General features: G+C 47.1%; 54 protein-coding genes, 1 tRNA gene and 2 pseudogenes (1 of these 57 running past the window's edge). 31 read left to right on the top strand and 26 right to left on the bottom strand.

Annotation, left to right across the window (positions count from 1 at the left end):
• Together AC5JR3_RS02680 and AC5JR3_RS02675 are read left to right on the top strand one after the other, a co-directional pair.
• Positions 1–63: the final stretch of a hypothetical protein gene (locus tag AC5JR3_RS02680; RefSeq protein ID WP_495842782.1), read on the top strand. The gene continues 327 nt to the left of window position 1, outside the view; the window shows 63 of its 390 coding nt (coding positions 328–390); its start codon lies beyond the left edge, outside the window; the stop codon is at positions 61–63.
• Between the two features lie 510 nt (positions 64–573).
• A complete protein-coding gene (locus AC5JR3_RS02675; protein WP_495842780.1) occupies positions 574–1347 on the top strand; it encodes an HAD family hydrolase in 774 nt (257 codons plus the stop codon).
• Positions 1348–1982: 635 nt separating this feature from the next.
• Here AC5JR3_RS02675 and AC5JR3_RS02670 read toward each other — a convergent pair.
• Together AC5JR3_RS02670 and AC5JR3_RS02665 are read right to left on the bottom strand one after the other, a co-directional pair.
• Entirely contained in the window at positions 1983–2690 is a 708-nt protein-coding gene (locus tag AC5JR3_RS02670) for an ROK family protein (RefSeq protein WP_495842778.1), read from the bottom strand.
• 79 nt (positions 2691–2769) lie between these two features.
• Positions 2770–5790, bottom strand: a complete 3021-nt coding sequence (locus AC5JR3_RS02665; protein WP_495842776.1) for an EAL domain-containing protein — start codon at positions 5788–5790, stop codon at positions 2770–2772.
• A gap of 714 nt (positions 5791–6504) precedes the next feature.
• Between AC5JR3_RS02665 and xrtO the strand changes: the two genes are divergently transcribed.
• The 3 genes from xrtO (at position 6505) to AC5JR3_RS02650 (ending at position 11873) form a co-directional block, all read left to right on the top strand.
• Positions 6505–8067: an exosortase O gene (xrtO, locus tag AC5JR3_RS02660; protein WP_495842775.1), complete on the top strand. Its 1563-nt coding sequence runs from the start codon at positions 6505–6507 to the stop codon at positions 8065–8067.
• Positions 8068–8069: 2 nt separating this feature from the next.
• On the top strand, positions 8070–10889 hold the full coding sequence (locus AC5JR3_RS02655) for a TIGR02921 family PEP-CTERM protein (RefSeq protein WP_495842774.1): 2820 nt from the start codon (positions 8070–8072) through the stop codon (positions 10887–10889).
• A gap of 219 nt (positions 10890–11108) precedes the next feature.
• On the top strand, positions 11109–11873 hold the full coding sequence (locus AC5JR3_RS02650) for a glucosamine-6-phosphate deaminase (RefSeq protein WP_495842772.1): 765 nt from the start codon (positions 11109–11111) through the stop codon (positions 11871–11873).
• A 159-nt stretch (positions 11874–12032) separates the two neighbouring features.
• Here the strand turns inward: AC5JR3_RS02650 and AC5JR3_RS02645 are convergent, their stop codons facing one another.
• Complete coding sequence (locus tag AC5JR3_RS02645; protein WP_495842770.1) at positions 12033–12230, bottom strand: hypothetical protein; 198 nt, start codon at positions 12228–12230, stop codon at positions 12033–12035.
• A 257-nt stretch (positions 12231–12487) separates the two neighbouring features.
• Here AC5JR3_RS02645 and AC5JR3_RS02640 point away from each other — a divergent pair, with 257 nt between their 5' ends.
• Positions 12488–13156 carry a Fe2+-dependent dioxygenase gene (locus tag AC5JR3_RS02640; protein WP_495842768.1) on the top strand — a complete coding sequence of 223 codons (669 nt, stop codon included), beginning with the start codon at positions 12488–12490 and terminating at the stop codon, positions 13154–13156.
• Positions 13157–13405: 249 nt separating this feature from the next.
• Here the strand turns inward: AC5JR3_RS02640 and AC5JR3_RS02635 are convergent, their stop codons facing one another.
• A complete protein-coding gene (locus AC5JR3_RS02635; RefSeq protein WP_495842766.1) occupies positions 13406–13552 on the bottom strand; it encodes a hypothetical protein in 147 nt (48 codons plus the stop codon).
• Between the two features lie 47 nt (positions 13553–13599).
• Between AC5JR3_RS02635 and AC5JR3_RS02630 the strand changes: the two genes are divergently transcribed.
• Positions 13600–14055: a hypothetical protein gene (locus tag AC5JR3_RS02630; protein WP_495842764.1), complete on the top strand. Its 456-nt coding sequence runs from the start codon at positions 13600–13602 to the stop codon at positions 14053–14055.
• 150 nt (positions 14056–14205) lie between these two features.
• Here AC5JR3_RS02630 and AC5JR3_RS02625 read toward each other — a convergent pair whose 3' ends face one another.
• Both AC5JR3_RS02625 and AC5JR3_RS02620 read right to left on the bottom strand, forming a co-directional pair.
• Positions 14206–14385 carry a replication restart DNA helicase PriA gene (locus AC5JR3_RS02625; protein WP_495842762.1) on the bottom strand — a complete coding sequence of 60 codons (180 nt, stop codon included), beginning with the start codon at positions 14383–14385 and terminating at the stop codon, positions 14206–14208.
• A 652-nt stretch (positions 14386–15037) separates the two neighbouring features.
• Complete coding sequence (locus AC5JR3_RS02620) at positions 15038–15208, bottom strand: hypothetical protein (protein ID WP_495842760.1); 171 nt, start codon at positions 15206–15208, stop codon at positions 15038–15040.
• Here AC5JR3_RS02620 and AC5JR3_RS02615 point away from each other — a divergent pair.
• From AC5JR3_RS02615 to AC5JR3_RS02605, 3 genes are all read left to right on the top strand, one after another.
• Entirely contained in the window at positions 15200–16171 is a 972-nt protein-coding gene (locus AC5JR3_RS02615; protein ID WP_495842758.1) for a glycosyltransferase family 10 domain-containing protein, read from the top strand. The genes AC5JR3_RS02620 and AC5JR3_RS02615 overlap by 9 nt on opposite strands.
• A gap of 164 nt (positions 16172–16335) precedes the next feature.
• Positions 16336–17334, top strand: a complete 999-nt coding sequence (locus AC5JR3_RS02610) for an Npun_R2821/Npun_R2822 family protein (protein WP_495842757.1) — start codon at positions 16336–16338, stop codon at positions 17332–17334.
• A gap of 10 nt (positions 17335–17344) precedes the next feature.
• Positions 17345–18256 (top strand): Npun_R2821/Npun_R2822 family protein, encoded by a 912-nt coding sequence (locus AC5JR3_RS02605; protein WP_495842755.1) that lies wholly within the window; start codon positions 17345–17347, stop codon positions 18254–18256.
• 25 nt (positions 18257–18281) lie between these two features.
• Here the strand turns inward: AC5JR3_RS02605 and AC5JR3_RS02600 are convergent, their stop codons facing one another.
• The 3 genes from AC5JR3_RS02600 to AC5JR3_RS02590 all read right to left on the bottom strand — a co-directional run bounded on the left by AC5JR3_RS02600 (position 18282) and on the right by AC5JR3_RS02590 (position 20218).
• Positions 18282–18908: a TenA family protein gene (locus AC5JR3_RS02600; RefSeq protein ID WP_495842754.1), complete on the bottom strand. Its 627-nt coding sequence runs from the start codon at positions 18906–18908 to the stop codon at positions 18282–18284.
• A gap of 10 nt (positions 18909–18918) precedes the next feature.
• Positions 18919–19065 (bottom strand): QAALIT motif small membrane protein, encoded by a 147-nt coding sequence (locus AC5JR3_RS02595; protein WP_495842751.1) that lies wholly within the window; start codon positions 19063–19065, stop codon positions 18919–18921.
• A gap of 379 nt (positions 19066–19444) precedes the next feature.
• Positions 19445–20218: a pentapeptide repeat-containing protein gene (locus AC5JR3_RS02590; RefSeq protein ID WP_495842749.1), complete on the bottom strand. Its 774-nt coding sequence runs from the start codon at positions 20216–20218 to the stop codon at positions 19445–19447.
• Positions 20219–20567: 349 nt separating this feature from the next.
• Between AC5JR3_RS02590 and AC5JR3_RS02585 the strand changes: the two genes are divergently transcribed.
• Complete coding sequence (locus AC5JR3_RS02585) at positions 20568–21335, top strand: ferritin-like domain-containing protein (RefSeq protein WP_495842747.1); 768 nt, start codon at positions 20568–20570, stop codon at positions 21333–21335.
• 80 nt (positions 21336–21415) lie between these two features.
• Here the strand turns inward: AC5JR3_RS02585 and AC5JR3_RS02580 are convergent, their stop codons facing one another.
• On the bottom strand, positions 21416–22222 hold the full coding sequence (locus tag AC5JR3_RS02580; protein WP_495842745.1) for an SDR family NAD(P)-dependent oxidoreductase: 807 nt from the start codon (positions 22220–22222) through the stop codon (positions 21416–21418).
• Positions 22223–22324: 102 nt separating this feature from the next.
• Positions 22325–23257 (bottom strand): retropepsin-like aspartic protease family protein, encoded by a 933-nt coding sequence (locus AC5JR3_RS02575; RefSeq protein ID WP_495842743.1) that lies wholly within the window; start codon positions 23255–23257, stop codon positions 22325–22327.
• 290 nt (positions 23258–23547) lie between these two features.
• Between AC5JR3_RS02575 and carA the strand changes: the two genes are divergently transcribed.
• The 5 genes from carA (at position 23548) to AC5JR3_RS02550 (ending at position 27841) form a co-directional block, all read left to right on the top strand.
• On the top strand, positions 23548–24723 hold the full coding sequence (carA, locus tag AC5JR3_RS02570; protein WP_495842741.1) for a glutamine-hydrolyzing carbamoyl-phosphate synthase small subunit: 1176 nt from the start codon (positions 23548–23550) through the stop codon (positions 24721–24723).
• Positions 24724–25019: 296 nt separating this feature from the next.
• Positions 25020–25388 (top strand): STAS domain-containing protein, encoded by a 369-nt coding sequence (locus AC5JR3_RS02565; protein WP_495842846.1) that lies wholly within the window; start codon positions 25020–25022, stop codon positions 25386–25388.
• A gap of 450 nt (positions 25389–25838) precedes the next feature.
• The gene (locus AC5JR3_RS02560; protein ID WP_495842844.1) at positions 25839–26243 is read left to right on the top strand and encodes a Mini-ribonuclease 3; all 405 of its coding nucleotides are present in this window, start codon (positions 25839–25841) and stop codon (positions 26241–26243) included.
• 21 nt (positions 26244–26264) lie between these two features.
• Positions 26265–27482 (top strand): 23S rRNA (guanosine(2251)-2'-O)-methyltransferase RlmB, encoded by a 1218-nt coding sequence (gene rlmB, locus AC5JR3_RS02555; protein ID WP_495842740.1) that lies wholly within the window; start codon positions 26265–26267, stop codon positions 27480–27482.
• A gap of 74 nt (positions 27483–27556) precedes the next feature.
• Positions 27557–27841: a DUF1816 domain-containing protein gene (locus AC5JR3_RS02550; RefSeq protein WP_495842738.1), complete on the top strand. Its 285-nt coding sequence runs from the start codon at positions 27557–27559 to the stop codon at positions 27839–27841.
• On the opposite strand, the gene AC5JR3_RS02545 is transcribed toward AC5JR3_RS02550, so the two are convergent.
• Positions 27829–28728 (bottom strand): alpha/beta fold hydrolase, encoded by a 900-nt coding sequence (locus AC5JR3_RS02545; RefSeq protein ID WP_495842737.1) that lies wholly within the window; start codon positions 28726–28728, stop codon positions 27829–27831. The two genes, AC5JR3_RS02550 and AC5JR3_RS02545, sit on opposite strands and share 13 nt — an antisense overlap.
• Before the next feature lie 272 nt (positions 28729–29000).
• Positions 29001–29195, bottom strand: a pseudogene (locus AC5JR3_RS02540) (ATP-binding protein); the annotation flags it as partial.
• 172 nt (positions 29196–29367) lie between these two features.
• Here AC5JR3_RS02540 and AC5JR3_RS02535 point away from each other — a divergent pair.
• Positions 29368–29698, top strand: a pseudogene (locus AC5JR3_RS02535) (phage integrase N-terminal SAM-like domain-containing protein); the annotation flags it as partial.
• A 3-nt stretch (positions 29699–29701) separates the two neighbouring features.
• Here the strand turns inward: AC5JR3_RS02535 and AC5JR3_RS02530 are convergent.
• Together AC5JR3_RS02530 and AC5JR3_RS02525 are read right to left on the bottom strand one after the other, a co-directional pair.
• Positions 29702–32686, bottom strand: coding sequence for a peptidase domain-containing ABC transporter (locus AC5JR3_RS02530; protein WP_495842735.1), 2985 nt, complete (start codon positions 32684–32686; stop codon positions 29702–29704).
• A 56-nt stretch (positions 32687–32742) separates the two neighbouring features.
• Positions 32743–33483 carry a peptidylprolyl isomerase gene (locus AC5JR3_RS02525; RefSeq protein WP_495842733.1) on the bottom strand — a complete coding sequence of 247 codons (741 nt, stop codon included), beginning with the start codon at positions 33481–33483 and terminating at the stop codon, positions 32743–32745.
• A gap of 323 nt (positions 33484–33806) precedes the next feature.
• Here AC5JR3_RS02525 and rpiA point away from each other — a divergent pair, with 323 nt between their 5' ends.
• From rpiA to AC5JR3_RS02510, 3 genes are all read left to right on the top strand, one after another.
• Positions 33807–34514, top strand: a complete 708-nt coding sequence (rpiA, locus tag AC5JR3_RS02520) for a ribose-5-phosphate isomerase RpiA (RefSeq protein WP_495842731.1) — start codon at positions 33807–33809, stop codon at positions 34512–34514.
• Between the two features lie 162 nt (positions 34515–34676).
• On the top strand, positions 34677–34877 hold the full coding sequence (locus AC5JR3_RS02515) for a hypothetical protein (protein ID WP_495842729.1): 201 nt from the start codon (positions 34677–34679) through the stop codon (positions 34875–34877).
• A gap of 353 nt (positions 34878–35230) precedes the next feature.
• Positions 35231–36412 (top strand): aldo/keto reductase, encoded by a 1182-nt coding sequence (locus tag AC5JR3_RS02510; protein WP_495842727.1) that lies wholly within the window; start codon positions 35231–35233, stop codon positions 36410–36412.
• 36 nt (positions 36413–36448) lie between these two features.
• Here the strand turns inward: AC5JR3_RS02510 and rsmG are convergent, their stop codons facing one another.
• Both rsmG and AC5JR3_RS02500 read right to left on the bottom strand, forming a co-directional pair.
• Positions 36449–37141: a 16S rRNA (guanine(527)-N(7))-methyltransferase RsmG gene (gene rsmG / locus AC5JR3_RS02505; RefSeq protein WP_495842725.1), complete on the bottom strand. Its 693-nt coding sequence runs from the start codon at positions 37139–37141 to the stop codon at positions 36449–36451.
• A 211-nt stretch (positions 37142–37352) separates the two neighbouring features.
• On the bottom strand, positions 37353–37847 hold the full coding sequence (locus AC5JR3_RS02500) for a hypothetical protein (protein ID WP_495842723.1): 495 nt from the start codon (positions 37845–37847) through the stop codon (positions 37353–37355).
• A gap of 190 nt (positions 37848–38037) precedes the next feature.
• Between AC5JR3_RS02500 and AC5JR3_RS02495 the strand changes: the two genes are divergently transcribed.
• Positions 38038–38109, top strand: a tRNA-Asn gene (locus AC5JR3_RS02495).
• A 206-nt stretch (positions 38110–38315) separates the two neighbouring features.
• On the opposite strand, the gene AC5JR3_RS02490 is transcribed toward AC5JR3_RS02495, so the two are convergent.
• On the bottom strand, positions 38316–39248 hold the full coding sequence (locus tag AC5JR3_RS02490) for a hypothetical protein (protein WP_495842721.1): 933 nt from the start codon (positions 39246–39248) through the stop codon (positions 38316–38318).
• 766 nt (positions 39249–40014) lie between these two features.
• On the bottom strand, positions 40015–40182 hold the full coding sequence (locus tag AC5JR3_RS02485) for a hypothetical protein (RefSeq protein WP_495842719.1): 168 nt from the start codon (positions 40180–40182) through the stop codon (positions 40015–40017).
• Positions 40183–40312: 130 nt separating this feature from the next.
• On the opposite strand from AC5JR3_RS02485, the gene AC5JR3_RS02480 reads away from it, so the two are divergent.
• Positions 40313–41005, top strand: coding sequence for a glutathione S-transferase family protein (locus tag AC5JR3_RS02480; RefSeq protein WP_495842717.1), 693 nt, complete (start codon positions 40313–40315; stop codon positions 41003–41005).
• 56 nt (positions 41006–41061) lie between these two features.
• Here AC5JR3_RS02480 and AC5JR3_RS02475 read toward each other — a convergent pair whose 3' ends face one another.
• Both AC5JR3_RS02475 and AC5JR3_RS02470 read right to left on the bottom strand, forming a co-directional pair.
• Positions 41062–42351, bottom strand: coding sequence for a serpin family protein (locus tag AC5JR3_RS02475; protein ID WP_495842715.1), 1290 nt, complete (start codon positions 42349–42351; stop codon positions 41062–41064).
• A gap of 368 nt (positions 42352–42719) precedes the next feature.
• Positions 42720–44333 carry a S8 family serine peptidase gene (locus AC5JR3_RS02470; protein WP_495842713.1) on the bottom strand — a complete coding sequence of 538 codons (1614 nt, stop codon included), beginning with the start codon at positions 44331–44333 and terminating at the stop codon, positions 42720–42722.
• A 119-nt stretch (positions 44334–44452) separates the two neighbouring features.
• On the opposite strand from AC5JR3_RS02470, the gene rpe reads away from it, so the two are divergent.
• Positions 44453–45160, top strand: coding sequence for a ribulose-phosphate 3-epimerase (gene rpe / locus AC5JR3_RS02465; protein ID WP_495842712.1), 708 nt, complete (start codon positions 44453–44455; stop codon positions 45158–45160).
• 130 nt (positions 45161–45290) lie between these two features.
• On the opposite strand, the gene AC5JR3_RS02460 is transcribed toward rpe, so the two are convergent.
• From AC5JR3_RS02460 to AC5JR3_RS02450, 3 genes are all read right to left on the bottom strand, one after another.
• Positions 45291–45815 (bottom strand): hypothetical protein, encoded by a 525-nt coding sequence (locus AC5JR3_RS02460; RefSeq protein ID WP_495842710.1) that lies wholly within the window; start codon positions 45813–45815, stop codon positions 45291–45293.
• Positions 45816–45898: 83 nt separating this feature from the next.
• A complete protein-coding gene (locus tag AC5JR3_RS02455) occupies positions 45899–46333 on the bottom strand; it encodes a hypothetical protein (RefSeq protein ID WP_495842708.1) in 435 nt (144 codons plus the stop codon).
• Positions 46334–46448: 115 nt separating this feature from the next.
• On the bottom strand, positions 46449–46631 hold the full coding sequence (locus AC5JR3_RS02450; protein ID WP_495842706.1) for a CsbD family protein: 183 nt from the start codon (positions 46629–46631) through the stop codon (positions 46449–46451).
• A gap of 546 nt (positions 46632–47177) precedes the next feature.
• On the opposite strand from AC5JR3_RS02450, the gene uvrB reads away from it, so the two are divergent.
• Positions 47178–49175, top strand: a complete 1998-nt coding sequence (gene uvrB / locus AC5JR3_RS02445; protein ID WP_495842704.1) for an excinuclease ABC subunit UvrB — start codon at positions 47178–47180, stop codon at positions 49173–49175.
• A gap of 259 nt (positions 49176–49434) precedes the next feature.
• On the opposite strand, the gene AC5JR3_RS02440 is transcribed toward uvrB, so the two are convergent.
• Positions 49435–49779, bottom strand: coding sequence for a XisI protein (locus tag AC5JR3_RS02440; RefSeq protein ID WP_495842702.1), 345 nt, complete (start codon positions 49777–49779; stop codon positions 49435–49437).
• Entirely contained in the window at positions 49767–49973 is a 207-nt protein-coding gene (locus AC5JR3_RS02435) for an element excision factor XisH family protein (protein WP_495842700.1), read from the bottom strand. The genes AC5JR3_RS02440 and AC5JR3_RS02435 overlap by 13 nt, the downstream gene beginning before the upstream one ends.
• A 167-nt stretch (positions 49974–50140) precedes the next feature.
• Between AC5JR3_RS02435 and hpsE (AC5JR3_RS02430) the strand changes: the two genes are divergently transcribed.
• The 7 genes from hpsE (AC5JR3_RS02430) to AC5JR3_RS02400 all read left to right on the top strand — a co-directional run.
• Positions 50141–51103 carry a hormogonium polysaccharide biosynthesis glycosyltransferase HpsE gene (hpsE, locus tag AC5JR3_RS02430; RefSeq protein WP_495842698.1) on the top strand — a complete coding sequence of 321 codons (963 nt, stop codon included), beginning with the start codon at positions 50141–50143 and terminating at the stop codon, positions 51101–51103.
• A gap of 53 nt (positions 51104–51156) precedes the next feature.
• Positions 51157–52113 (top strand): hormogonium polysaccharide biosynthesis glycosyltransferase HpsE, encoded by a 957-nt coding sequence (hpsE, locus tag AC5JR3_RS02425; RefSeq protein WP_495842696.1) that lies wholly within the window; start codon positions 51157–51159, stop codon positions 52111–52113.
• A gap of 124 nt (positions 52114–52237) precedes the next feature.
• Entirely contained in the window at positions 52238–53407 is a 1170-nt protein-coding gene (locus tag AC5JR3_RS02420; protein ID WP_495842694.1) for a DegT/DnrJ/EryC1/StrS family aminotransferase, read from the top strand.
• Between the two features lie 6 nt (positions 53408–53413).
• Positions 53414–54286: a cyanoexosortase B gene (gene crtB, locus AC5JR3_RS02415; protein ID WP_495842692.1), complete on the top strand. Its 873-nt coding sequence runs from the start codon at positions 53414–53416 to the stop codon at positions 54284–54286.
• An 11-nt stretch (positions 54287–54297) separates the two neighbouring features.
• A complete protein-coding gene (locus AC5JR3_RS02410) occupies positions 54298–55002 on the top strand; it encodes a cyanoexosortase B system-associated protein (RefSeq protein WP_495842690.1) in 705 nt (234 codons plus the stop codon).
• 360 nt (positions 55003–55362) lie between these two features.
• Positions 55363–56610, top strand: a complete 1248-nt coding sequence (locus tag AC5JR3_RS02405) for a polysaccharide biosynthesis/export family protein (protein WP_495842688.1) — start codon at positions 55363–55365, stop codon at positions 56608–56610.
• Positions 56611–56759: 149 nt separating this feature from the next.
• A partial coding sequence (locus AC5JR3_RS02400; RefSeq protein WP_495842686.1) for a GumC domain-containing protein occupies positions 56760–57671 on the top strand: 912 nt, incomplete at its 3' end.

Genomic DNA, 57671 nt, shown 5'->3' with positions numbered 1-57671 from the left:
GCCCCTTCCCTGATGGTACTCAAGCAGAAGATTGACCAAACTGAAATAGAGCGATCGCGCTAAGAAAGCAACTCCCCCCTTTCTGTCTACAGATAGACCGTCACAAGGCGATCGCTTCCCACAGAAGTTAGAGACAGATTCCGCCTCTTGAGGGACAAAAAACTAAGGCAGTTTACATTAAATTAATAAGTGTTAAGAAACAAATGGCACTGGCGGAAAGTTATACAGCAGTGGTTCCTAGTCGTACATCGAAGGAGAGCGATGTCAGATGTACGGACAGTGTCTATAAGAAAGATGGCTGAAGACGGTTGTGGAGTTTTTATCGCTTCCTCCACTTCGTCGCTACCAACGGAGGACTAAACTCCTCATCAGAGCAGTCAGAGGTAGCGGACGTTCAGAGTCATAACAATCAAATAATACCCAGCTCAAACCGCTAGAGGCGTTCGTTGCGTTCCTGGTGGTTTGACTTTTTCTGGAGTAGGGAGGCTGAATGAACCCGCGTTGTCAACTTGCATTCCTCTTTGCTTCACCCGCTAGTATTTAACTGGAAAGAAGCGCATTTAATAACGACTGATGAGCAAACTACAAGCCTTGATTTTTGACATGGATGGAACGATGGCAGATACGGAACGAGATGGGCATCGGGTTGCCTTTAATCGCGCCTTTGCCAAAGCTGGATTGGACTGGGATTGGTCAGGCGAACTCTACGGTGAGTTGCTGTCTGTTTCTGGTGGCAAAGAGCGCATGCGGTATTACATAACTGACTACCAACCCGACTTTACTCCCTCTACTGATTTAGATGAATTCATTGCCGACTTGCACCTGTCTAAGAGCAAGTATTACCAAGAACTATTAGCTGAAGGAAGTATCCCCTTGCGGCTTGGGGTGCAGCGATTGTTAACAGAGGCTCAACAGCAAGGACTACGTTTAGCGATCGCTACTACCAGTTCTCGCCCCAATTCCAAGGCTTTGCTAGAAAGCACGTTGCCTCCTGAAGCGGTAGCGTGGTTTGAGGTTGTAGCCGCTGGTGACATGGTTCCTGAAAAAAAGCCAGCGCCAGATGTCTATAATTACGTGCTACAAGCGATGGACTTAGACCCACAAGATTGTCTGGTTTTTGAAGACTCGGCTAACGGACTGAAAGCTTCCTCACAAGCCGGACTAAAAGCCGTGGTTACTGTCAACGGCGACACGCAGCACCAAGATTTTTCTGAGGCGGTGTTAGTTTTAGACCATTTGGGCGAACCCCAGCAGCCTTTCACTGTTCTGGCGGGTGAAGCCGGGAATCATAGCTATGTAGATGTAGCTCTAGCCCGTTACTTACATGAACAAAATTGTGCTGATTAGCCGACTAAAATTGCATCGATAGACAAACTTTTAAGGAGTAGAGATTTAGTAACTTCCAACTCTCTACTTCAGGGCATGGCATTATCATGCCCCTACATATTTTGAATTTTTTAAGTTATTGAATCGACGTTCCTTAAGACAAATTGGGAGATTCTGAAAGAACTACAGGTTTTACCCCTATTGCCTTCTGAGGTTTAGCTAGGGCGTTTTCTCGCACGCTACTCGTCGTCTTAATTTTAGGATTCAAAATTGTAGAGAGGACTTTAGGAAGTGCAATACATCCTACAATGTTGAATAAGGTGATGAGTAGGCAGGTCATTAAGCTCATATTTAGTATTTTTCTCCAAGGGAAATTGGTTTTTTAGTAAGAATTTAAAGTAGCTTTTTTAAGCGTCTATTCCTCATTATGAGGGTAAACACGAAAAGAAAATCAATAAATATGATTTAAATTACTTGTAAACTTTATAAGTTTTGCTAATATAAATTCTGATCTAGAGGCTATAGGGAGCGAATAAACAGCAAGCTTTGACAAGTTGTTAGGCATTGTCATATTCACCCCATAGCATAGACATTAAGACCAGCGACTCAAAGCGATCGCTAGTTTTCACCAATTCCTGCGCCACTCCTTAGACTTTCTACTCTCGCCATAAAGCAATGCCACCGAGTAACCCTGTGATATTGGGCACGATTTTGGCATTGGGAGGTAGGTCAAAGTTGATTTTTTTAGCTTCACCACCACCGATATAGAGGTAGTCGTAGTTAAACAAATGCTCTAAAGAGGCGATCGCCTTTTGCAAGCGAGTGTTCCATTTTTTATCGCCGACTTGCTCCAGTGCGGCGCGCCCTAATTGCTGCTCATAAGTTTCCCCTTTGCGAAACATATGATGTCCAGCCTCCAAATTAGGCACAAGCTTACCGTGCAAAAATAAGGCAGAACCGAAACCCGTACCGAGGGTAATCACCAGTTCTAAGCCCTTTCCAGCAACTGCTCCTAGTCCTTGCATATCCGCATCGTTGACAACCCGCACTGGCTTATTCCACTGACTGGTGAGTGCCGTTGCTAAATCGAACTGCAGCCAACTGGGGTGTAGGTTTGCTGCCGTTTCTATGACACCGTCTCGCACCACACCAGGAAATCCTACAGAGACGCGATCAAAGTCTCCTTGCCCTGATACTAACTGCGCGATCGCGTCAATAACCGCTTCTTGTGTCGGTGGGTTGGGCGTATCGACACGGCTGCGTTCAGTCAACGGCTGCCCCATTGCATCTAAAACCATGACTTTTACGCCACTACCACCAATATCGATAGTGAGAGTTTTTGCAGATGTACTTGCTTGAGTCATTGAGTAGTTGTACTCCTAAAATAAATCCTGAACTTGTACTTAGTAGTTCTAAGTACTGAATCCTGAGTCATGTTAGCAGTTAGCGAAAGCACCCTTCCCATGTTGGAGCTTGGGCGAGCAGAATCTCAGCAGCAAGGACATCCAAGGGTTTAGAGAAAAGGTAGCCTTGTCCTTGTTCGCACTCTAGGGACTGAAGTTGGTGAAGTTGCGATCGCGTTTCTACGCCTTCGGCAATGACATCCATCTTCAAGGTATGGGCAAGAGAGACAATTGCTCGGACAATCTTGGAGTTTTCATCATCTTGATTCATCCGACTGACGAACGAGCGGTCAATCTTCAAGGTATTAACGGGAAAACGATGCAAATAGGAGAGCGACGAATAACCCGTGCCAAAATCATCAATGGATAGCTGAATATTCCTCTTTCTTAGTTGTAGAAGCATCTCAGTTACCGTTTCAGCATTATCCATCAATATGCTTTCAGTAATTTCTAGCTTCAGGCTGTGTCCGTCCAAATGAGTTTCTGCCAGCACTTGGTCGATTTGCTCAATTAAATCTTGCTCCCTCAATTGTTTACCCGAAAGGTTCACACTGATGGTTAAGGGGGCGAGGTGGGGAAACTGCTTTTGCCAAACCTGCATAGTGGCACAGGCTTCTTGGAGTATCCACTGACCGATGGGGACGATTAACCCAGTTTCTTCGGCAATGGGGATAAATTCAACCGGAGAAACTAAACCCCGCTCAGGATGTTGCCAGCGAATCAACGCTTCAAAGCCTGTCAGCTTACCCGTGATTAAGGAGGTGATCGGTTGGTAGTAAACGTGAAACTCCTGATTTCGCAATGCCCGTCGCAGGTCAGTTTCGAGTTGCAATCGCCCTAAGACATGGGCGTGCATTTCCTTGTCAAAAATCTCATGACGAGCTTTACCCATTTCCTTGGCGCGGTACAGGGCGATATCAGCATCGCGCAACAAGTCTTCTGGTTGGTCGTAGGGTGCTAAGTACAGGGCAATGCCAATGCTGGCACTGGTAAAGATTTCATGCCCATCTAGGTTAAAGGGTTGCACGAGTTCGTGGTGAATGCGTTCAGCCACACTGATCGCATCTTGATGATCTTGGATATTGTCTAAAAGGATAGTGAACTCGTCTCCCCCTAGGCGAGCAACGGTATCTATCGGGCGCAGGCAGAGTTCTAGCTTACGAGCGATCGCGATTAGCAATTGGTCTCCCACCATATGCCCAACACTATCGTTGACAACCTTAAAGCGATCGAGGTCTAAAAATAGGACAGCAAATAAATAATCGTTGTAGCGCTTTGCCCGATTAAGAGCCTGTTTGAGGCGATCGATAAATAAGGCGCGGTTGGACAGTCCGGTCAATGGATCGTGAAACGCGTCGTGTCGCAGGCGTTCCTCCATTTGCTTGTGCTGAGTGACATCAACAATTTGAGCGATGAAATGAAGCGGTAAATGTTGAGAGTCCCGAACCAGAGCAACTTTCAAGAGGGCATTGACAATCCGACCATCCTTGGCAAGATAGCGCTTTTCCAGTTGAAATTCGGAAATCGTACCCTCAAGTAACTGTCGATCCAAAATCAAGTTAGTGGCTAAGTCATCAGGGTGGGTGATATCTGCAAGGGTGAGGTTGAGGAGTTCTTCGGTGGTGTAGCCTACCGCGTCGCACAATGCCTGATTGACCCGCAAAAACTTACCGCCCAAAGTGGCGATGACCATGCCAATCGGTGCCAGTTCAAAGGTGAGGCGGAACTGCTCCTCGCTTTTTTCCAGGGCTTCTATAAAGTCCTTGCGCTCGGTGACATCCGTTTGAACGCCAATAAAGTGAGTCAAGTAGCCTTCGGTATTGTAGACCGGAGCCGTATAAAGTTCATTCCAAAACAGCGTGCCATCTTTGCGATAGTTGCGGAGAACCGCGCGACATTCTCTACCTGTGGCGATCGCGTTTCGCAACCCTTCCAGGGCAGGTTGGTGAGTATCTGTCCCTTGTAAAAATCGACAATTTCGTCCAACGATTTCCTCAGACTTGTAGCCCGTTAAACGCTCAAAACTAGGATTAACGTAGATCACCGGATTATCTGTCTCAACTGCATCCGCAATCACAATTCCGTTACTGCTGGAATTAATTGCTCGTTTGAGTAAGTACAGTTCGGCTTCTGATTGGTAACGCTCAATTGCCGCTGCCAAGACGTTGGCGATCGCCTGCAAAAAGTGAACATCATCTTTGGTAAACTGACGCTCTTGCGTAGAGTGTACCCCTAAAATCCCATAGGGCTGTTTCTTCCCTGGAATCACTAAAGTTGCACCACTGATCACCTTGTGGTTGTGCAAAAGAGGCGAACCACTAAAGCGCGTCTCAACGCGCAGGTCTTCCACAATCACGGGTTCGTCCTTCATCAAGGTGTATCCCGCTTGGTAACTAGCCTGCGTTCCCACTTTTGCCAAACCCACTAACCCATCCTGCCAACCTACTCCCGCCCGCAGCAAGAACGCACTTTCACCGGGCAACAGTTCCAAAACCTCACAGTACTCCACCGAGAGCGTCTGGGCTACCAGGATAACAACTTCCTGCATCAAGATGGATAAATCCGTACTGGCAATCCCCTGTTGCCCAAGTTGCGCCACCGCTAAGTGCTGATGCAACCGCTCCTTCAACTCTGCGGTTCTCTTCCGTAGTGCCACCTCCGAGTAGGTACGCTGGACAACTTCTTGTTGTAGTTGCTGATTGGCTTGTTCTAATTGAGCTGTTCTTGCCTCTACTAAAGTTTCTAGCTCTTCATTCGAGCGTTGCAGGTCTTGCCGTACTTCCCTGAGGTTAGTCACCAGTGGGATGCAGTAGGAATAAAGCCCAGCAACTAACAAAGCCCAACTAATCAGGCAACCCAATTCTGCAAAGAGGAGGAAGTTAACTGGACTTTGACCACTAAGGCATTGATTAAAAGCATCGCTATCTAAAATCCAGTTAAACGGACTTGAAGCCAAGCTAGCAGTGAGAGTAAAAACGTTGCCTGTGGAGTGGCGAAACAGCTCTCTAGCTTCCACTAACCCCGAAACGCTTAAGAGCAATCCGATAATAAATGCCCTCATCCTTACTTGAGTGAGCTTCCCCATATTTGGCACTGAGACTTTATCTTGATTATTTTTAATAAAAAATATTTACCTAGTAATCTCTTATTTATAAATATCATCGAATCTATGCGAAATACAATTTTTTGTTAAAACTTTAAAAAATAATTCAAAAACTTCTCTAATTAAATATAAAACTTTTATAGTTATACTTCTAGATGATTGCCCTTGGGGTGTTGAGGTTCCCCAGTTGCTAAGATTCAATACTTTTTTAATTAAAAATCTACGTATTAATCCTTAGAAAGAAGGCACCTATGGAAACAGTGATTTTGTTAATCTTCAATTTTATATAAACAATATAGATAAATAGTAAAAATAGAGATAATGTTTTTTATAAATCTAAAAGTTAGGATTCAAGGGCGATATACTTTTTTATAAGCTATATAAAATGTGGTAATTCAACACACAAATATTTATTTGTAGCCACTGTTCCAATAAGCTGCTAGACGCTGAGCTTACTGATTTTGACACCAGAAAAGAAAAAGCGCTTAAAAGTCCAGAGAAGGATAAATTCTTTTTTACACAAAGTACTTTATCCTTGATTTTAATTAAAAATTACTGTAGAACGTGGCATCAACTGCGGAAATAATGCTTTTTACTGTTGCGTATCCGGAATAGTTTCGGCGGCTATTGTAGCTAGTCCGTATTGTAGGTAGAGGAGTTTTAGGAGAAACTATGCGTGCTGCCACTCATTCAGCTACCTTAAAAAACAGCATCCTTAGCTCATTTCTACTCCTTGCGGTTTGGGCGGGTGTCAACATTTCCTCCCTCCAATGGCTCTTTCAATCTTTGCAGTCAGCATCGCGCCTCAATTTGATGCTGATGGGGTTAGGGGGAATCGCTCTGATGGTTCAGGGAGTGCGTCTTTACCGTCGCGGTAAATGGCGACAGATTTTTTCTTTGGCTCCTATCTTTGCACCCTATCCCTTGCTGCTGATGTTGGGTTCCGCCGTGAGTGCGATCGCTATCCAGTGGCTGGTTGATATCCACCAACTAACGGTGCTGCTATTTTTACTAGGAACCTATGGGCTTTGCGGTGTATTTTTAACACCTGAGCCTTGGCGAAAAGGATTGCCCATTGCTACCCTGCTTGCTTGTGTCATTCCCTTCAGTACCCAAATTGGGACGGGACTGGGTTTGCCAGCACGGATACTGACGGCTCATGCGGTAGAGCAAATCCTCGCGAGTTGGAAAATTGCCGCGATTTCTTCCTACGACATCATCGTATTAGAAAACGGAGTTGCCCATGTCGATGCACCCTGTAGTGGGCTAAAAAGTTTGTGGATAGGGACGCTCTTTTTACTTGCCGTCACAGGGTTAGAAGGGCGGGTGTTGGGATGGCGATGGTTGTTGGTGTGCTTGTCCAACCTATTGTTGTTGATTTCCGCCAATACTGTGCGGGTATTACTGTTAGTATTGCTGATTCATGTTTGGGGACAAAGTGCGATCGCGGAAGTTCTCCACGTTCCCCTAGGAATCCTCGGATTAGGATTTGCCTGTGCCGTTACCTGGCTACTGTTGCAGCGTGTTCCCTTATGGGCTTCTAGGAAAACAGGAGAGAGTGTAGAGACAAAGGCATTCCCGTCTCAGGGCAAGGGAGCAATTGCCAATCGGTATCAACTCGCACTGCTACTCGTCGGCATGATCACCATCGGGCTAGTTCCCCAACTCTACCCAACACCATCGGAACAACCTCTGGTAGTTACTGCCTTGCAATGGCCCCAAGAAATTGTCTCAAAACCCATCCCCCTAACCACTGCCGAACAAAACTTCTTCGCTAGTTATCCGAGCTTAATCCCAGAAAAACGACGCTTTGCCCTTGGGGATTTGACAGGTTCAATGTTGGTTGTTGCTAATACCTCCTGGCGCAATTACCACTCCCCAGAACTGTGCTTGATGGGGAGCGGCTTGGAAGTGAACCGCATCAATCGCCAACAGCTAACGCCTGTTGTCCTAGCGCGTTGGCTATCTTTATCGAATCAGAGATTTTCTGCCGCCTACTGGTTTCAATCCCCTCAACAAACCACTGATGATTTTTTATCTCGCCTATGGAGTGAGATTGCTCGCCACCAAAAAAATTGGGTTTTAGTGTCCATTCTCTTCGACAACCATCGCCGCCCCGATAGCCCGGAAATTCAAGCCTTTGCCACTGCGATTCACGATGCCATCGACCGTAGTTTAAACGTAGTGCATGAGCAACCTGCCACTATTCAATCCACCATCTCCAAGGAAGTGTAGCAATGAAACTCAAGCGGGTATTTGATGTGACGTTTCAATCCATCTTTTGGATTTGGAACCTGACCTTTCTCACGATTGTTTATGCAGGGATTTTGCCCTTTGTGGGCGCTTATTTAATTCCCGCCGCCGTAACCGGGCAAATTCCAGGTGAATACCTGATTACCCTCCTAGCTTTAGTCGCCGTCCCCACAATCTGTACGGGTTTGGGATGGTGGCGTTTCCGCAAACAACCCTTGCAGTTAATGCGGCTATTTTATGGCGTGGAAGCTCCCTTATTTCTCCTCTGCCTGATCCGTTTATTTCTGCTACGAGAACTCACCCCGGCGAGTACTCAAATTATCGGCACAATTGCCTTATGTATTGCCGCCTTTGCTGTCCAATTACTCTACGGCTACGCCTCCCAGCGTCGTCCCCTAGCATGGCTGCAACTGCTCAGTCATAGCTTAATGCTACTGACAGGGATTTATGTAGGAGCCGTGCTACTGTTTTATGCCCTACCCCTGGCTACCGTTGTCATTGTCGAGTTTTTGAAATTTGAGTGGTTAGCCGCCTTTATACAGTCATTGTCTTGGACGGCTTTGTCGGTACTGTGGTGGGGGCCAATCCTACTGGTGTTGTTTGGGTTTAGCTGCACGTTATTTATTGTCATGCCTTCGGCACTGGCAGGTCTTTACATTCACTCAGGGCGACAAATTTTGCAGGCATTTTCCTCCCAGTATGGTCGTAAGTTAACGGCGTTGGGTTCTTTGGGAGTGGTGGTGGTTTGGTTGAGTCTTTTTGTTGCCTTACAGCAACAACCACAGGTTCGCGCCTTTGCATTGTTAGAAAAACCTGCAACTACAGACAGTACTCGACAGTCGCTTTTAGCGCAGTCTGAGGTAATTCGTAAAGGGCTGGTGAATGCCAATTTGCTCGCTTATCGCTACCTCAGCACCAGGGAGGAAAACGACCACATCCGCCTTATGTATCAAGAGGTTTTTGGGCTACCCCAATCTCAAGCTCAGGTGGTGCAAGATATCTACAATTCATTCATGTCGCCGTTTTTATATATCGGCTCTCGTGGGGATATTCAAACAGCAGAGAAGCTCTATGCAGCGTTTTTTGATGCGCCCCTGCAAAAGACAGAACAAAAAGCGGTGCAACATGCGATTCAATCTACCGCCAATCGGGACGAGGCAAAGGCGGGGCTGTTGAATCTGAACGAGAAAAAGGTGTGGTTGCGATCGCAAACTGTCACCCTCAAACCCCAAGGCGATTGGGCAGACATCGAACTCTATGAGGTCTACGAAAACCAAACCTTCGATCAACAGGAAATCTTCTACTCCTTCTCGTTGCCCGAAAGTGCAGTTATTACTGGTTTATGGCTTGGGGATACAGGCGACCGACAACAGCGCTTCCCCTTTACCGTTTCGCCGCGCGGTGCTGCCCAGCAAGTCTACAACGAACAAGTCCAGCAACGGGTAGACCCGGCGCTGTTGGAACAAGTTGGCCCCCGGCATTATCGCTTGCGTGCCTTTCCGATTCCCCCAAAACGTGATTGGGAGACAGAACCAGTGTCGCGACCGATGGAAATGCATTTGTGGCTGAGTTACAAAGTGATGCGGCAAGAATCCGGCTGGAAAATGCCGGAATTAGCGGAAAAACGCAACATCTTCTGGAATCGCGATACTGAGCGACTTTATATCGGAGCCAACAAACCTGGGAAGCTTGAGGATTGGCTACCCGCTTATGTAAGTGCCACAGGGAAGAATGCTCCAACCGTGCATCAGGTAACGTTCTCAGATAGCGATAACCCGAAGGGGATTTTGAGCGATCGCATTGAGGCAAAGCCGCTGAAGAAGTCCGATTATTCTTTGCCCCAAGGTAAGCGGTTTGCAGTGGTGCTAGATAGTTCCCGCAGTATGGGCGATCGCGTTCGGGAGTTGAACCAAACCTTTGATTGGTTGAAGGCGAAGGGCTTTGCTGACAACAATTTCGCCAACAATGATGCTGACTTGTACATCACCGCTACAGCAGGAGCGACTCCTCAGCGGATTGATAATCTCCGTCAGTTTGAGGTGCCAAAGCAAACGTTCTACGGCACCATCCAGCTCAAACAAATCCTCCAGCAATTTGCTCAGTTACAAGGGGATACTGCCTACGATGGAATTTTGTTAGTCACGGATCAGGGTAGTTATGAGTTGTCCGACGACAGCAAAGCCGTCCCTGCGATCAAAGCTCCCCTGTGGGTAGTGCATCTGGGTGGACAGTTGCCTCCGGCTTACGATGATGCCACATTACAAGCCATTCAAAATAGCGGCGGCGGCGTCTCTACAGATATCCCGGAAGTGCTGCAACGACTGGCAACAAAGGAAGCATTGGGCAAATCTGTTGTGAATGTAGTGGAGGGTTATGCTTGGTCGCTTCACAACCAGGCTTCCGAGAAATTAACCGAACCCACTCCTACTAATCAAAACTCTTCTAAAGGCTTTGAGCCGTTGGCGGCGCGGCAATTGGTACTGGGACTGAGTCAGGAGAAAGATACAAAGCAGGTGACGCAACTAGATGCGATCCACGCGATCGCTAAAACCTACGACATCGTCACGCCTTACTCCTCAATGATTGTCTTGGTCAACGACGAGCAGCGGGAAGCCCTAAAACGTGCCGAACAAAAAAGCGATCGCTTCGATCGGGAAGTCGAATCTGGCAACGAGCAACTGACTCAGCCATCTAATCCACTGAATGTCTCCGGTACCCCAGAACCCGCAGAATGGATGCTGCTGCTCGTAGTCGCGATCGCCCTGATCGCCATCAGCAGGTATCAGCGGCGGACTATTAGTTAATCTCAGGGTTTTCTGCCACTTTTATAGGACTTACGCATCGCCTTAAGAAGGGGAGAACCTACTCAAAGTCCCCTTTTTTAAAGGGGATGCGAGGGGGATCAGGCAACCTGTTGCATCCTGGCAAGAGATGTTATGTACGCCGTACCTTTTTAAGCCCTGTTGGGTGAATCGTCTGCGGTTGAACTACGATTGATGGTGCCTAAGTCTGATCAACCGCTGATGCCTACAAAAGTCTTTTCGGTCGATGCCTTATCAGTACGCCTCTACGAAACTAAAGCTGAACTGTCTCAAGATGTGGCGCACCTTGCCCAACGTTACCTGCAAGACACCCTTAACCAGCAGGGCACAGCAGCGGTAATCCTGGCAACAGGAAATTCACAAATTCAATTCCTTGAAGCTTTAGTCGCCTTGGGAGGTGTGGATTGGTCAAAGGTGACGCTATTCCATCTCGATGAATATTTGGGAATTGATGCCAACCACAGCGCTAGTTTTCGCCGCTATCTGCGAGAGCGAGTTGAGCAACAGGTAAAACCCCAGAGGTTTCACTACATTGAAGGGGATACTCTACAACCGTTAGCCGAGTGCGATCGCTACTCCCTACTTCTACAAGCACAACCGATTGATTTATGTTGCCTAGGTTTGGGAGAAAACGGTCATTTAGCCTTTAATGAGCCGTCTGTTGCAGATTTTAACGACCCCTATTCAATAAAATTAGTCAGGCTTGACCCAGTTACGCAGCAGCAGCAAGTCGATCGGGGGCAATTTCCGCAGCTCGAAGCCGTCCCGCAATACGCCTTTACCCTTACCCTACCGATGCTGGGCAAAGCGAAAAAAATCTTCTGTCTTGCCCCAGAAAAACGTAAGGCGATCGCTGTCAAGTCAATGCTATCGGAGCCAATCGGCAACGATTACCCGGCGTCCTTCCTCCGCACCCAAGCTCAGGCAACATTATTTCTTGATCGCGATTCTGCTAGCCTTATTTAATCGAAAATCCTCGTCAGTTTCCGCTCGTTTATGGATGTTTGCCCGTTTCATTTATCTTGCGAGCAAATTCCTCGTGTGAGGAACTTACTCTGCAAGGATTTAAGGTGATTTCCTTTAAATAATGAATCAGCCTAACTGCCTAACTAAAGTTAATCAGGTTTAGCTTCCTTCGCCACCTTCACCACCTTCACCACCTTCAACCGCTCCCGGTGTAGTAGTGGCATCAGGTGTTATGGTTGTTTCCGGTGTTATGGTTGTTTCCGGTATCGTTTCCTCCTCCGTCTCAGCACCCTCACATGCTGCTAGTGGCACAATTAAGCCCAGTAAAAGTAATAATCCTGCTGTTTTCGTTTTCATTGTGATGTTCCTCCAAATATCCTAAAAATTTACAGACTTTTTAGGGTTCTATATACTCTACAAGTAAAAGACTGTTTGTTTATAGATCCAAAAGCCATAGTCATTGGTAGCAACGGTAAACTGCACTAACCCTACGGAATAGATATCTTTTAGCCGGACGCCAACAGGCTTAAACTAGAAGTTTTGATTTAGTGCAAAGACGCCTTATTTGGTCTTGGCTGCTCTGCACTGAGGTATGACTGCTAGAGGTTTTTTGGATGATTCTCTCTATTGAAAATATCCTCACGTCTGAGGAACTCACATTTATTACGAACTGCCTTGATACTGCCGAGTTTGTGGATGGCAAGACGACGGCTGGCTGGCATGCACGCTTGGTCAAACACAATACCCAGCTCAATGCTCAAGCCCCCGACACCAAAGATTTAAAGGGTTTAGTCACAAAGGCGCTGTTACGCCATCCTTTATTGCAGATTGCCGCTCTACCGAAAGCAATCCACTCGATTCTCTTTAGCCGCTACGACACCGGAATGTCCTACGGTAGCCATGTGGACAATGCGTTGATGGGCAAGGAGTTTCTGCGCTCTGATATTTCTTTGACGCTCTTTCTCACTGCGCCCTCTAGCTACGGGGGAGGAGAACTGGTGATTGAGAACGTTGAGGAGGAACGGTCTTTTAAGCTAGAAGCAGGGTCAGCAATTATTTATCCGTCTTCCTCCCTGCATCGCGTAGAACCTGTCACTGAAGGCGTGAGGCTAGTAGCGATCGCTTGGGTTCAGAGTCTGGTACGTGACCCCAGCGATCGCGAAATCTTGTTTGATTTGGATACGGTGCGTCGTTCCATCTTTCACAACCAAGGCAAAACGACTGAGTTTGATCTGCTCTCCAAGAGTTACTCCAATTTACTTCGCAAATGGGCTGATGTGTGAAATCGTCTGTATCTACTACACTTCAGGCTTTTTGCCTTCTCTGGATTGCTAAGTGACAACACTGAATGGCTCTCTTGTTGATGAGTGACACTTCGACAAGTGACACGCACCCATGTTCCCTTTTTCGCCAGAACGCGATATTCTTCTCTTGTGTGAGGAGTGAAAAGGAAAAAGCGCTTGGGGTCGAAACACGGCAAGACTCCCAGGCGCTTTTTCTCATTAGTAGATGTGACAGTTAATTTACCTGATCTAAGAATCAGCGATCGCCACTGATATCGTCTCTAGCGAGATCCGCGATCGTTTATGGTTAAGACCGTAGGACTGGGTGTAGGTTGTTTCCCTTTCCCCAACTGGCAGCAACGATGAGTAATCCTTGCGGGTGCGGAAGTGGCTCACCCTCTATGCGCCAAGTCCTAACTGTGTCAAACCCTAAAGGAGCTTTGATGAGTAAACCCTTAGATACCACTCTCTCTCTGGAAATAGCCAAACAAATTAATAGCAAGCGAAACAACAGCTTTGACAACGCCTACAAAGCCGCCTTGCTGATGCAAGGGGCTACCTATGTACAAGGCTTTCTTGTCCGTAACATCAGACCCTATGTACCCATTGAGCATAGCTGGATTGAGCTTGAGGAGAGCCTTGTTGACCCAACTTCCCTCCGCCAAGAAGAAAACATCCCGGAACTTTATTACTTTCCGGCACAACGCCTCAGTGTTAAAAAACTCAAAGCTGCTATCGAAGAAGCTAAAGAAGACTATCCCGACGACCCACCACTTCCCGTCTACGGTGCAGCTCCCTATGAATATTACGGCGACTTGATGTTGGGTGGAGAAGATTACCAAGGCGCTTACAACGCAGCATTAGCCAAATGTAAAGAGTTGCAAAACACTAATCACTAAGCCAGCGAATATTTAGAACTGAATGTTGAGCGCTGCTGACAGTTTAAGAAATGATGAAACTCACAACTATTAATTGCGCTTAGCCGCTTTCAAAAAGGCAAAGAAGATAAACTCATCTTTTTTGCCTTTACTTTTTTACTTCCATCTTCTTTAACGGTGGGCGTAGATTCCTGGCGCGTAAGCCTCTATAACCTTGCCTGTACGAGAACAATTAATCATTAAATAATCGCACTGAGGACACTGAGTTTGGGTCAAGTTAGTAGCAAGGGAATAGTGTCTTTCCGCTTTACTTCCACAATTTGGACAACAGATTACTTGCTTTACGATCATTTTAAGATCCCTGGTTTTACTAATTTATTAAAAAGTAGATGAAAATTAGAGTTTGCACAGCTGATTACTACTAATTCCCTCAAAAAGTCAATTAAGTAATTCATTTCTAGCTGTCTTAAATTGACTGCGCTCTTAATCATCTCATTGTTCATTATCATAGCAAGTTTACTTGTTGGCAACTTGAATTTAGCAATAATTTACTATTGTTCTGAAATAAAAACGGCTACAGATAGGGTTGATCCGCACAAATCCCTTACCGTTTTGCGTTGATCTACCTCATCTCCCCTAGATACCAGGTCGTGACTATAAATTAATAAAGTTTTTGTAAAAAGTCTAATGTTAGGGTTAAAAATAGTATTTGCCTTCGCTTAGATACGATCCCCATAGTAACTATTTTTAAGGTTTACTTAAGTTTTAGCTTCTGTCGCTAGTTAGATCAATGAGGGAAAAATTAATCAAAAAAAAGCTGCCAGGTTAGAGCTACAGTAATAGCAATTCCGGCGGGGATGTTGATTGATGACGGGTTTACTCACCGATAAGGGCGGTACAGGCAGAGGCGTAACTCCCCTGATTCTGCTGTAGATGTTATGTATATGTATACTTTCTACTCCTGCAAACGGCTACTGCGATCGCTCCATCAGGAAGTTCCAGCTTAGTGGCGTTGAGCTAGCACTGTGCTAGGATCGCGCGGGGGATTAGGCAGCCTTTTGACGTTAACCAAAAATATTCTTATGGTAGTGATGATCGCTTTGATGCGATCGCGCTTTGTGAGATGCCCACCGCCAAAAATCATAGTAACTTCGCCGCTTAATGTATGAGTCAAAAAATTGTCGGGATGATTAGTAGCTATCAGGGACTCAATCAAAGCGATTGGCTATGGCAACAAACTCCTCATCCCTTTGGTGCTTGGGGCAATATTCAAATGCAGGCAAAAGCCTCCAAGCCGGACTTTATGCTTTTATACAATTTTCATGATTTTCCCAGCCCCTCTCCAAAAAAGGCTGGCTTATTTTTTAATCAAAAACGGGAACAAAGCCGCTACGAAGAGGAAATACAAGCCCTACAAACTAAACTTGGAGGCGTTGCCAAAGAACGCGTAATATTTCTTTTGCGAGAGCCACCCCTGGATGAGGTTGTTGAAACTAATATTAAGTTTTATAAAAAAGCGCAGCCATTTTGCGGGTATATTTCTGGCCCAGATGACTATGCCCCAACTCCAAACTATATGCCAGCAATTTGGTACCATGCCAACTCATTTCGAGAGCTAAATGAGATGGAGCCACCTCCAAAGGTAAAACGCTGTAGTTGGGTGACGTCGGGGATTAGCCGTACTGCTAACCATCGTCAGCGTTTGGGATTTTTGCAGTTGCTGCAATCCCAGGGATTGGAGTTCGATTTGTACGGTCGTGGCTTACCTGAAAATACTCACCCATGTGGCGAATTGAAGAACAAATGGTATGGGATGGCTCCCTACTACTACAACTTGGCAATTGAAAATTATGCTGATAATGATTGGTATGTGAGCGAAAAGCTCTGGGATTCTCTCCTGGCTTGGTGCTTGCCAATTTACCACGGCGGTTCGGCGGCAGATAAGCTGTTACCCCCCGGCAGCTTCTTGAGGTTACCGAGTTTAGATGAAAAAGGGCTGGCGTATATTCAGGAAGTGACCGCTACCCCAGATGCGTGGTACGAGGCAAAAGACGCGATCGCAGAAGCTAGGCAAGTCATTCTGCATAAACTAAATCTACTGGAATGGCTTTCAGAATTTGTGAAAGATTTTTCCTAAGTTTCTGGGCGTCTTTGTTGAGTTATGTTCAGTACAACTTCGTTTGAGGTACCTAATTGAACGAGAGAGTTAAGTGAACGGTAGCCTTCAAAGCTTGAGCTTAGGACTAGTAACAGGTGCATTAGCAAAAAATCCCGAACTAGTAGGAGTCACTGGAGAACCTGATGGTAGATGGTATTTATATCCTCGCAAATGACGTTGTTTACGAACAGCTAGTGGCTTTGCTCAACAGCTTGCAAGTCAACGCCGGGAAAGATTTTCCAGTTTGTGTTATTCCTTACGATGACCGCCTGGAGAAAGTTCGCCAGGAAATTCAAACGAGAAGTAATGTTACTCTTTTTGAGGATACAGACGCGATCGCTCGTTGGGAAAACTTTGCTACCCAAATCTGGCAAACTCATCCCTCAGCCCTGAAAAGCTGGCAACAGCAAGGGGTCAATGGCGTCTATCGCCTGGGTATGCATCGACGGTTTTGTGCCTTTGATGGGCCTTTTGATCGATTCATTTACTTGGATGCTGATATTCTAGTGATGAATTCACTAGAGCCATTTTTTGAACAGCTCAATAATCATGACTGGGTTGTCTATGACTTTCAATATAAAGACTTAAGTCATGTCTATAACTCTCAATCTCAGCAGCTATTCAAAATATTTGAGCAAGAAAGAATCGATAAGGAAATATTTTGTGCCGGACTTTATGCCTCCAAAAAGGGGATTTTTGATGAAGATCGTTGCCAGTGGCTACTAACTCAACTCAGAGCTAATGAAGCAGACGTTTTATATATGCGAGCCCCTGATCAAACGATTCTCAACTACTTAGTGATGCGTTCTAGGCTTTCTAGTTATAATTTTTCTCAGCATTTGCCAGAAAGTGAAAGAACAGGGTGTTGTGTAACTTCTCCCCACTTTCAAGAACAAAATCATCTCCTTTATGACCAAGGAACGCAATTAACCTATCTGCACTACATTGGTTTATCGTCTAAGCTGTTTGAGCAACTTTGTCAGGGAGAAAATATTGACTTTCCCTATCGGGAAGTATTCTTGCATTACCGCTATCTCCACGAACCGGAAAAGCGTCCGGAATTTACAACTAAACCCAAGGCTTACAATCAGCCTGCTAGTTTAACGACCAAAGTATTGCGAAAGTTAGGATTAACTCGTTGAGTATTTATATATGAGTCGCGGCATTTATATTATTGCGAATGATAAGGTGACGGAACAGGCGATCGCATTGCTCGAAAGCATTCGTCTGTATGACGCTGATACCCCAGTTGTCATGATTCCTTATGACGATAACTATCAAGAGATTGCTAAGGTTCTAAATGAATCCTATGGTGTCACCGTCTACGACGACTTAGAATTTATTGACCGTTTATCCAAGCAACTACAACAGATATTTGGGGAGAAATTCTTTGCTCGTCCCAATCAATTTCGCAAACAAGCTTGCTGGTTCGGGCCATTTGATGAATTTATTTACATCGATACGGATATCGTTGTATTTGAAAAAATTGCCGATACTCTCAATTATTTAGAAAATGCTGATTTTATTTGCTGTGATTATCAGCATTCTCAAGGAATTACCAACGTCTTTACTCCTAAGGCTTTAGAAGACAAAGTTTTTAATGAAGAGGATTTAAAAGATATTTTCAACGGCGGTTTTTGGGGTTCCAAGAAACAGCTAATTTCTGAAGAAACTTTGTACGAAACCTTTAGAGAATGTGCTGCCCATCCTGAGTATTTTGATTTCTCTCAAAAAACCTCAGACCAGCCGATTGTTAACTACATGATTTTGAAGAAAATACCCCGTCGGTTTAATATTGTACGCCGACTAGGTGGAGCGCCGGGAAATTGGGCAGGCAGTAAGCATTTCCAAGTCCAAGGCAATAGGTTGAGCGACCCAAACCTCAATCAACCGCTGCAATACTTGCACTGGGCAGGTATTCGGATTGAACCGGGATGTCCCTATTGGGAAATTTGGGAACATTACCGCTATCTCAACTCTCCTAAACCGCCGCAAGTCGCCTCAACCAAAAAGTCAAAAACTTTATGGCAACAGCTCAAAGATAAAATCAAGAGTTTTTCCTAATTCAAAAGCGACTGCATGTAAAGTTTCACGCTGTCATCTCCCAGGCGGCTTGGAAAAAATCTCGCTCACACAGCATCGCATAACGGTAAGTTGATTTGACAGCCTCAGTCATCTTAGCGTAGCGATCGCTGAGACTTTCCAAAGTTTGCGCTAGTTGCTCAAATTCTGGACTGCTATAGGTGCCAATCCAGTCAACATAATCATGGTCTGGCAATGTTTCTGTCGCCAGTTGTTGTCCTAAAAAAGCATAAAGACGCAGACAAGGTGTCATCGCCGCCGCAACCAAACCCACATCACTTCCCCAGGCGGTAGCTAGTAAAAAATCAGTGTAGCGACGCGTGGCGGGTGCGGGTTCTACGACGCGCAAGTCCACTCCCCAATCAGCGGCGTAGCCTTCATGTAAGCGAAGTTCTTCTAATACGCCAGTGGTGAGGGTATGGAATGCATTAAATCCTTCCCAGTCTGGCGATTTGACCGCCGCTAGGCTATAAGCACGAGCAAATGCTTCTAAAAAAAAGGCATCTTGACCGACATAGTAAGTAAATCGCTGTCGGTCAAGGGTGCCGCGAGCTACACCCTGTACAAAAGGATTGTCAAGACAGGCTTGTGCCAAATCTTGATTTAAGTTCCACAAGTCTTTGCTAAGAGTCATGCAGTGCGTTCTAACGAGGCAACTGACTTACAGTGTTACTTATGATAGCGGGAAGCTGCACACCTGATGAGATAGGGGTCGCATAGGACCAGCTGAATTCCAAGAACAAGCACAGTGAGAAGGTGATCTTGGCAGCGAGTAGTATTCTTGTGGGCATCGTACACTCCCCATTCGCAGCTAAACTACGGGTTGATTCCCGTGTCTTTACTTTCTGCGATTTCTACCTAATCACGGATGATCAAAATCCCTAAAGGTGAGTGACAAAGTTCATTGTTATAAAGTGATAAAAGTCACAGACAATTATGCTAGCTCGAATGCGCTGTTTGACCAGAGATAAAGGGATACAAGCCCCGTCCTTCGACAGGCTCAGGAACAACTTCTAGGACGGATTTACCATTTGCTAGGATAGAGATAAGTCGCCATAGGGCATTGGGAGACTTTAAACGAACGTCGAGGGATGGTCAGACTATTTCGATAGCACAACCCAATGAAGCGTTAAGGAATCCTCTCTCCTTCAGGAAGAGGAGGTATGTCAATTAAAACAGTAATCGCAGCAGAACTGAGCCAATTGACCCCAGGAAGTTGCCGAAGTTGGAACCGCCACCTTGTCCTCGCTGGGCAGCGTTGCGGGCGAGTTCCATACCTTTGAGGAAGTTTTGTGCGGATTGGATGCCAACAGCGTTGTTTTGATTAGTGAAGAATTGCTCCGCGATTTGGGCATCTTGGGTTGCTCCCCTAGAATCGCCGAGGCGGTAGCGGGCAATTCCCCGCGCCAAGTAGGCTGGGGCGAAGTTAGGATCAAGGTTCAGTGATTGATTGTAGTAGGCGATCGCTGATTGATAATTTCCTCTCTCAGCCTCACCTACTCCCCAACTGTAGAACTGCTCAGGAGTCCCCGCATTGCTAGGAATGCCCAGCGCTCCCTGCACATAAGTCATGGTCAAGTCAACCCCAGCTAAGTTGGCATTAAATAGGTAAGCCTCTCTCAAATCAGCCCCCATCAGATTTGCCCCCGTCAGATTTGCCCCTGTCAGATTTGCTCCATTGAGGGACGCACCAGCGAGATTTGCGCCACTGAGGTCAGCACCACTGAGGTTTGCACGACTGAGATTGGCACGACTCAAGTTACTACCAGTAAGCTGCGCTCCCGACAAGTCAGTGACCACTAAGCCTGCATTACTCAAATCACAATTAACACATTGCTTAGTAGAAAGTAGTTGTTGGGTATGTTGAAGATTCTCTGCTCTGGCGGGAACTACAAGACTAGTAGCTGTAAGCAGAGTAGCCGTGGCAATTAATGGGAGTTTCATAGGTTTTGTACCATCACAAGAGCGAAGGGGCGATCGCATCAGTTTATTGAGCATTTAACCCAAATACCGACATTTTGCTTTTTTCAGAATAGCTAGTGCCAGGTAAACGGGTTGATGCCCAGATTATCCTGTCAAAATCTATCTGCCAATGCTTATCCCCACAATAAAGTGAATCTAAGGGAACTGAGCCTTTAAAAACCACAAAAAAACTGATTCACCAGAAGCATTCCGCTCAAGCTGCCAAACATTCGCCAGTAACACCCATTGCTCTTAAGACTCAGCAACTGTACAAAAAAGCCGCGCTAAGATCTTAGTAGATTGGCTCTCTACAGGCATATCCACTTTTTTTATGAACTTTTTTACTCACCTTCTACATCTGGTCGGAGCGAGTGCCGTTGCTTACTACACTGCTAGTAGCATCCGCGATCCCAAAACCCGCCCAAATGTCCTAGCGGGTTTCCAGTTAGCAGAGTCCGGTTCCGTTCCCTTCCTAAGCGCCCTTAGCGATCGCGCCGCAGCGGAAGGAGATGTCTGGCTAGCAGAAAAACTGGCTCGTCATGCTGCCGATGAAGAGCGTCATGGTCAAATCTTTGGTCATGCCCTCAAACAGATTAACAAGCAAGTAATTGATTTCAAAAACTTGCCCAAAACCAATAAAGACGGCAAACCCAACGAGCGCCGACGTAGCCCCTTCTTTGAAGCTTATTTTGAAGGCTATTCCCAAGAAGACTTCAAGCCAGAAAATATCGATTGGCTTGTCTTCATGGGGAGCACCTATATTCTGGAACTAGATGCTAGCAAAGACTTTGCACGGATGGCGAATGTCTTGCCAGAAGACGAACCAACCAGCCGCAACCTCAAAAAAGGCATGTTCAGCATCGCCCAAGATGAGACTGGACATGCTGCGTACCTGCGAGAAGCGATGGAACGCCGCTTATCTGCTGATGCGGTACAAACGTTAATTGATCAGTGGCGTACTCGCAAGGTGAATGCAATGCTGGCAATGATGACGAACCTCATCCAGAAAAGCGGACAGACTCCTTCTCTGGTACAGGATGGCGTTCCGGCAGAAATGTCCGAGGGCGTTGCAGAGGAACCGCAGTTAACAGCAGCTTAAGGCAGTTAACGCCGAAAATTTAGAACCTTTAGAGACGTAGGATGTCACGTCTCTAAAACCTGTAATTAGAACTATGGCAATTAGGCTTTGACGCTGCGTTGGAGCATCCACTGGGTAACATTAGGGACAAGGCGATGAGCAAGAGTTGGTACGGCAGCAGCACCAACTACCACTTCCGCTTGGGGGTGCTTTACCATATTCCAGATCGCTTGAGCAACATCTTCGGGTGAGCTAGCGATCGCGTTTTCTTGTATTTGCACCATCTGGTTGTGTCGTTCTTGCACTTCCCGGTCATCTTTACCAATAAACTTGGTTCGCTCTAAAAAGTTACTCTTTGTAAGACCGGGATGCACGCCACAAACTTGAATACCTTTGGGTTCTAGTTCCAAACGCAGGCTTTCAGTTAGTCCAGTAACGGCATACTTAGTGGTGCAGTAGGGTGTCATGTAAGGCAGAGGCATTTTGCCGCCAAATGACCCAACGTTAATGATAGTGCCCTTCCCTTGTGCCAAAAACTGAGGTAGTAGCGTCTTGATGGTGTAGATATACGCCCAGAGGTTAACTTCAATAATTTGTTGCCAATCTTCTATAGATGTTTCCTCAAAAGGCCCTTGCATACAGATGCCAGCATTATTAACTAGGACATCAATATGACCAAAGGCAGCAAGCGTCCTTTCAACTAATGCTTGTACGGCTTCTAGCTTGCTGACATCGGTGGGGACAGCTAACACGGCTTGACCAAAAGCCCGTACTTCCTGTGCTGTCGCGTCGAGAGTTTCAGGGTTTCTGGCAGCGAGAACGACATCATAACCGTTTTTGGCAAATAACAGTGCCGTCGCTTTCCCGATACCTTGGGAAGCACCAGTAATCAGTACAGTGGAAGCCATGGGTTTTAGGACGGTAAGTTTACATTTCCTTAGCTTTAGTGTCTGAGATTTGGGCTAAAAAATCTTCTGGCTTGGGGACTAATTCTTTGTTTAGGCAAACACCTAACGTGATCGAAACTCCACAACATCTTGCTTAATCAAAATATCGTAGTTACCAAAGAAATCTTGTCCTAGTAGTCCCACATCTAGCTCAGGACCACTAATTGCCACACGAACATCCTTGGCAACGGCACCATTAATTGCCACTGACTTGACTCTACCAACCCGAAATTTGACTCCCTTGTTGCTGGCTGTATCGGCAGTGATTTCGCCGTCAGTGACGATACCGAGTTGATTTGCCATTTTTTGAGTGATGACGGTGCCACTCGCTCCAGTATCTAACACCATCTCAAAGGATTGCTCCCCATTAAACATGACATCAACGACTGGAGTGCGACCCGCGCGACGTTTGATGGGGGCAGTGAAGACGCTAGGATTGGTTGCAGTTTGTAACGCTGTTGTTTCTGGGGTTTCGTTCGTTGCTTCGGGAGAGGGGCTAGTGGGGATCAAGACAGTGCCAGGAGCGATCGCCACAGATGTTTTTGGTACCGGAGCTGGCAAGGGGCGGTTTGAGCGGTCTTGAGCAATGCGTAAATTGCGCTGGTATTCAGCAATTTTGGCTTGGGCAGACGTACTCAATGTGCTCTTTTCTGGTATTTCCTGCAACAGCTCAATTGCCTGCTGCCAGCGTAGTATGACTAAACCCCAATCATCGCCAGACTGAGCAGATTGAGCGATGCTGGCGGCGCTGAAACCTGCATCCAATGCCTGCTGATACGCCTCCTCCGGTGGAAGTGTGGGGGCATTCTCTGGGGCAGAAATCGGTTCTGGTTGAGACGGAGGCGGCACTACTTCAGTCTCTTGAGGAGCAGTAGCGGTGGGCGGCGGCGATTGTAGAGAACGCCAGAATGAATCGATGCGGCTACAGGCAACATTCATTACAGCCAAGTTGCCTGAGAGTAACAAAATTGTGGCACGGGAGAAAAAAGGCTTCACAAGCGGCTACGGTAGTTGCTGTTTTGGTCAACTGGTTTTAAAAAAAGCGAGCTAGAGCAAGAGATTGATCGTAGCAATCCTAAATCAACATTTCCGGATACAGATATGTTATGAAAGTCACTTCAGCTTGAGTTGAGTCGTGAGAAAATTACAATACACTAGACGGGAAGTAATAGGCTGTAGTAGACCGCAAGGCATTTAACGACTCGTTTTCGCCCTCTGCATCTTTTGCCTTGAACAACTTTTCTAGCGACTCAAATCATCAACAACATCATAACGAACGACTGACTATGCCTGATCCCGCATCATTAAATGCTGCTCTGCTTGTGCTTGCCGACGGAACAACTTATAAAGGCTGGTCTTTCGGAGCGGCTGGCACTGCTATTGGCGAGGTCGTGTTCAACACGGCAATGACTGGCTATCAGGAAGTGGCGACAGATCCTAGTTACTGTGGTCAGCTTGTCACGTTTACGTATCCCGAATTGGGCAATACGGGTGTCAATCCTGATGATGACGAATCGACTCATCCCCAAATTCGGGGAATGATTGCCCGCAATATCTGCTGGCGTCCGAGCAGTTGGCGAGCCACTCAGTCTCTCCCTGACTACCTCAAAGCCCACAATATTCCTGGAATTTACGGCATTGATACCCGTGCTCTTACCCGGAAGCTGCGCTCAATTGGGGCAATGAATGGCGGGATTTCTACAGAAATTCTGGATGAAGCGGAGTTGTTAAAAAAGGTACAAGCCTCTCCCAGTATGGCAGGATTGAACCTGGTTCAAGAGGTCACAACTAAGTCAGTCTATGAATGGTCTGACCCAACACAAGAGATTTGGGAGTTCGGCCCCGTTGCCGATGCCAACAACGGCGAAACCTTTACCGTGGTTGTGATTGACTTTGGCATCAAGCGCAATATCCTCCGCCGTCTAGCCAGCTATGGTTGTCGAGCGATCGTTGTTCCCGCTGATACCTCACCGGAGGAAATCCTTAAGTACAATCCCGATGGCATTTTCTTGTCTAATGGGCCTGGCGATCCCGCTGCTGTTAGCGACGGAATTGCCACAACAAAAGCACTTTTGGAGCGTCAGCAACCCATATTCGGAATTTGCATGGGACATCAAATTCTGGGGCTTTCACTAGGCGGCGAAACCTATAAGCTCAAGTTTGGGCATCGGGGTTTAAATCAGCCAGCTGGATTGAGTCAGCGGGTGGAAATTACTAGTCAAAACCACGGCTTTTCCATTGATCCCGAAACGTTAGATAAAGAGGTGGTGGAAATCACCCATCTCAATCTCAATGACCAAACTGTTGCCGGGTTGCGTCACAAAACTTTGCCGTTCTTCTCGGTGCAGTACCACCCAGAGGCAAGTCCTGGTCCCCACGATGCAGACTATCTATTTGAGCAGTTTGTACAGTCGATGCGATCGCATCGTCAAGCCAACACTCAATCGGAAAGTGTGAAGTAAGGGGATTGGTGAAGCGGCAAGAAAAATTAAGATTTCTAACTGCCTGTTATTCAAAAGCGATCGCTCAACACCAGTACGAATGAATAAGTAACTCAATCTCTTACTTTTATCTACTGAAAACTTTTCTCAACTCTAGTACCAGGCGGCGAGGCTCTATGCTTGAGATTACCAATATAGAGAGTTCTCAGCCGTCTGGCAAAAAACCTTGAAAAAAACTGCTGATTACTTTAAATTGAACGAGAAATTATCGATATACTATAGCTCTGATATTTGTAAGCTAGAGCTAGGAGGACGTTATTCCTGAAGCACTAACCCTGACCGTTAGTTTAAGAGGAACTCGCGAAGTTAGGGAAAATTGCCAGCTTTTCCGACTCACAGGACTGTTGGATGCTTTTTCAGAAGCCACATTCCGCAAGGTGATCGGTAAATGTATTGAAGAGGGACCCGCCAACATTATCTTGGATCTCTCTAAAATCGACTTTGTCGATAGCTCCGGTTTGGGTGCTTTAGTACAGCTAGTGAAAAAGGCGCAAACTTCAGACGGGAGCTTGCAAATTGTCACAAATCCCCGCGTCACTCAGACAGTCAAGCTGGTTCGCTTGGAGCAATTTCTCTCCTTGCAACCTTCCATTGACGTTGCCTTGGAGAGCATCAAGAGCAGTTGATAACGCTGAGTATCAACTGAGCTATCCGGTTCCTTATAGCCGGATAGCCTATTTTTTGAGTGTTGAAAAACAGGGAAGAGGAAGGGTGAAGGGTGAAGTATGAAGGGTGAAGGGTGAAGGATGAATGGAAAAAGGGTTACTGGCTATTGACTAGTTGCCGCTTTGCTGATTCACTGTTTCCCTCGTCCTTTTTTTAAATCAGTCAGCGGGGATTGCTAAGTAAAAAAATATCCTTGTAGGGGCGGGTTTAGCGAATAAATTAGAGGCACAAGCCATTAACTTCCTTAGAAAACCTGCCCTTACCCATGTAGGTATTGAGATAATTTATTTTTTGGAAGTCCTAGCGCTAGAATCTAAACGTTGAGGTCGGGCGAAGTTTTGACATCACAGGAGGAGCAGCCTTCAAATTTCTTAGAAATAGACCATCCGCAATCATGGATAGTAGGGCGGATTACAGAATTTGCTGCCAAACCTGCTCAGAATGAGTTAAAGCACGTTCAACAACTCTCACCCGCGTCTCTGGCGTATTTAGGGGACGCTGTTTACGAACTTTACATCCGTAGTTACTATTTACTACCCCCTCGACGAGTTTCTGATTATCATCATCAAGTAGTGGCGCAGGTTCGCGCTGAAAGTCAAGCCGCCCAGTTGCGATCGCTAACTCCCCATCTCACCGCTCCTGAACTGGAAATTTTGCGGCGGGGACGCAATGCCGCAACAGGACGCCCCCGCCGCCTCGATCCAGAAATCTATCAACAAGCGACTAGTTTAGAAACCTTGTTTGGGTATTTATACCTTACTGATCCCCAACGCTTGGCTCAATTGCTGACACATCTAAAACTTGAAACCATTTAAGTAATTATTCCCTTTAAACCTATGACTGACGATCAAAACCGTCGCTCTCCAGCTCCCAGAAAGCTCAGAAGCGGCAAGCCCTTTCGTAATGGCAACGATTCAAAACGACGTTACTCTCGTGACGAACAACCAGAGCGATCGCCTAGAGATGCTGCTCCCAAGCGTCGCTATTCCGATAGTAAAGAAAGTCCAAAACCGCGCTTCTCCTCAGGTGAGAGATCCGATCGCCGCTTCTCCTCAAAAGAAAAGCCTAAACAACGCTTCTCCTCAGGCGAGAAATCCGATCGCCCCAAGCAACGCCCCGTGAAGTTACATCATGGGAAGCCATCTTTTAAGCGGGGAGAACGTGACTTCAACCGACATGAACAAGACGAACGCCCAGCAAGAGCGGCGCGTCAATATTCGACAAGCGATCACCCGTTAGATGAGGACTCTCCCAATGAGGCGGAAGAAACTGACCTGATCTATGGGCGTTATCCTGTCTTAGCTGCTCTAGAAAATCAGCGTCAGCTCAATCGCTTGTGGATTCTTCCCCACTTGCGCCACGATTCCCGTTTTTATTCATTGCTCCTTCAGGCGAAGAGTAACGGCACCGTAATTGATGAAGTGTCACCAAAACGCCTCAACCAAATTACCCAAGGAGCCAATCATCAGGGTGTCGCGGCACAAGTCGCCCCCTATGACTACAAAGAATTGACTGAGTTGATTGCTCAATCCAAAGCCGCTACCGAGCAACCTGTCTTAGTCGTCGCTGATGGCATCACCGATCCCCACAACTTAGGGGCGATCGTTCGTACCGCTGAAGCCTTGGGCGCTCAGGGTTTGGTTATCCCTCAACGTCGCGCCGTTGGTGTCACCTCAACCGTGATGAAAGTTGCCGCCGGGGCCCTAGAAACCTTTCCCATTGCCAGAGTGGTCAATCTGAGCCGTGCTTTAGAGGAACTCAAAGAAGCAGGATTCTGGATTTATGGCACAACGGCTAATTCCGGTAAGCTCCTACATACTGTTAAGTTGTCAGGCCCGATAGTATTAGTGGTTGGTTCCGAAGGTGATGGATTGAGTCTGCTGACTCAGCGCCACTGCGACGTTCTCGTTTCTATCCCGCTTCAGGGAAAAACGCCCAGCTTGAATGCGTCAGTTGCCACCTCAATGGCTTTGTATGAAACGTTTCGTCAGCGTTGGTCTACAACTCTCTACTTAGGGAGTCTGCCTAAAGATACGTTGAAAAAAGAAATATGACGGAGTATAACAAAGTATAAACTAAACCCAGAACTAGAAGACTCAGTGAGATTCGTAAAAGCAGGCAAAAAGTAATGAAAGAGTTGTTAATCCAGATTCTCTCCTTCTTCGGACGGGCTTATTGGGTGGAGATTGTTACTGAAACCCCTCGGTGTACCTACTACTTTGGGCCTTTTGTCAGCGAACAAGAGGCTCGTACGGCTCAGACTGGGTACATCGAAGACTTGCAAAATGAAGGTGCCCAAGGAATGTCCGTTGCGGTTAAGCGCTGCAAACCTACGAAGCTAACGATTTTTGACGAATCGGGGGAGCGGTCTGACCGTGAGACAACTCCCACTCTCAGCGGTCAACCTTCATAAGTACTGGGAGGTTCTATAGACGAGTTCTGTGCTGACGCCACAACCTCTGGGTTGAGGGTAAGCCACTGGTCAATGTCGCTGAGTACCTGATCGGGAATTTCCCAAGGAAATAAGTGCGCCGTATTGGGGTAGCACTTCCAGTCACAGTTCTTGAGGTGTTGAGCCGTTTCTCGACTAGAATCCGCTGTGATATGGCGATCGGCGGCTCCCGCTAACATCAGCGTCGGGCACTCAATTCGCTCTAAGTCTTCTAAGCGGTTATATCCTGAGCGTAAGGCAACCGAAAGCGCTTGTGTAGCCGCCTTGGAGGTTTGTAAATAAGCAGACAGGGCATCATCAGCAAGGTACTGGTAAGCAGTAGCGGTGTGTTGTTGGATGAGGTAACGGTAGAGCGATCGCTTCCCAAATGCCTCAATATTCCACCCCCATCCCGGCTGCACTCGATTCAAAATCGAGGCAATGCCAGTATAAATGTTGTCTTGTAGACTAATCGGGGGATGGCTACCTCTTGGTCGCGCCGCTGTTGCCACTAAAATCAGACCCGTGACCCTTTCAGGACATCTCAGGGCTAATTCCATCGCCAAAATTCCCCCCAGCGACCATCCCAGCACCAGACACTTCTCGATCCCAAAGCGATCTAAGAGGGCTTCGAGATCGCTTAGGTGGTCAATCATTTGAAACTCAGCCGTTACTCGACTGCTACCGTATCCCCGTAAGTCCGGCGCGAAGGTTTGAAAGCGCTTTGATAAATGGCTGGTAAAAACCGATAAGCTTTGCCCAGAACCCGGATGTCCGTGCAAGCAGAGAATCGGGAAACCTTTTCCCCGAACGTGTACGTTGAGATTAATGGCTTGGGGAAGGTTAGGCGTTGCTCGTATTTCTGACATTATTCAGTACAGTCAAGACAGGATGGAGAGGGCTTCTAGACGATCCTATCCTGACGTAGAAGCAGCCGTTGTGTCGGCTGCTTTTTTTGTGGAACTGACGCGGGTGTAAGGGGGGTTTTATTTATTTTGTGCATGGGATAGGAGCTACACAGTTATCTATTCTTTTGTACATCCTCGTTAAAGCGCCCCGGTTGACTCTGTGCTGAGGATTAGTTCTTTTGCAAAAACGATTGCCTTGGTGCGTCAAAGAGAGGAAGGTATCAAGCTGCGGCTCAACTCACCTGTGCTTCCTGTTGGATGTAGAGGCAATAGTAACGACCGCGTAATTCCATTAATTCCTCATGGGTGCCTTGCTCAACCACGCTGCCACGATCCATAACGACGATCGCATCGGCGTGACGAATTGTACCGAGTCGGTGGGTAATAAAAAAGACGGTACGTCCCCGGAAATGTTCAGCAAGATTTAGATATGGGTGCTGCGAGGTGAAACACAGATTTACATCGTTCAGGAAACTGGAATTGAAGAAGCGCTCGCCAAAGTCAAGACTCAGCATCCTCAAGAAACAGAAAAATTGGAAGTCATTACAGTCGGAGGCATTTTGGCACCCGATCAGGTGATCTCCACATCTACTTATCGCTATGCAGCCACCTCCTAAAAAATTGCTGGATCAGGTGCGGGATGTTATTCGTCTCAAGCACTACGCCTACCGCACTGAAGAAACCTACGTGCAATAGATTCGTCGCTACATCCTGTTTCACAATAAGCGCCATCCCAGGGATATGGGCAAATCTGAAATCGAAGCATTTCTCACCCATCTAGCGGTTGAGGGACAGGTCTCCGCTTCAACCCAAAATCAAGCCCTCAGTGCCTTGCTGTTTCTCTATCGGGAAGTGCTCAATCTGGAAATGTATTGATGCTGTTCGAGCAAAACGACCTCAGTATGTGCCAACAGTGTTGACCACACGCGATCGCCTAACTCACCTGTGCTTCCTGTTGGATGTAGAGGCAATAGTAACGACCGCGTAATTCCATTAATTCCTCATGGGTGCCTTGCTCAACCACGCTGCCACGATCCATAACGACGATCGCATCGGCGTGACGAATTGTACCGAGTCGGTGGGTAATAAAAAAGACGGTACGTCCCCGGAAATGTTCAGCAAGATTTAAACAGACTTGCCGTTCTGTATCGTAGTCCAAGGCACTGGTCGCTTCGTCCAAGACCAGCAGACGGGGATTTTGCAAAATTGTGCGGGCGATCGCGATTCGTTGCCGTTGTCCCCCGGAGAGCGCTGAACCCCTCTCCCCAACGCGAGTATTGTAGCCACTAGGCAAACTCATAATAAAGTCATGCGCCACGGCAACCTTGGCCGCCTCAATGATTTCCTCTGAAGTCGCATCCGGTTGAGTCAGGGCAATGTTATCTTGAACGCTGCCGTCAAATAACAGCGTATCTTGGGGAACCACCCCAATTTGCTGCCGCAGGGAATACAGTTCCACCTTGCTGATGTCGTAGTCATCAATTAAGATTCGCCCTGTATTGGCTTCGTACAGTCGGGGGATGAGTTTAGTTAAGGTACTTTTACCAGAACCACTCAAACCAACAACACCGATAAATATCCCGGCGGGAAAGTCTAGATTGATGCGGTCTAACTGAGGCGCAGTATTGGGATTGTACTGAAAGCAGACATTGTCGTATCGTACAGCCCCTTGGATGACGGGCATGGGGATATTTTTGCGGTCTTCCTCTGTAGCTTCCTGAGGACTATCAACGATATCGCTCAAGCGTTCTAGAGATAGGGCAGTTTCCTGGAAGTTTTGCCACAACTGTACCAAGCGCAGTAAGGGACTGGTGACGTAGCTGGCAATGATCCGGAAGGCGATTAATTGTCCTAAACTCAACTCGCCTTGGAGTACCAGATATGCGCCCACCCACAACACCAGCAAACCAGAGAGTTTGTTGAGGAAACTACTGGTAGAACTTGCCGTGGTGTTGGTTAAAACCGTTTGAAAACCTGCCGTGACATAGCGAGAATAACGTTCTTGCCAGTACCAGCGCGATCGCAATTCAATATTTTGTGCCTTCACGGTTTGGATACCGGAAAGCACTTCCACTAAATAGGATTGCGTTTGGGCATTGCGTTCCGCCTTAACACGCAACTGTCGCCGCACAATCGGAGACACAATAATAGTTAACAGCGCAAAAGCAGGAACGGTTGCTAATGCTACCAACGTCAGTTGCCAGCTATAAATCAGCATGACAACGATGTAGATCACCGAAAAAATGGCATCTAACACCACCGTTAACGCCGTACCTGTTAAAAACGAGCGGATGTTTTCCAGTTCATTAATCCGCGTTGCTAGTTCCCCAACCGGGCGACGTTCAAAATAGCGCAGCGGTAAACGCAGCAAATGGTCGATGATTTCCGAACCCAGAGCTAGGTCAATGCGATTGGTGGTATCAACAAATAAATAAGTTCGCAGACTCGTTAAAAGCGCTTCAAAGATTGCTACAACTACCAGGAAAATACCTAGAACATGCAGCGTGTCTAAGCTGTTTTGCGTCAACACCGTGTCGATAATTACTTGAATCATTAACGGGTTGGCGAGTCCAAAAAGCTGGACAAAAAAGGAAGCAATGAAAACTTCCAACAGAACTTTGCGGTAGCGAATTAGGGAAGGAATAAACCAGCGCAAGCTAAATTTTTGCTTGGGCGTTTCTTTCGTCGGTTTGAGGAGCAATACCTCCCCGCTATCGCCCCAAGCTTCGATGAAATCAGCAGGTTTCCGGCGAGAAATTCCGGTTTCAGGGCTACCCAATACTAATTCGCGATCGCTACTTTCGTAGACAATGGCAAAACTATCCCGCCAGCGAATCATTGCGGGTGTAGGGAGGCGTGTGATCACCGCAGCCGGGACGGTGACGAGTTGAGCATTTAACCCCATCAACTCCGCGACCCCACCACAAAGTTGTAGGGATGGGCTACCACTACGTTCCAACTGATTGCTGATAATGCGCCGAATTACTTCCTTACGGAAGGGCAAATTCAGGTGTTGGCTGAGCATTTGAAAGCAGGCGAGGGTGGCATTGAGGGTGCCTCGTCCGCGAACGTGGGGGTATTTCTGATGTTTGTTGTTGCTTTGCTGTCTGTAGGGGAGGGAGGGTTCTGGGGCGTAGGGAATATCGTCTATCGAATCGTTATCCGGGGATGGGAAAGCATCTTGCCCTGCCCTTAGTGCTAATGAATCTTGATGAAGTAGTCCCAGATCAGATAGTAGGAAGCCAACAATCCTGGCGGGAGTTTGATCGATAACTTCAACAACAGGAGAATTTACCTCCTCTAAACGACTGCCCTTGGGGTGATTGAGCAGGATTCCACCTCCACTGACTAGCCATAGGCGATCGCTATCTAGTTCTTGGAGGCGATTTTTGCCAGTGGAAAGATAGCGCACTACCGCATTGGGTTGCGCCTGCAACGCTAATTGCTTCAAATCTTGAGTAGCATTTGCCTGTCGTTGCAGTTGTGCGCCTAAAAGTTCAAAGGCTTCCACAACAGAACAGCGATCGCGGATTTCTTTTGTCCAGGATGGTTCTTCCTCTAACAGTGTCAAAAAATCCGCAGCCGGAAGGGTCAGACAGATCGTTTCTATAGAAGCGATCGCCGTTTCGCAAGGAAATCCCCGCACCAAACCTACCCAACCCACCATCTCTCCCGGTTGCAACAGTTTTAAAGTAACAGGGACTTGCGTGCGGGGGTCATGCCCCAAAAGACGACCTTGCCCTTCGTAAATGATCGCCACCTGGGTAACCAGTTGCTCCCGCATCACAATCCCTTGCCCCATGCGGTAACGTAAAAGCTGAAACTTCTGCGCCAATTGGGTCAATCGTTCAGGAGGTAAGCGATCGAAGGGATAAACAGTCGCCAGAAAGCTTTGAATGTTGGTTTTGGTGTAGGTCATAAATTCAGTAATTAGCCCTTCCCTGATTTATCAGTGAAATCAACAAGCATTCTGCATTAGCCAACAGATTCGCTATTGATTGCTAGGAGTTGCTGGCTGACTTGTTCTTTTAACCAAGTGGTAAATAGCTCGTGTAATAGCCGTGCTTTACAGGCTTCATCAAGCTGGGCGGGGATAAATTTTTCTAAACGCACGACCGCTAGCCATTTATCAATTCGCACTGGGGGCCAAAGTTGCCCAGGCTGACTGGCACTAAGCATTTGTACGAGTTTGGGATGGGGACTACTCAACTCCACAGGGCCAATCAATCCCCCCGTTTGGGCTTCTGCGCCTTGGGAATATTTTTGGGCAAGTTCACTAAAAGACTGTTCCCCAGCTTGCAGGCGAAAGTAGAGTTCTTGGACAATACCTTCATCACTGGTGCGGATTAAGGAGTAAATAACACGATCTAGTTGCCCTTTGCGGTTGAGGAAGTAAGATTCTAGCTTGTGACCCCAGGTAGCTTGTTTGAACTTTTCAATTCTTAGTTTTCTAGTGGCTAATGCCTCTACCTGCAATTGAGTCAGCCCCTGCTGTTTTTGCCAAGCTTGGCGGGCTTCGTCAGTAGGGAGTTGTTGTTGGGTGTAAAATTCCTGGCAAGCACGGGATAGTTCTTCTGGGGTGCAGGTAATTGCAGCGATCGCCCCATCAATAATCATCTCTTGCAACAATTGCGGTAGTAATTGATAGTGCCGCAACAAGGGAACAATTTCTTCAGTCGTAATTGCGCGATCGCCTACTTGCAAAACAACAGCCATGCTAGATACATTTTTGACTGATGATCCTATCAAACTCTTAGGCAGATCGCGATATCTTGCCAGACGCAACCTAGGCTGAAAGCCTTTGTCTTGCTAGTTTTGAGGACTATCAATGAGTTTAAGTAAAGTTCTATGAATCGTTGAATCACGCATTTTTCTAACAATTCCACTTCTTGCCCTAAAAGTGCAAAGTAGTGGGCGGGGCTATGAAACTAGGCGAAAGTCACGCCTGGATAGTAGACTAACTTTTGCAGCGTTGGAGCAGGCTTCTGCTTCAGCCCTCTTTGGCGATTAATCCTAGGGTACTTTTATAGGTTTTGGTTATGACAGCAACAGACCCCGTTACAGTGATGAAACAGGAAGTGGGCAAGGCAGCCGCCGCACTAGTGAAGTCAGGTACGATTGTCGGGCTGGGTACGGGTTCAACCACAGCTTATGCGATAGAGTACATTGGCGATCGCCTCAAATCTGGCGAAATTAAAGACATTGTCGGTATTCCCACCTCCTTTCAAGCCGAAGTCTTGGCGAAAAAATACGGAATTCCCCTAACAACCCTAGATGCGGTTGAGCATATTGATATTGCTATCGACGGAGCAGATGAAGTCGATCCGCAAAAGAACTTGATTAAAGGTGGCGGTGCTGCCCACACTCGCGAGAAAGTTGTTGATTCCCTGGCAAACCAATTTGTTGTCGTGGTAGATAGCGGCAAATTGGTAGATAAGCTGGGTTCATCGTTCCTGTTGCCTGTGGAAGTGATTCCGATGGCACTTGCCCCTGTAATGCGAGCCATTGAAAAACTCGGCGGCAAACCCGAACTCCGCATGGGGGTCAAAAAAGCCGGCCCTGTCGTTACCGATCAAGGTAACTTAGTGATTGATGTGAAATTTGACTTCATTGACAACCCAGCCGAGTTGGAAAAAACACTGAACAACATTCCCGGCGTTCTGGAAAATGGCTTGTTCGTCGGTGTTGCTGATATTGTGCTGGTCGGTGAAGTGAAAGACGGTCAGCCTACTGTGCGTCAGATGTAAATAGCCCCACCTGGTGTTTTTTGTCAGGGAGCAGGGAAGGCACTGGGTGGAGTTTTACACAAATTTTTTATAATTTAACTCTAAGACCATAGATAGGGTATTCCTGATCGGGGATAAGTCTAAGCTGAGGTGTGTTTAGCTACCTTGATAGAGGAAAAACTTATGTCTAGCAATAATGCTAACCGTAAAGATCCTGCGGTCGAACCCGATACCCCGGCTGAGGGTTGGGTGAATATTGCTACGAGTCCGGCAACCGATCCCCAGGATTTTTTGGCTGAAGAGGATGAGGTAATCGCAGCTTTGGAAACTCCAGAGAGTGATGTGGCTACCCAACCAGCAGCAGATAACAAGTCACAGCAATAGAAGAACGTCCAACAGCTAGGGTAGAAATATCTGATAGAAACTTAGGACTTACGCACTGACAACGAAATTGCGTCATTCTGAGCGATAGTGAAGAATCTCAAACCCTTGTTATAGCGTTACGGTGCGTAAGTCCTAAACTGTTGCATTGATCGAATGAGCGATCGCTTATATAGCCGTCCTCAATGATTCCCGTAGGCGAGATACCCGATTTCTGAGGAGTCGGGGATATAAGGCGCTAGCATCTCACAACATGGTTCTCTAGCTCCCTAGCTGTAAAGGCAGTAGAGCTAATAGGTTTAACTTGCCATCGTAGAAGCTTAAGATCGCTTTTAGGGAAGGAGAAGACGACTATCATGCAGTATCGAAGATTTGGGCGTACAGAGTTAAAAATGCCTGTGTTCTCTTGCGGTGGCATGAGATACCAACACAATTGGAAGGATGTTCCTGAGGAGCAAATTCCCCAGGACAGTCAGCAGAATCTGGAAGCAATCATCCACCGTTCTCTAGAAGTTGGGATTAATCACATTGAAACTGCCCGTGGCTATGGCACCTCCGAAATGCAACTTGGGCGGATTCTGCCGACTTTTCCCCGTGAAAAGCTGATTGTTCAGACGAAAATTAGCCCGAAGTCCGACCCAAAGGAGTTTCGCCATCTGTTTGACAAGTCCCTGGCAAATTTGAAGCTAGACTACGTTGACTTGCTGGGGCTGCATGGGATTAATACGTTGGAGTTGCTACAGGAATGCATCCGTCCGGGGGGCTGTCTGGATGTGGTAAGGCAGTTACAAGCACAGGGAAAGGTGAGGTTTGTAGGGTTTTCAACCCACGGGCCGACTGATGTAATCATCAAGACGATTGAAACTGACCAGTTTGATTACGTTAACCTGCACTGGTATTACATCAATCAGTTCAACTGGCCTGCCATTGCAGCGGCGACACGCCATGATATGGGGGTGTTTATCATCAGCCCTTCGGATAAAGGAGGAATGCTTTACAAGCCGCCACAGAAGCTTGTAGACCTCTGTAGACCCCTGAGTCCAATAGTGTTTAATGACTTATTTTGTCTTTCCCATTCCCAAGTACACACCCTTAGTTTGGGGGTATCGCGACCCACTGATTTTGACGAACACTTGCAGGCGGTAGAGTTGCTGGATAGGGTTGATGAACTGTTGCCACCGATTTTAGTGCGATTGGAGGAAGAAGCGATCGCTACTTTCGGTGAAGATTGGGTCAAAACCTGGCACATCGGTTTACCAGAGTTTGAAGAAACGCCCGCCGGAATTAATATTCCGGTAATTCTCTGGCTCAGGAACCTCGCCCTTGCCTACGACATGACCGAATACGCCAAGATGCGCTACAACTTGCTAGGTAGTGGCGGGCACTGGTTCCCTGGAAATCAGGCGCGTAATGTCCGCAAACTGGATTTGCAGCATTGTTTGCGAAAAAGTCGCTACGCGGATCAAATCCCGGCTTTCCTGGAAGACGCGGATCGCTTGTTGGGGGGTGAAGCCGTAAAACGCCTGTCTCAGCAGTGAAAGCGTCCCATTTCCCTAAATCATCCCAGCCTGAGTTTATGGCGAGGCTTTCCGCAGGTACAAGCAGTGACGGACGCTGTTACTCAGTGGGGTGGTGAAGCTTTCCACAGACTCAACTACTCCACCTAGAGGTTCAACGACTTCCTGAAGGGCGGCGGTTTCCTCTTCTGTCCAATGACCCCGGTAGAGAATTGCTACACCTCCAGTTTTCAACAAAGGTAGAGAATACTCAGCACAAGCGGGTGCAGGGGCGACAGCTCTCAGACAAGCGATATCGTAGCTTTGGCGATGGTGCGGATGTTGATTTATTTGTTCCGCTCTGCCCGTCAGGGTTTTAGCATTATTTAGCCCCATCTCGGCAAGTAAGGTGTCGAGAAAGGCAATTTTTTTGCGCGTGGCGTCGAGTAAGGTGACAGAAAAATCAGGAAATGCGATCGCGATCGCATTTCCTGGAAACCCAGCTCCCGTACCAATATCAATCACCTTTAAGGCATTGGGTGGAAGTTCAGGATTATTTTCGGATGAGGGAGTTCCCATTCCACAGGAGGGGGCAATTATCCCCCGTAAAGAATCCCAAAGATGCTTTTCCCAAAAATCCTCTGGTTCAGTAATGCGAGTCAAATTTAATCGCTGATTACCTTCTAAAATCTTTTCATAAAGCTGCTGAAATTGCTGCTGTTGTACTGTTGTGGGCTGCCAGCCTAAGGTTTGCTCCCACACTTGCTCCATCTTTGGCAGTTGGGGAAAATTTTGAGGGTTGAAGCTTGATCGAGTTGATTGAGAATCCATCCTAGTCCTGAAAAGCAACAGACAACCGAACCGTCACACATCCGCGAGTGATTTGCAGATTGTTGAGTAAACGGATCTTATCCAAAATTTATTAAAGGAAAACGTTATTTGCCAAACCCGCCTTAATAACCTGGCGCGTCTTTACCCGTAACTAATGATGAATTTTGAGACTTAAGATATAGCGACCGAGCTGGACTTCTTGTGACCACAGCTCATATTCCAGACGCAGGCTTTCCGGGAGAGGGCGACCTTTGAGTTCTAAGCTGCGTGTGTAATTTCTTAGGCGTAGGGAGCTATGTTCCTTGAGGTCGTCATTTTGCAACCAATAACGGCTAATTCCGTAGACGCCTTGCTCCCAGAGATGGCGATAGCTTAGCTTGCCGTTGCCCTGCATCGTCATAATTACCCGGTAAGGGGAAATCTCTAGCCACAGGAGTCGAGGGCTGCTAGAGCCTGACGTGGGGTTTTCAGCCGATATCTCCGGTTCTGGCTCCCACTCTGGTAAAAAAGCGGGTTCGCTCAACAGCAGGTGAAACCGTTCTTGGTCTTTTTGATACAACGTGGCAGCAGTTTCCACCGTAGACAAAACGGGCAAATCGAGAGACATCAGGGAGAGGCAAACAGGTTTGCGATGATGCGTCAGCATGGAACGTGTGATTGGGGGGACACAATAAGCATAGCCGTAAGGCTCAGTCCTCAAGGTCAGGCAGAAGGGTAAAGGAGGTTCTCTTTTCTCCTCATCAGTTCTAGACACGATAAAAAAATTGTGCAAAGTACTTGTCAAATTCTATCCTTTGAAGATAAGATAAGTAACTGTTGCGAAGGCAATGTTACTTTCCTCGGTAGCTCAGTGGTAGAGCGGTCGGCTGTTAACCGATTGGTCGTAGGTTCGAATCCCACCCGGGGAGTTTTTAAAATTATGAGTGATGAGTTTTGAATTTATATCAAGACTCGTGACTGATCAACTAAGCCTAAAAAATTAATAACTACTAATAGTGTGCTTTTGCAAGGCAAACCTAGAAACTGAGCCAGTGCTGGTCACTGGACTCAACGGTGATGTTTCTCAAGTGAGGGTTCACATTGCTTACCTTACATTCTCGCTAGTCCCCAATTTCTACCTCATCGTTTTTGGATGCTTTCGTGCTGAACTTGCCACAAGCACTACAAAGGCTAGCAGTTCCCAGCCAGACATTGCTTCAGGAACGGGTTGCGGAGGAGCTGTGTTCAGGATCAGCCGCTGAATGCCAGTCATTTTTGTACTAGCAAAGAAAAACTCATTGTACATTCCCAATCTGTTGATGCTCAAGAGAGAGCCGCCAATGGAGAAGAAGCCACCACGAGCTGCATTGATGTCAGCGATCGCATTAGCATTGAGCATAAAGCTGAAAACATCAGTAACGCTACCACTGGGAGGCACGTCAAACTCTCCGTAACTTTTGCCAGTTCCTAAGTCATTAAAGATACTAGCGCTAGTTCCAGTATTGTTGTTGAGGGTGACAGCATCAGTCGAAACGTCAAAGAATCCGATGGTTTCTTCTGGATCTCCTGAACTCATAAAGCGTGTCAGTTCTAATGTCGCTCCCACTACATTTTGATTAAGGGGAGAAAGATCGAAGGTAAAGAAGTTTCGGAGAATATTTGTTTCAACAGCCCCGACAAAATAGTTGTCATTTGTGTTCATGTTGGGAATGGTAGTGCTCCACCATCCCTGATTTTTAGTACCGTTCAGGAATTGACTGTCTGATGTATTGAAAAAAATAGTACTGGGGGACTCACTCTTCATTTGTCTCCTGTTAGCTGTGCCGAAATTTGAAAAACTGGCTTTGAATTTTCCTGTATCAGTAAGGGAAACGCCCTTTGAACACAAGCCAATTAGCTCTTGAGTAAAATTTTTTTGAATTTCTGGGTAACAACCCTGCTGTTGGGGATTTTTTACCAAATCTAGCTGAACAGCCAATGAGGCTTGAGTGTCGGCAATCAGAGGAATTGCTATCAACAGAGCAGCGATTGGCATCTGGGTAAGAGACCGACTTGGAAGCTTCAGCATATTTTTGATAAAAGGTGCTATTTCTATAAACCATTGGATTGATCAAAAACCAACCCAAAAACATTGAATTTTTAGTGAAGCAAGTATAAAGAAACTGTGATCTCTGCTCTTATTTCCAGCAGTTAGCTCTACTCATAAACCATTACTCGTTATGAATACGCATTTAGATAGTCCCAGTTTTTTAACTTCACCATTGTTCATCAGTAGTGACTGTATTGACTGCCACAATGTTCATCAAAACGAACAGTAATTAGTGAGCACCTAAAAATCTTTACGCCGTATTAAGCCGTAATTAATCAGCCCCCTGAGAATTTTTACGCCGGATTAAGTCGTGTCCGTCAATTCATTAACTAAATTCTTAAAAACCTCTCTCTAGAGATGTAGTTTTATTAACAATCTCATGCAATCTTGGGAGATGAGATTGTTAATGTCTGTCATGAAATTTGCAAGCTAGCGGGGGAGAAAATGATGCTATTAAAACTATCTGGATTAAATTAACGCTAAAAGCCAAATTTAAAAAAAGATGCCAGATTTTACTCTTTTAAAAGCTTTTATTGCTGATAACTCTTTATAAGAGGTTGAGTTTAAGGAAGTTTATCTAACCGTTGCTCTATTCTTTCAACATTTAAAGGAAGCGGAGTTGATATAACGGGGGAATTGTTAGAATTTTTTGAAAAAACGGTATCAAGAGATACAGAAAATAATGACTATACAAAATCTACTTGCATCTCAGCACCGATACTCATCGCCGCAGTCTCCCGTTAACTCATAGTTCAGGTGACTTTCCTAGTACCGCATCAATTCGGTTGCTTTCAGCTTCTAGTGTGAGGTTAAACACTCTAGTGTTGTCCTCAATAGGTTCGGATACGTCTAGCTGTGCGCCGATAGTTACACCACTTACAGCCGCATCATATATATAGACACCAATCAGCAAAACTCCCGCCGTAATTGCTCTGTAATCCCTATGTAGTTAGATGCAAGGCATTAGTAGTGGGCAAGAAAATGTTGAGCGATGCCCCTCTCTAACGAGATGCATTAAATCACGCCATCTTAGGAGCCTCAGCATGGCTACAGTTGAACTCTATAGCACCAGTGTCTGTCCCTTTGCCCATCGCACCCGACTAACGCTACTCGAAAAAGGTGCGGACTTCACGCTGACCGAGATTGATCTCAATAACAAACCAGACTGGTTTACAAACATTTCGCCTAATAACAAAGTGCCAGTCATTAAGCATGGCGATAACCGTGTTTGGGAGTCCACCATTATCAACGAGTATCTTGATGAGGTATTTCCTGAGCCGCCCCTGATGCCACGCGACCCTGGAAAACGCGCCTTAGCCCGTATTTGGATGGATTTTGCTAATATCAAACTTATCCCCACGTTCTACAAAATCCTGCTGATCCAAGACCAAGAAAAGCAGCAGCGATGGATAAAGGAATTTAAAGAACATCTCCTATTTATGGAGCGAGGTATTAGCCAAACCAGTAGCAATGGTTCCTATTGGTTTGGTAACGAGTTGAGCTTGGTTGACCTCACCTTCTACCCGTGGTTTGAGCGTTGGTCTGTACTTGAGCATTACCGAGGCTTGAGCATACCTGACGAATGCCAGCACCTGAAGCGATGGTGGGATGCTATGTCTAAACGTGATTCGGTACAGACAATTATTAATCCGTCAGACTTTTATATTAAAGAATACGAGAATTACGCCAACGGTACAGCGTCAGGGATTACGGCAAAAGAAATGCGAGAGGAGTAACTAAATTTGAGCTGAAGTTGACACTGATGCAACTTGTCCCTACTTCAGCTTCGAGATTACTTCGGCTCGACAATCGATCCCATGAATAAAACCGCTCCCGTCTGATTGTCTCGAATCGCGCAGAAGAAGGGACGATTAACAATCATCTCGAAGGGTGCTTCGGGGATTTGTGCCGAGGTTCTCACGACGGCTACTGAAGTGACGGCGGCGGCTTCGGTTCCTTCTTCGTTCACTTCCACAAAGGTTTTGTGCTTCACCTCGTCAATGTTAACCGGGGTATCAATCATCTGAGAAAAATCAGCTCTCCCAGCCTCAAACGCTGCCTCCATTCCTAATGCTTTGAGGGCATCATTGAGGGTGATATCGTACTCGAATTTAAACCGGGGTAAGCCAATCGAACCGGGTCGATTGCGGAACTGAAGCATCCATTGTTCCCATTGTTCCGCGTTGAGTTGTTGAGTAAAGGTCTCTAAATTGGAGTTTTCACGGGGGAGAAAGACATACAAGCTAAGGCGTTCTTCTCCATAAGGCAAGCTGACGGCTTGAAATGCCTCATTCTCATAGTATTTATACTTACCCGTCTGGGACATGAGGGGATGTTGCTTTTGGCTGCCATCTGCTAGGTAGAAGGGTTGCTCGGTGGTGCGGCTTTTGTCAAACTCGTCAGTCCAGTTGCCTTTGAAATAGATGGCGTTGATTAAAAATAGAACATGGTCAGGTGTGAGTTCGTCAACAATGGATTCAATTTTGTTGCGAGTATTTTCTTTTACCCAATCATTAATAATATCGGCAGCACCGGGCATCCCAAAGTCGAGTTCTGTTAGTTTTGCCTGGTAAAACTGCTGGTTTCTGCGGATAAATTCGGGCTTGAAGGAAACGCCTTGGTTTGCCCAGAGGGAGTTGGCGATCGCTAACTGCACATCGGGGTCGGCATTCTGCAAGGATGCTTTTAATACCTGATTGGCTTGATTGAGGCTTTCCACACTCATTCCTTGCATTTCCAGAGCTTCCGCCATTGCCTGTTGGGTTTCACCAGCAGCCCCGTTGTAGGTCATGGCAAGAGCGATCGCTACACTGGTAGGCGAGATGAAAACATTCTTCCCAGCATCTTCTTTAAGAACTTCGGAGAACAGATTGAAACCAAATTTGGTATTTGCCTCAACAAGCTGGGATTCTACTACAGTGTCAGGTTGCTGCACGGTTGAGTAAGCTTCCTCTGGCGTCTGGGGGTCAGGCATTAAGTTCAAGGCATGAAGGGGATTAACCTTGGTGCTGACGAGCAGACCCAGTAAGATCATGCCCACTGCTGTCACTACCCCGGCTCGATTGAGCGTACGTCGATTCATTGCCTTTCCTCCCGCACCAATTCATTTCCTGCTTTAAGATGACCTGCTTTGTGGGGTGGTGTTCCAACGGTTACAGTTTTGGCAACTCTGGTTTTGAAAGTCCTGAGTCGGTGAGTGCTGAGTCCTGAGTAGGGGAGAAAGTATGAAGTATGAAGTATGAAGGGTGAAGTATGAAGTGTGAAGTGTGAAGTGTGAAGTATGAAATAGGCGATTGGAGTAATGGCTAATCGTCGTCAATTTTCTCTCCCCCGCTCCCCTGCACCCCTGCACCCCCGCTCCCCTGCACCCCCGCACCCCCGCTCCCCTGCACCCCTGCACCCCCGCTCCCCTGCTCCCCCGCTCCCCCGCTCCCCTGCCCCTTAATCGTGTTACTGGGCTGGCACTGTCCACCAAGCCAAGGCGTAAGGCTGAGTCGGTTCGTTGACCCGTTTGCGGTTATGGACGCGAATTTTGTAGCGTCCTGTGGCGGGGACTTGGCAGAAGATGTGTTCGACGCTATCGACTTCGCTGACGGATGTGCAGGTACTGTGGCTGTGGGCAGTATTACTGCTATCAACGGGCATTAAGTAGAGGTCGAGGTTATTTAAACCGCGATCGCGAAAACTCTCGCCCACATCATAAACATCATTGCCGTTTTTATCCTCCAACTCCACTAGGCGGTTCCAGGCGAGGGTGAGAGACACGAAGCTACCTTGTTGCAGGGGCTGCTCTAGGACATATTCTTGGCTGGCGGATGTCTGAACACTTCGATAGTCCCAGCCAACGGGAGCTACAGCCGCCTCTGGACTCCATTGTCCGGGGCTAAATTGTTGATAGGCGCGAAACACATTTAGTTGCCCGGTTCCCATCTGCATATCTAGGGGAATTTTTTTGTCTTTATAGGCATCAGAGTCTATCCAAGTGCGGTCTTGTTTATCAAAAATTGTGCGGCTCATGCTGAGGCGCAAGCCATCGCCGCTATCTTCAACTTTGTCAGCCGAGTTGAGCAAGACGGCTTTCATGACTTCGGAGCGGCGGGAGTCTGTAGTCCAGTTGGGTTGGGAGCTTTGTAGTTGTCGGTCTCCAAATTCTTGTAGCAGTGCTACTGATGCGGTAACGTGAGGGGCGGCAAAACTCGTGCCACTGACTTTCACAACCTGACCATTCAATTCGTACACTGATAGCTGGCTCCCAGGAGCAACTAAGCTAACCGAGCGGCGAGGCCCAACATTGATTTCACGGTTAATCAGGCGTCTGCCAATTCCCAGGGGAAGCGCACTCAGGTTAGCAAAGTCTACTTTACTAAATATCCCTTCTCGCTGGGTCGTATAGGCAACATTCATCCCATTAAAGTTATCGGTCGGGATGGGAATACCACCCTCACCTTGGTTACCCGCGATCGCATACAGAACGTCATGAACCCGTGCTGACCAATCGATACATTGTGTTAACAACGCGTTGCCATCAAGAACCGCTTCATCCTGTGGTCTAGGATCGCGCTGGAGCGGTTCGCCAAAGCTAAAGTTAATCGCTCGCAGGTCGCCCCCGTTTTGCTGGGCGATATGCTGGGTGGAAAGACATTCTTCCGGTTGCCCACCTTCTAGAGGAGAACCAGCGGCTGAGGCATAGAGGCGGGCGGCGGGAGCCACACCTGGCAGCATCTTATCAGCGCTAATCATCACGCTCGCCACCATCGCTGCATGAGAATCGACATCTGTATCGATTTTCGCGCTTTGGTTGCGAAAAAATACCCGCGCTAGAGCGATCGCAGAATTCCAGCGTACTGACTTATCAATTCCAAATTGTCCGGGTCTACCAATTTCTACCTGACCGATGGCAATCTTGCGACCGAGCAAGTCGTAAGGAGGGGCGTGCAGCCTACGGGCATCAACTCCCGATTCTCCCACAGAGCTTTCTAAAGCCAGCGCGGGAAGGGTAAGGCAGGTGGCACCTAAACCCCAGACTATCCATCCTAGTTTGTTTAATATTTGCTGAGGAGCCAAGTCCGCTTCTCCCAAAAAGTTGTGTAGTTGAGGATGAGAGGAGATCGCACAATTAGGGGATTTCTGAAGATTTTGTTAAACTGGATTACGACAGAGGACCCAGGAGAGTATAACCAATCATGACCCAAAGCCAATCCCAGAAGCCCATCGTTGTTGCTCCTTCTATCCTATCAGCGGACTTCAGTCGGCTGGGGGAAGAAATTAAAGCGGTGGATGCCGCTGGTGCCGACTGGATTCATGTTGATGTGATGGATGGTCGGTTTGTCCCCAATATCACCATCGGTCCTCTGATTGTTGAAGCAATCCGCCCTGTCACCACAAAGCCTTTGGATGTCCACTTGATGATCGTGGAACCAGAGAAGTACGTTGAAGATTTTGCCAAGGCGGGTGCTGACCACATCTATGTCCACGCCGAGCATAATGCTTCACCTCATTTGCACCGCACCTTGGGTCAAATCAAAGAACTTGGCAAGAAAGCTGGCGTTGTACTCAATCCTGGTTCTCCCTTAGAGCTAATTGATTACGTTCTGGAACTGTGCGACTTGGTGCTGATTATGAGCGTCAACCCTGGCTTTGGTGGACAAAGCTTCATTCCCGGTGTCTTGCCGAAAATCCGTCAGTTGCGTCAGATGTGCGACGAACGCGGACTCGATCCTTGGATCGAAGTGGATGGCGGACTCAAAGGTAACAACACCTGGCAAGTGATAGAAGCTGGCGCAAACGCGATCGTTGCAGGTTCCGCTGTGTTTAAGGCGAAGGACTACGCTGCAGCGATTGAAGGTATTCGCAACAGCAAGCGCCCTGAACCGGAACTCGCCACCGTTTAATTTATTGGGTTTGGTTCCTTTTCAAAAAATATCCAGAAGAAAAAGGCGATCTATAAATAGATCGCCTTTTTGATTAATCAAATTTAAGTTGATACATTCCCAGCATCAGCACCCCTATCGGGAGTCGTTCCTAGTTTCTGTGGTTACCCAACCACTTAACAGCGATCGCGCCCAGAACTGCACCCACTACAGGATTGCTCAAGAACTTCATCAGCGCTGGCTTGTCTGCCAAGACATCTTGGAAAATGTCTGGGTGATTGTGATAGGTAAAGCCTGCTAAACGGCTGACATCATCCGACGTCATGCGGCTAGCATGATGAGTAGAGAGACTGAGCTGTTTTTCCAAATCGCGATCGCTAAGTCCGCGTTCTTTTAAGCGCTTCAAGAAATCCTTTGCCACATCGTCACGCTCGTTCGGCTTGATTTGGTCAATCGCCTTCTTCAACTCTGGCTCCATCTGGCTCACAGGAATCTTATCAGGATGGAGAGACCTCCCGAAGATTTGGCGTCGCTCTTCCTTTGAAGAACGTTGAGCAAAGTCATCAAAGTTTTGATAATCCTGAGCCGGACTGGCAGGAACATTATCTAATGACTCGACATTTCCTTGCGCCAAGTCATTCATTATCTGGCGTTTATATTGTTCACTACTTGACATTTTTGTCTCCTAAATTTTTGTTAAATTTACTAACAAAACCCTGGGATTTTGCTAGTTATTTTTACCGTTGACTTAAAGCTTGCTTATTGATACTGAATTTGATGGCTTTGATTATTGTAATTAGCCGTCAAAATCAGTTGCTTATCGGGAGCATAAACTAACACCTTGAGGTCGCGGTTTGGGAAATTATGCTGAAAGCCTTGCATCAACGATCTCGTTAATGTTTTAACTTCTGTTGGTTTTACTTGGGGCGTAATTACCACACCCAATTTATCGTTGTCCCGGATATAAGCATCATTGACTAATCCGCTAGCCGTTTGAACAACCCAATTCCCGAATTCCTGTCCAACTGCCGTGTTTCCTCGTTCTAGTTGAGCATAGCTACCTTGGCTACTCGTGATACTAGGAACGTTGGTTTTAGTGGCTTGGGTCGTTCCACCACAAGCCGTTGCTGTAACAATCAGCAGCACCGCCATTAGTGTGGTTAGAAACTTGCGTCCTTTATGAAATAAACTCACGGTTAATTCCTTCTCCTTGCTAAACTTACTTTTCTAAATGTTTATACAAATGTAGGGATAGTAAAGGGTCTAGATGATCTTTACATCAGCTAGACCCTGAAACTACACCTTATGATTAATTAAGGGCATCTTTCGCCTTATCTTTCACGTCTTCAGCGGCATGACGTGCTTCACCTTCCGCTTGCTTGGCTTGACCTTTAGCTTTATCTTCAGGATCGCCAGTCACATTACCCATGGCTTCTTGAGCTTTACCTTCAATATTTTTGGCTGTTGCTTTAGCTTTATCTTCTGTACTCATGATCTTATTTCTCCTGCTTACAATACAGTGGTCTTATGTATCCAACATAACTAAGAAATGTTTTCTATTCGTCCGTCTGTAGATATATTGGCAGTTAGAGATTTCTCTTCCTAAAGCACAAGTTGAGCAACGTCTCCTCAACAAAATTTGAGTCAGTTTTTTGAAAATTTGCTCAATCTCAACAACCATCAAGCCTCAGGATTGGAGGAAGTGAGTTTTCCTTCTATCCCCGATCTACTTACCTGCATATCAGGGATCGACGTAAACCAAAGGCTGGTGATTGTCTGCCATATTCTGCAAAAAACCTGACTATTAGGAAAAAACGGATTTCTGGGAATTAGGTAAATTCTTATTGGGGTTGATTTAGATAGGACTTACGCATTTTCTGACTTCAGAAACTACATTTGTAGGGGCATGGCATTACGACTTACCCCTACCGATAGCGGATATACAAATTACTGGCGTAATTCCTGCTATACAGACGATCGCACCCAAAGCCGTTACGGTTGCTTAGCATATTAAATAGAGCCAGCCTAATCAATCGCCATGACGCAATTTCACCTCAACGCGCCCTTCAAACCCACAGGCGACCAACCTAAAGCGATCGCCCAACTCACCGCCAGCCTGCAAGAGAGACATCGCTACCAAACCCTACTAGGGGCAACAGGGACAGGCAAAACCTACACCGTCGCCAGCGTCATCGAAAACCTTGGCAAACCCACCCTCGTCCTTGCCCATAACAAAACCCTTGCCGCCCAGCTATGTAATGAGCTGCGGGAATTTTTTCCCGACAATGCCGTTGAGTATTTTGTCTCTTACTACGACTACTACCAACCAGAAGCTTATATTCCCGTTACCGATACCTATATAGAGAAAACCGCTGCCATCAATGATGAAATTGATATGCTGCGGCACTCAGCAACGCGATCGCTCTTTGAGCGCCGGGATGTCATCGTTGTTGCCTCCATTAGCTGCATTTACGGCTTGGGGATGCCCTCAGAATACCTAAAAGCCTCTATTCCGTTCCGTGTGGGCATGGAAATTGACCAGCGCCAACTGCTACGAGACTTAGCCTCGGTGCAGTATTCCCGCAATGACATCGATATGGGGCGCGGACGCTTCCGGGTGAAGGGCGATGTCTTAGAAATTGGCCCTGCCTACGAAGACCGCATTATCCGCGTCGAATTCTTTGGCGATGAAATTGATGCCATTCGCTACGTTGATCCCGTAACGGGTGAGATTCTCCAAAGCTTACAGGGGTTGAACGTTTACCCGGCGCGTCACTTCGTGACCCCTGAAGACCGCCTAGAAGAAGCCTGCAATGCCATTGAGGCAGAACTCAAGGAACAATTAGAAGTATTAGAGAAGGCGGGGAAACTTTTAGAAGCCCAGCGTTTAGAACAGCGCTCCCGCTACGACCTGGAACTGCTGCGGGAAGTCGGCTACTGCAACGGTGTTGAGAACTATTCTCGTCACCTAGCAGGGCGCAAGGCGGGGGAACCTCCAGAGTGCTTGCTCGATTACTTTCCCGACGATTGGCTGCTGGTGGTGGATGAATCCCACGTTAGTGTCCCACAAATGCGGGGGATGTATAACGGCGACCAGGCAAGAAAGCGGGTGCTAATTGAGCATGGCTTTCGTCTTCCCAGTGCGGCGGATAACCGTCCCTTGAAGTCTGAGGAAGTGTGGGCGAATGTGAAACAGTGCATCTTTGTTTCTGCAACACCGGGAAATTGGGAGATCGAACAGTCGGACGGGCGGGTAATTGAACAAGTGATTCGTCCAACGGGTGTGGTTGACCCAGAAATCTTTGTTCGCCCCTCTGAAGGTCAGGTGGATGATCTTTTGGGCGAGATTAAAGACCGGATAGATAAGAAAGAACGAACCCTCGTTACAACTTTGACAAAGCGGATGGCGGAAGACCTGACTGAGTATCTGCAAGAACGAGGCATCCAGGTGCGCTATCTCCACTCGGAGATTAACTCGATTGAGCGGATTGAGATCTTGCAATCGTTGCGCGAGGGGGAATTTGATGTGTTGGTTGGGGTCAACCTGTTGCGGGAAGGCTTGGATTTGCCAGAAGTCTCGCTGGTGGCAATTTTAGATGCGGATAAGGAAGGATTTTTACGGGCGGAGCGATCGCTTATTCAAACTATCGGTCGAGCTGCTCGTCACGTCCGAGGACAAGCGATCCTCTATGCTGATAACCTAACCAATAGCATGGCAAGAGCGATTGAGGAAACAGAGCGTCGTCGGGTAATCCAACTTGAATATAACGAGAAGCACGGCATTACCCCTCAACCGATTGTCAAAAAGTCAAGTAATGCTATTCTGGCGTTCTTAAATGTTTCGCGCCGCCTAAATGCTCAACAGATTGAAGAGGTCTACGAGCAAGCAGACGATTTGCCCTTAGAACAGATTCCGGCTTTAATTCAGCAGCTAGAAGCCCAGATGAAGGTAGCGGCGGCGTCACTAGAGTTTGAGGAGGCGGCAAAATATCGCGATCGCATTAAGCACCTGCGAGACAAGTTGCTAGGTCGATAAATCTTTCCGTCTCAAGATAAAGTGGCACTTAATTATTTGATGATTAAGTGCCGCTACTTTTATTACCTCGTTTGGCAACTCAATCAACTGAGAAAGGTGAGTGCGGTTCCACTCTTAACACGGGGAGCGCCAAGGGTAAAGAAAGGGAAATTTAGCGATTGCTAAAAGTATAAAAAGTACATTTCTCTGAATAAATGGGCTTAGATGCGAAGCAAAGCTATAGTGCGATCGCCCATCGGCTTGTTAGCCTGCACCACCACTACGATGCAACTGCAAAATCTGTGTACTGTCTCATCTTTGGCTCGTGGAATGCCAACACAATATCTTCCTTGGGAACACCCGCACGAACTAGGTCAGTTGCAATACCATCTTCAGTCCAATCTTCCTCGATCCAGAATTTGCCATCACGAATGCGAACGTAGACAGTCATGCCAGTAATGCGTTCTCCGTTCTGCCAACCAAGATTTATCCAAATATAGTGATTATTTGGCTCATCTGCGACCAGAAATGTTTCAATGTCTCGATCAGAACGGCGATTGCAGGCTTCTATATATTCCTTTAAGATGCGCTTGATTAACTTGGGGTACTCAATTAATTTATCCATTGCGTAATCTCCTCTGCTTCTATGTCTACAACAATGAGTGGAAGCTGATGCCGAGAGAGAATCAGTTGAATCACATCCTGATTGAAGAAGCTTTTATAAACGACTGCACTGATAGCAACATAAAGTTTACGGTCTGGTGTTGTTGCCTCTAGAAGATAACGATAGATGTCATACTGACCGAGAGCCTCTTTCAAATCTTATATTTTTGATGGTAATCCTACTTTTAGGGTGCGTTGCAACACACTTTGTTAAACGGCTCCTCTACCAAGCAACGCCTAAAAATCTCTGCCCTATGCCAATTTTTGGCACAAAACTGGGCATACTAAGATTGAAAGTTTTTTAAACCACAGTGGGAAAAACAATGTCTTCGGTTGATTTGACCGTAGCAATCCCGACCTACAACGGAGCAAAACGCCTCCCAGAGGTGCTTGAGCAACTGCGATCGCAAACTGATATCGACTCCATTAGCTGGGAAATTATCGTTGTAGACAACAACAGCACCGACAACACCGCCGCTGTCGTGCAAGCCCACCAAGCCAACTGGTCGAAACCTTATCCCTTAAAGTACTGCTTTGAACCCAAACAAGGAGCCGCCTTTGCTCGCCACCGCGCCTTCACAGAAGCAAGGGGAGAGTTAATTGGCTTCTTAGATGATGACAATATTCCCGCCACAGATTGGATAGCCGCCGCCTGCGCTTTTGCTCAAAAATACCCAAAGGCTGGAGCTTACGGGAGCCAAATTCACGGTGCTTACGAAGTTACACCCCCCGAAAATTTTTACCGCCTCGCCCCCTTCCTCGCCATAACTGAACGCGGTTCTGAACCCCTCTACTATGAACCTAGTAAGAAACTCTTACCCCCCTCCGCCGGATTGGTGGTGCGAAAACAAGCTTGGTTAGAGAGCGTTCCTGCACAACTCGTTTTAACCGGACGCACCAGTAAGAGTATGGTGACGAGTGAAGATTTGGAGATGCTGTCTTACATTCAAGTTAAAGGTTGGGAAATTTGGTACAACCCAGCGATGCAACTTGACCACAAAATTCCCCATTGGCGCTTAGAGAGAGATTACTTGATCCCCTTCTTTCGAGGGATTGGACTCAGCCGCTATGTGACTCGGATGGTAAGCGTTAAGCCTTGGTTGAAACCGATGGTTTTTATGGCTTACACAGTCAATGACCTGCGGAAAATTACTCTGCACTTACTGAAATACAACGTTCGGGTCAAAACTGACTTAATTGCCGCTTGCGAAATGCAGCTATTTTTAAGTAGTTTAATCAGCCCGTTTTATCTGTGGAAGAATGGCTACTTGAGTAGAAATAAATAGAAAATTTCTTAGCCAAGACCGGATAACTACAAACCAACAACTAACAACTCTCTATGCCAGTTGACTTCACAGTTGCTATTCCGACCTATAACGGAGAACAGCGCTTACCAGCCATTTTAGAGCGACTGCGATCGCAAACTGGTATCGACTGCCTCAACTGGGAAATAATCATCATTGACAACAACAGCAAAGACGCCACAGCGAAAGTAATTCAAGAGTATCAAGCCAACTGGCATCATCCCTATCCCTTGCGGTATGGCTTTGAAGCTCAACAAGGTGCAGCCTTTGCGCGACTGCGAGCAGTTCGAGAAGCTCAAGGAGCATTAATTGGGTTTCTGGATGATGATAATTTGCCTAACTCAGATTGGATTGCGGCGGCTTATTCTTTTGCTCAAGAACATCCCAAAGCGGGGGCTTTTGGCGGTCAAATCCATGGAAATCTTGAAGGTAAACCGCCAGAAAACTTTGAAAGAATTCAAGCTTTTCTAGCGATTAGAGAACACGGTTCTACACCTCATAAATTTGAACCAGAAAATATCCGGCTTCCCCCCGGTGCGGCTTTGGTAGTTCGCAAACAAGCCTGGTGTGATAGCGTTCCGGAACGCCCTCGTCTCAGCGGAAAACTCCCCGGAATTATGGTGCAAGGGGATGATTATGAGCCGTTGTTGTATCTCCATAAAGCGGGTTGGGAAATCTGGTACAACCCTGCCATGCACACTGATCACCAAATTCCTCACTGGCGTCTAGAACGAGATTATTTGCTCTCAATTTCTCGCGGTTGTGGTTTAGCGACTTGTCAACTACGGGTGATCAATGCTAAACCTTGGCAAGTGCCAATTGTGATCACGAGAACCTTTCTCGGCAACCTCCGGCGAGTCATTAACTACCGGATTAAGTACCGACAGCAACTGAAAACTGATGTAGTTACTGCCTGCGAGATGGAGTTTCATTTTGGCAGTATGTTAAGTCCTTTGGTTTATTTAAGAAGAAGCTTTCAACGCCATAAATAGAAAGAGATAGAAAGCTTTACAAACTCTTGACAGTTTTGGGGTGTTCAGAGTCGGTTACATTCGTCATAAATAGAGAAGCAGTTACTTTAGTGCCTGCTGCTACCAATTAATCTTTCGACCCTATATGACTAACGCTGCTGCTGTAAAAGTCCCATTTGTTGACCTCTCGCTGCAACACCAGCCAATTGCTGCCGAGATCGAACAGGCAATTCAGACAACAATCCAGCGAGGGGACTTTGTTCTCGGAAAAGCTTTGAGCGATTTTGAAGCGGCGTTTGCTCAGGCAAGTGGCGTTCAGTACGGTATCGGTGTAGCGTCAGGAACAGATGCGATCGCCTTGGGTTTACAAGCCTGCGGTATCGGTGCTGGGGATGAGGTGATTTTACCTGCAAACACCTTTGTGGCTACCTTGATTGGCGTCCTCAGAGCGGGTGCAACACCGATATTAGTAGATTGTGAGCCAGAAACAGCGTTAATTGACCTAAAAGCGGCACATAAGGCGGTAAATGCTAAAACCAAGGCAATCTTACCCGTGCATCTCTACGGGCAGATGGTATCGCCCCATCAGTTAAAAGAGTTTGCGGCTAATCACAAGTTAATCATTTTTGAAGACGCAGCACAGGCACACTTAGCCGAGCGAGAAGGGTATCGGGCGGGTTCCATTGGTACAGCAGCGGCATTTAGTTTTTACCCCAGTAAAAATTTGGGGGCTTACGGGGATGGGGGGATGATTATCACCAGCGATCCGGAAGTGGCAAAAAAAGCACGCTCGATCCGTAATTATGGCGCACCTCGCAAGTACTTCCACTCCGATTTGGGCACCAATAGCCGTTTAGATACTCTGCAAGCGGCTATTCTCAATGTCAAGCTGCCTCACTTAACATCTTGGAATCAGCAACGACTGAGTGCCGCTCAAGAGTACGATCGCTTATTGGAACCCATGCGATCGCTAGGCATTTTCCCTCTCCAAAATCAAAGCAGCAGCGGTCACATTTACCATTTGTACATCCTTCGCATTACCGCCAACTGTCCGTTGAGCCGAGACACTCTCCAGGCTAAACTTGCCGATTTTGGCATTCAGACGGGCATCCACTATCCCCTTCCCTGCCATCTCCAGCCAGCTTACCAACCCTTAGGCTACAAGGAGGGTGACTTTCCCGTCGCTGAAGCCCTGACCACCGAAATTTTGTCTCTGCCGATGTACCCAGGCTTGAGCCATACTCAAGTTCATGATGTCGTCGAGGCACTACAAGCATTTGTGAACACTGATTCTGTTGCCGCGATCGCGGGCTAAACTGTCATGCAATATCGAAGCAAAATTCCCATTTCCCTCGAACGCTATCTCCTGAGTGCGCTGATTCTCGCCTCATTGAGCCTGCTTTACGCCCCACTACTGATTCATTGGCTAGATGGCTGGCTCAATAAAAGCATCAGCATTGAGCATGAATATTTCAGCCACGGCTTAATCGGTTTGCCCTTTGCTACCTACATTAGTTGGACGAACCGCCAAAAGTGGCGTCAGCTACCCGATAATAGCCATCCATTGGGAGCGGCTTTACTAGCTGTCGGGGCAGTATTTTACTTAACGGGCACTTCTGAGTTAGTAAATTTATCCTTTCCAGCCGTGTTGGCTGGACTTTGCCTGTGGTTGAAAGGGCTTTCAGGCTTCAGATTGCAAAGCTTCCCGCTGCTACTTGTGTTTCTCGCCACCCCCACCGCCGTACCTTACCTGATAGCGCCTTACACTTTACCGCTTCAGAAATTTATTGCCGGAACGGCTGGCTTCATCCTCGTGCAATTTGGCATTGATGTCACCGTTGAGGAGATTTACTTACTAGTCGGCGGACGATTGGTGGAAGTTGCCCCCTATTGTGCGGGGTTAAAGATGTTATTTACCAGTCTTTATGTAGCAATGATGTTGCTTTACTGGACTGGGGCATGGGTTTCCCGACAGACCACAATTTGGTTTTTATCCGGAACAGTAATCATTAGTGTCAGTGCTAACATCGTCCGCAATACTCTGCTGACCTTCTTTCACGGCACGGGCAATGACGGTGCCTTTGTGTGGTTGCACGAAGGATGGGGAGGTGATGTTTATTCTGCCTGTATGCTGGGTTCGCTGGTTCTCCTCCTCAATGGCATTGAACACTTTTTTCCGCCTTCTGACGCATGAAAATCTTCAGTATGAGTATGCCTAAATCTATCGGGCGATTTCCTGCTTCCCGGCTCATCCTGGTGGTTTTTTTGGGAATGCTAGTGATCATTGGTGCCGTTCCCAGTTACTTGCAGGGCAACTGGTCTTGGGCGCAGCCCCCAGAGGTGAAAAATCTTTCAGAAATTCGCTCAATCCGCAGTGTCGGGTTAGATGTGCCGGGAATTGAAACCTTAGAGCAACAGGAAATACAGGTTGGCGGTCATAAATGGTCGGCGCAGGAGATCGCACCAAAAAACTCTAAGCCCGTCTTGTTGCTGCTGCTTCCCCAACGTGACCATAAAGCCCAGCCGGAAGTGGAGTGGTTAGACATTAACGGGTTTGAGCAATGGAAAACAGACTCTTATCGTCAGCTACGCTTTCAAGTGCCGCCAGGGAAGGGAGCCAACTCTGCCTCGGTGAACGCCCGTTTCTTTCGGGCATGGAATCAGCGACAAACCTTTGCCGTGGTGCAGTGGTATGCCACGCCACATGGCGGCACAGCAGTTCCCAGTCGCTGGTTCTGGGCAGACCAACTGGCACAGTTGCGTCGTCGCCGCGTTCCTTGGGTTGCTGTCTCCCTGAAAATTCCCATGGAACCTTTAGGCGACTTAGAGGCGTCTCAACCCTTGGCACAATCTTTAGGAGAATCTGTCCAGACAGCCTTGATGTCTGGCCCTCTCGCGCGTCCCCGTTAAGCTAAGCTTGCCTTTGAGGTTTAGGCAATGAGTTAGCCTGTCGGTCGCCAAGGGTAGCGACTAGGAAACTAGTTATAGCCTTTTGCTATCAACACGCTACACAGGAGTCTCATCGCTAGTGACTAATTACTTTAATGATTAGCTATTGGCAAAAACGTGACTAAAAAGTATGAAGGATGAAAAGCGAAAGCCCAATCCTCTCTCTCCCGTTTTTTAAATGGGGGAGAGCAGAAAAATCTCTGATGGAGTCAGCCGTTTAGACGTCAAACCATCACTAGCGTCCTGAGTTCAAGCCCCTGAATTTGTTTATGGGGTTGAAACTTCATACTTCACACTTCAGCCTTCAGTTGACTAACTTCTATGTCTCAAACGTTGCACTATCGCTGGCACCGCCTTACAGCCTTTTCCCTGGCTGGACTTTACTCAACCGCCTCCACGCTGTCAAGTGCAGCTTTAGTATGGATGCTGAATTCAGGGGTTTTGACAGAAAAGGTTGTGGCTCAACTCCCGGCGTTGCCTGCCCCCCCAGCGAATTTGGATAACTTTAACCAAGCTCCAGTTTTTGGGCCAGGGGAAACCTTTGACCCTCTTAGTGCCCCGCCTCCTTTGGGCTACCCCGATAATGCCGTGGTTAGTCCTCCAGCTCAGTTTAGCCGCTATCGTTTGGGGCCGGGAGATGCCATTTCGGTGACAGTTCCCCGCTTTCCTGACCTCAATTTTCAAGCGGCTCTGAATGTGGAAGGAAATGTTGTTGCCCCACTATTGGGCACTGTGTCGTTGCAGGGACTGACCTTAGAGGAAATACAAGAACGCCTGCGCTTTGGCTTCAACCGCTTTGTCATCGACCCAGAGGTCTTTGTTGGGCTGGCGGGACAACGAGCGGCTCAGGTGACGGTGACGGGGGAAGTATTTAAACCAGGGTATTATGCCCTGGCTCCTGGCTCTCAACTGACGGCTGCCCTGCTGACGGCTGGGGGAAGTACGACGATGGCTGACTTGCGGTCAATTTTGGTGCGGCGATCGCTGGTTGATGGTTCTACAATTGAGCAGCGAGTGGATTTATTTACCCCCTTGCTGAATGGGGGAAGCTTGCCAGAATTGCGCCTGCAAGATGGCGATGCTGTTGTTATCCCCAAAATTGATGCCGCCACGGTGCAAACCTACGACCGCACCTTAGTTTCTCGCTCTAGCGTGGCGCAACAACAAATTACTATCAGAGTTTTGAGCTACGCCAATGAAAATATTGGCACAGTGGTTTTGCCAAATGGCAGTACGTTTCTTGACGTGTTGACAGCGATTGGCCCTAATCCGCGTAATGCCAATTTGAAGGATATTGCCTTAATTCGCTTCGATGCGGAACAAGGTAAGGCAATCACTCAGAAACTTGATGGTAGAAGGGTACTGATGGGAGATGTGTCTCAAAATGTTCCCCTCCAGAACAATGATGTTGTTGTGGTTGGTCGCAGCTTAGTTTCCCGAATTACCTATGCCTTAAGTGTATTTACTCAACCGTTCCGGGACATTTTAGGCTTTTTGCTCTTTTTCCGAGAACTGGAAGAGGGCGCAACTAATATATTTAGTCCATCGATAGACGACATTGACGATTAAACATCATCATTGCCCCTACTGTACTGAGGAAATAGAGGGATTAGATGTTAAGTTACAAGCGCGCGATCGCGCCACTTAAAATCTTAAACGCCATAATAAAAACTGAAACTCTTCATTGAGCAAGGGTGACTTACACCATTTGAGCTTCCATGACTCCACCGATTGTTAAGCGTTTTCTCATTACCTTAGATCGACACAAGCTCTTGGCATTAGCCAGCTTTGGTCTTGTTGTGGGAGTATCAGGTGTTGTTGCCCTGAAGCCACCGCCAGAGCCAATCTATAGAGCCATGGGTACCCTGGCACTCAATAGCGCTCCGCCATCCTTCTCAACCACTGGGCAACAAATTCAGGAGCAAGGTAAGCAATTTACCAAAGAACTGTTGTTGGCGGACAATCTCATCCAAACTGTGGCAGCGCAGGTTAACGAGCAACCGCAAGAACTACGACAAAAAGCAAATGTCAGGCTTCCTGAAGAAGATGACCCCCCGATTATTGGAGTCCTCTACACCGATGACAATCCCCAAGAAGCGGCAAAGGTTGTGGAAGCATTGCAAACCGCCATGGTTGAGCAAAGCCGTTTGATAAATACCGCCCGCTTACGCGCCACCATCGATTCAATTGGTCAACGATTGCCTGCGGTGAGTAAGGAACTCAGAGAGGCTGAACAGAATTTAGAGAAGTATAACCGGACGGAAGGGCCAGTTTTATTTGCCGCTCAAGATGGTACATTAGTCAATTCGATCACAGCTAGCCAACAGCAGCAGCGGCAGTTGCAACTGACCATCGAAGGCATTGAAGCTCAAATGCGGAGTATTCAAAGCAAGTTAGGATTAACACCGGAGCAGGCTTATGCCTCTTCCGCCCTCAGTGCTGACCCAATTATTGCTAACTTGCGAGGGCAGATTTTGCAAACGGAGACGCAGATTGAAATTCTCAGTAAGAACTTGCGTCCGGAACATCCACAAATGGTGGATTTGCGTAAACAGCAACAGTCCTATAACGACTTATTAAGGCAACGAGCCGCAGAGGTGATCGGTGGTGCTGGGGTAGCCGCTCCCCTC

It is taken from the genome of Kastovskya adunca, from assembly GCF_059505785.1.
This window is presented reverse-complemented; position numbering and strand designations above follow the sequence as displayed.

What these genes read in the sequence shown, in the direction of transcription:
- AC5JR3_RS02675 (WP_495842780.1), top strand. Translation starts at nt 574, where the DNA reads ATGAGCAAACTACAAGCCTTGATTTTTGACATGGATGGAACGATGGCA.
- AC5JR3_RS02670 (WP_495842778.1), bottom strand. Translation starts at nt 2,690, where the DNA reads ATGACTCAAGCAAGTACATCTGCAAAAACTCTCACTATCGATATTGGT.
- AC5JR3_RS02665 (WP_495842776.1), bottom strand. Translation starts at nt 5,790, where the DNA reads ATGAGGGCATTTATTATCGGATTGCTCTTAAGCGTTTCGGGGTTAGTG.
- xrtO (WP_495842775.1), top strand. Translation starts at nt 6,505, where the DNA reads ATGCGTGCTGCCACTCATTCAGCTACCTTAAAAAACAGCATCCTTAGC.
- AC5JR3_RS02655 (WP_495842774.1), top strand. Translation starts at nt 8,070, where the DNA reads ATGAAACTCAAGCGGGTATTTGATGTGACGTTTCAATCCATCTTTTGG.
- AC5JR3_RS02650 (WP_495842772.1), top strand. Translation starts at nt 11,109, where the DNA reads ATGCCTACAAAAGTCTTTTCGGTCGATGCCTTATCAGTACGCCTCTAC.
- AC5JR3_RS02645 (WP_495842770.1), bottom strand. Translation starts at nt 12,230, where the DNA reads ATGAAAACGAAAACAGCAGGATTATTACTTTTACTGGGCTTAATTGTG.
- AC5JR3_RS02640 (WP_495842768.1), top strand. Translation starts at nt 12,488, where the DNA reads ATGATTCTCTCTATTGAAAATATCCTCACGTCTGAGGAACTCACATTT.
- AC5JR3_RS02630 (WP_495842764.1), top strand. Translation starts at nt 13,600, where the DNA reads ATGAGTAAACCCTTAGATACCACTCTCTCTCTGGAAATAGCCAAACAA.
- AC5JR3_RS02625 (WP_495842762.1), bottom strand. Translation starts at nt 14,385, where the DNA reads ATGATCGTAAAGCAAGTAATCTGTTGTCCAAATTGTGGAAGTAAAGCG.
- AC5JR3_RS02615 (WP_495842758.1), top strand. Translation starts at nt 15,200, where the DNA reads ATGAGTCAAAAAATTGTCGGGATGATTAGTAGCTATCAGGGACTCAAT.
- AC5JR3_RS02610 (WP_495842757.1), top strand. Translation starts at nt 16,336, where the DNA reads ATGGTAGATGGTATTTATATCCTCGCAAATGACGTTGTTTACGAACAG.
- AC5JR3_RS02605 (WP_495842755.1), top strand. Translation starts at nt 17,345, where the DNA reads ATGAGTCGCGGCATTTATATTATTGCGAATGATAAGGTGACGGAACAG.
- AC5JR3_RS02600 (WP_495842754.1), bottom strand. Translation starts at nt 18,908, where the DNA reads ATGACTCTTAGCAAAGACTTGTGGAACTTAAATCAAGATTTGGCACAA.
- AC5JR3_RS02595 (WP_495842751.1), bottom strand. Translation starts at nt 19,065, where the DNA reads ATGCCCACAAGAATACTACTCGCTGCCAAGATCACCTTCTCACTGTGC.
- AC5JR3_RS02590 (WP_495842749.1), bottom strand. Translation starts at nt 20,218, where the DNA reads ATGAAACTCCCATTAATTGCCACGGCTACTCTGCTTACAGCTACTAGT.
- AC5JR3_RS02585 (WP_495842747.1), top strand. Translation starts at nt 20,568, where the DNA reads ATGAACTTTTTTACTCACCTTCTACATCTGGTCGGAGCGAGTGCCGTT.
- AC5JR3_RS02580 (WP_495842745.1), bottom strand. Translation starts at nt 22,222, where the DNA reads ATGGCTTCCACTGTACTGATTACTGGTGCTTCCCAAGGTATCGGGAAA.
- carA (WP_495842741.1), top strand. Translation starts at nt 23,548, where the DNA reads ATGCCTGATCCCGCATCATTAAATGCTGCTCTGCTTGTGCTTGCCGAC.
- rlmB (WP_495842740.1), top strand. Translation starts at nt 26,265, where the DNA reads ATGACTGACGATCAAAACCGTCGCTCTCCAGCTCCCAGAAAGCTCAGA.
- AC5JR3_RS02550 (WP_495842738.1), top strand. Translation starts at nt 27,557, where the DNA reads ATGAAAGAGTTGTTAATCCAGATTCTCTCCTTCTTCGGACGGGCTTAT.
- AC5JR3_RS02545 (WP_495842737.1), bottom strand. Translation starts at nt 28,728, where the DNA reads ATGTCAGAAATACGAGCAACGCCTAACCTTCCCCAAGCCATTAATCTC.
- AC5JR3_RS02530 (WP_495842735.1), bottom strand. Translation starts at nt 32,686, where the DNA reads ATGACCTACACCAAAACCAACATTCAAAGCTTTCTGGCGACTGTTTAT.
- AC5JR3_RS02525 (WP_495842733.1), bottom strand. Translation starts at nt 33,483, where the DNA reads ATGGCTGTTGTTTTGCAAGTAGGCGATCGCGCAATTACGACTGAAGAA.
- rpiA (WP_495842731.1), top strand. Translation starts at nt 33,807, where the DNA reads ATGACAGCAACAGACCCCGTTACAGTGATGAAACAGGAAGTGGGCAAG.
- AC5JR3_RS02515 (WP_495842729.1), top strand. Translation starts at nt 34,677, where the DNA reads ATGTCTAGCAATAATGCTAACCGTAAAGATCCTGCGGTCGAACCCGAT.
- AC5JR3_RS02510 (WP_495842727.1), top strand. Translation starts at nt 35,231, where the DNA reads ATGCAGTATCGAAGATTTGGGCGTACAGAGTTAAAAATGCCTGTGTTC.
- rsmG (WP_495842725.1), bottom strand. Translation starts at nt 37,141, where the DNA reads ATGGAGCAAGTGTGGGAGCAAACCTTAGGCTGGCAGCCCACAACAGTA.
- AC5JR3_RS02500 (WP_495842723.1), bottom strand. Translation starts at nt 37,847, where the DNA reads ATGCTGACGCATCATCGCAAACCTGTTTGCCTCTCCCTGATGTCTCTC.
- AC5JR3_RS02490 (WP_495842721.1), bottom strand. Translation starts at nt 39,248, where the DNA reads ATGCTGAAGCTTCCAAGTCGGTCTCTTACCCAGATGCCAATCGCTGCT.
- AC5JR3_RS02480 (WP_495842717.1), top strand. Translation starts at nt 40,313, where the DNA reads ATGGCTACAGTTGAACTCTATAGCACCAGTGTCTGTCCCTTTGCCCAT.
- AC5JR3_RS02475 (WP_495842715.1), bottom strand. Translation starts at nt 42,351, where the DNA reads ATGAATCGACGTACGCTCAATCGAGCCGGGGTAGTGACAGCAGTGGGC.
- rpe (WP_495842712.1), top strand. Translation starts at nt 44,453, where the DNA reads ATGACCCAAAGCCAATCCCAGAAGCCCATCGTTGTTGCTCCTTCTATC.
- AC5JR3_RS02460 (WP_495842710.1), bottom strand. Translation starts at nt 45,815, where the DNA reads ATGTCAAGTAGTGAACAATATAAACGCCAGATAATGAATGACTTGGCG.
- AC5JR3_RS02450 (WP_495842706.1), bottom strand. Translation starts at nt 46,631, where the DNA reads ATGAGTACAGAAGATAAAGCTAAAGCAACAGCCAAAAATATTGAAGGT.
- uvrB (WP_495842704.1), top strand. Translation starts at nt 47,178, where the DNA reads ATGACGCAATTTCACCTCAACGCGCCCTTCAAACCCACAGGCGACCAA.
- AC5JR3_RS02440 (WP_495842702.1), bottom strand. Translation starts at nt 49,779, where the DNA reads ATGGATAAATTAATTGAGTACCCCAAGTTAATCAAGCGCATCTTAAAG.
- hpsE (WP_495842698.1), top strand. Translation starts at nt 50,141, where the DNA reads ATGTCTTCGGTTGATTTGACCGTAGCAATCCCGACCTACAACGGAGCA.
- hpsE (WP_495842696.1), top strand. Translation starts at nt 51,157, where the DNA reads ATGCCAGTTGACTTCACAGTTGCTATTCCGACCTATAACGGAGAACAG.
- AC5JR3_RS02420 (WP_495842694.1), top strand. Translation starts at nt 52,238, where the DNA reads ATGACTAACGCTGCTGCTGTAAAAGTCCCATTTGTTGACCTCTCGCTG.
- crtB (WP_495842692.1), top strand. Translation starts at nt 53,414, where the DNA reads ATGCAATATCGAAGCAAAATTCCCATTTCCCTCGAACGCTATCTCCTG.
- AC5JR3_RS02410 (WP_495842690.1), top strand. Translation starts at nt 54,298, where the DNA reads ATGAGTATGCCTAAATCTATCGGGCGATTTCCTGCTTCCCGGCTCATC.
- AC5JR3_RS02405 (WP_495842688.1), top strand. Translation starts at nt 55,363, where the DNA reads ATGTCTCAAACGTTGCACTATCGCTGGCACCGCCTTACAGCCTTTTCC.